The organism is Legionella pelazae (assembly GCF_052527395.1).
On sequence record NZ_JBNVZS010000014.1, the window covers coordinates 1 to 57671 of the forward strand.

Genomic DNA, 57671 nt, shown 5'->3' on the forward strand with positions numbered 1-57671 from the left:
AAATTAAAGCTTGTTTTGATATTTAAGGCATGTATTTTTATAATAGGCATTGCCAATTTTATATCGATATTTAGCAATGTAGATGTCTAGATTATTGTATTTTAATATGGATTAGAAATACGGCTTTGGGATTGGGTTACTTTTAAGGTTCGCCCTAACCAGTTTCTGCCATTCATTTCCAAAGAACTCTCTGATTCATGTTTAGAAGAAAAGGTGATAAAACCTATTCCTTTTGACTGGCCTGTAAAGCGATCTTTTATAAGAGAAATCTCAACTATCTTACCGTATTTACAAAATTCACTTTTTAGGGCTCCTTCTGTGGTATTAAACGGTATATTAGTTATATGGATAGTGTATTGACTCATGACTCATTCCTTTAGGGTAACGACGAACAATGATCTAGGAGAAAAAAACTAAAATACAGGCAATTTAGGGAGATTATTATGCACTGTAGGGTAAAACAGTTTGACCTAATTAGTATAGTCAAACAATCGTCATATTAAAAGCTCAGTCAAATTTTATCAACCTTAGCATTTCTAGAAGTTCTAATGGAAAGGAAGTCCTAAATTGTGAATTGAGGTCCTAAAACTTAAAATTTTATGAGTTATACAGTAACGATTAATGTAATTTTCTTAGTCTTCATACTTTGTTTTAGATGAAGGTATGATCATCTCCACAAGCTATTCTAAAGGGACACTTCCAAACTTAAGAATAAGATTGATTTTCGTTTTAAACTGATATAATAATGCACATTTATTGACAAATTATTACAAATTGATAAAATTAAGCACCTTTTTAGACATAAAGATAAGTTAATTATGTATAGTTTCTTTAGACAAGCAGGTATAAAACTAGCTGATTCTAGTTTCGCTAAGAAAGTAGGTAAAGAATTAGTTGATGGCCGACTAGGAGATAGAATTATAGCCAGTGCTACTGCTTATGGAATGTATAAAGCCCAAAAATTAACGGATGATATATTTACACAAGACTTAAAGAAACCGGACTCTGAACCTAAATTAAAATAATATTAATTTAATTAATATAAAAAACTATTATCAATATTTTGGTTTTCTTCATCATTAGAAAAATAAGCCAAGCCGATTAACTAATACTGCGCCAAGGAATGAGGCGCAGAGGCTGCTATTTTTCAAACAGCCCGCAGATGTTATAAAGTCTTTATACAGTTATTAAGTCATTGGTGTCGGCATATACTCTGCTCGCTTAAATAAGCATGTAGAAAACAGTATGCTCGCGGCCAAAATACTTACCGTTATTATGAATTACATATTGTAGGTTACATAATATAAGCTGTATTTTCTCCATGCTGACATAAACACTTTACAAAGATCATCGACAAAGTAATTCATATAAATTTATTGTTTAGGTCTCTGGTTTTTTATTCCCTCGTGAAACAATGAATTACCTGTTTTTCAATTAAACTAATTTAGGTAATCTATAGCAAAACAATTATTAACTATTTATGGCCATCATTCGACACTTATCTGTAGCTGTAAATTCGCCCGAAAAATGTGCTCAAGTTATTTCTGAGCTTTCAGGTGGTATTCCTCTGAAATTTAAAACTCGCATCGCCGAGATGGACGCATGGATATGTTTATGGGATGCAAGAAAGAATGAACTTATTGAACTACTTCCTAAAGGTTGGATAATGTATCCTACGTCTGAAGGAGCTTCCTTTAAAAAAGTTAATAAAATCGATCAGAGCAATTCAACGCATATACAATTAGAGGCCTCTACTTCCATAACCCACCTTCAGAGGATAGCAAATAAGTATGGCTGCTTGCATTATTATCGAAAAAGCCCTCGCTTGGGTGGTCCTTTATATGAGATTTGGATAGAAGAAGATTTCTTAATTGAATTTGTTTCTGATGAAATATTAAGTCGCTTTAAGGATAGCATTTCCCCTTAATCGTCAAGATTAAGTTTAATGTAGGCGTTGAAGAAGATTTAGAGAAATTAAATCTCATAATTAAAAAGATTTTTAACTCTATTTGCGAGCATCTTTTAAGAAAAGATAAGCTTGGATCGATTGGCTAACTTTATCGAAGGATCTGAATAATTAGAGCATAATAGAATTGAGGTTATTCTCTGGGTTCCCACTTCTTATCAAGTACATATTTTATGAATTGTTGCGTTTCTTCTAACCTATTAAAAGAATGATGTTGTGTCCAACAAAGCGCCTCTTCAATCAAATCTTTCCAAGCGCTATTATCATTATTGCTTATTGTCCACCGCGCAGCTTCTATTTTCGAGGTTATCATACCTGTTTCTAAAGTATATAGAGTTCGACACATCGTTAGAATTGCAAATACCTGATAGTCATTTCTCCTCAATTTTGCTAAATTATTTAGCATAGGTTCCCAGTATTCATTTAAATTTTTTTGCATAGCTAATCTTAAATCTTTGACAGTAATTTCTTTAACTAATTGTTTTATATTTGGGCCACAAATAGGAATTCCTTTTTCTCTAAGCACGTATAATTCTATAATAAAATTATTTCTATAATGCGCCAGGTAAAAGCTACCCTCATTAAAATAGGGCCGTGTATCATGTGGATTAAAGTTTAATAAGGTGGGTTTAGAAATATAAGAGACTTCAACTTTTTTCGCATAAGTTAGTTTACTCAAATAAAATTGTTTATGCATTTCCTCAAGTTGCTGAATTTTATTTTTAGCTAGTGAGCCTGTTGTAATAACGTAACAATCAATATCACTTGATTTACTATTGAAATTGTTAGTCGCGACTGAACCTCCTATATACATACCAATCAATTCATTTGATAAAATCGGTCGTATTTGTAAGAGCAGTTGCTGCAATATATTGTTTATCATGTTTTATACATCGTGTTGCTACTATTCTCTCATGATCTTAATAGCAAAAATTCTACTAACCAATAACAAATAAATTAAATGAGCGTTATCCCGTAAAATGCAAAGCATTGATGTGGAATCCATATAATATAAAATAGGTAGTTGCAATAAGAATCATTTATCTAGAATAAAGGTTTTAGTTTCTGATCTATAGAAAATAGTTCTTCAGTGGTTTTTATACTAAGCTCAATAGCTGCGTTAATCGTTTTCGTAACTAATTCGTTTTCATTTGAAAAGGCTGTTGTATCACCTACGATGGCTAAAATGCAGCCACTAAGGATGTGAGGTGACGTAGAAGTTATGTTTAATTTAGCATTCATTAAGGCGGTTAATATAAATAATTGAGCGCCTTCCATTTCCGAAGCTAGTACGCCTGCTTGTCTTAAACTATTCATATAATGCTCATTGTCATTTCTCATGGATAAATTAAACTCACGTGCATATAGAGAACTCTTGGAGTGTATCACGCCAAAATGAATAGGGTTTGCTGCTATAAACTGACTAGCTCGGCCTGCTGCGATCAAATATTCAAGTGAAGCTATAGCAGGATATTCAGGATAAATATAATCCCAAGAAGCTTTATCATCTCTAACTGCACTTGTTGCTATAACGAGGTGGCCAGTTTTGACGAGATTGGGCTGTAAAGAACCCGCTGTACCAACACGCAAAAGTCTACGGGTACCTAAATTAATTAACTCATTAATTATGATGTCTTCGCTAGGACCGCCCATACCTGTGGATATTGCGCCAACATCAATTTGCCCATACTGACTTGGTAGCGTTCCTAAGTACAAATTATGCTGCCTTGGATGAGACCGTATAATAGTTTGATTAAAGCGTTCACCCAAGTGTTTTGCGCGTTCATCTGAACCAGTTAAAAAAATATAACGTCCTAAACCATTATTGCCCTTTAGATCCTCAAGTGACGCATTAATATGCCTTGGCTCAATTAAGTCCATAGTAGAATTCCTTCTTAACCTAAAAAATATACTTTAAGGTATTGCCATGAAGATGTGGTAAATAATCTCAATAAGATTTAAATTCTTGAAAAAGATTTTAGTTATTCTAGTAAATCCAGTTTAGGATAGTTGCAGTATAAACAATTAAAGAATTATTAATTATTAGGGAAAATAATATGAAAAGGAAGCTTTATGTACTTAGTTTTATGATGTTTTATTTAATAACTGCAGAGGTAAATGCAGATAATACCTTCTCTAAGCCACAAGAACCGGCTATACAACAAGTCATTAATAACTACCTAGCTACAGATGGAAAAAAGGAACAAGTTACCGGTATTGCTGCTTCTATATTTATCCCGTCAGAGAAAGGTAGCCTAAAAGGGAATATAGTAAGCTATTTCACAGGAACCATTGGGCGACCACCTCATACTGCCCCTGTCACTAAAGATAATCTTTTTGAAATAGGTAGTATTACTAAATCGTTTGTATCAGCGCTTATCTTGCAATTGGAGGCAGAGGGAAAGTTATCAATTAATGACAACTTAGGTAAGTGGCTACCACAGTATCCCAATTGGAAAGATGTTACGATTAAACAATTATTGAATATGACAAGTGATATACCTAATTATTCAAGCAACGTAGACTTTTATAAAATTGCGGAAAAGACTAATTTTAAGAAGCAGTGGGAAGCGGCAGAGTTACTAAAGTGGGCTTTTCCTGATAAACCTATTGAACAGAAGAAGCAATTTAGTTATTCAAATTCAAATTATATTTTAGCAAGCTTAATTATTGAAAAAATTACCAATAAACCCTTTGCTGAAGTGTTAAAAACAAGGATTCTAGTACCTTTTCAGCTGAATAATACTTTTTATCCAGCTGGCAATGATGCAGAAGAAATTTATCAAAAGCTAATGCCACGAATGGTACATGGTTATTTTTATGACAAAGATAAGAAGAAAATGATTGATGCTACTGGCAATAATTTAACCTGGGCTGCTGCAGCAGGAGCAATTATCGCAGATACTGCTGATATTATTCGATGGGTTCAGATACTCTACCATGGTGAGCTTTTTGATAATAACCATCGTAAAAATGCTTTAACCGAATTAATGACAGTTGTATCAACAAAGACTGGGCAGGTGATTCCAACTGTAAGTAAAGATGATCCAGATGGGTTTGGTTTAGGTGTAGTTTACATTTATGATAGCGAAACTGAGAATCGTTATTGGAGTTATAAGGGCAGCACTTTAGGATACCGCGTTATGTATCTATTTAGCCCATGTAACAATATAACCGTTGCTGTTGCCTTAAATAACAAAGCCGGCGAGGGGGAGATAAATTCACCCATGGGTGATGCTATTAAATCGCTTACTATCGATATTTATCAAGCAATGATTAAAGCTTATCCTAATTATTCTTGTAAAAATTAAATTAAGTAGATAAGTGAATTTTTGAAATGGTTGGGTCAATTGACCCAACTTTAAAATTATTTGGTACTGCAATGGAGGTTAACTAATTGTTCGCTTTGATTAGTTAAATAAGCTTGAGCGTGAGCATCAGCTTCAATTTCTATTCTTTCATTAGGAGAGACAACGATTTTTAGTGTATCGCCTTCAGTAAGAATATGCCCATTAACAATAAATTTCCTTTGTAAAGCTTCAATATAGATTGCGCTTTTAGCATTTTTTTCAGTTCTAACTTTACAAGTTGCAGTAACAGTCCAGGGGAAATAATTAGAAAGTGTTTGTACCTGGTTTGGGGGTAAATCATATTCTTTTGATATCCCTTTTGCTAACTCTAGATTAGTTGCAAAAGAACTTGTAGCCAATAGGGCACTTGTACAAAGCAAAAGAGCCTTTATTTTTTTTACCATTATATTACCTCTACTTTGATATAAAATAGTTAACATTAGTTGCAACGAATATTCATTAAGGTATCAGCATCATTAGTGATAGTTAATTTTGCACGAGCATCTAATTCAAATTCAATTTTATCGCCAACTTTCACTAATACAGTCATCAAGCTGCCTTCAGGTAGGATAACACCATTAATAACAGCACGATTTTTTAATGCTTCAATTAAAAGAGGATTTTGATCGTTTTTTTCTGCTCTTACTGTGCATTTGAAATTTTGACTGCTAAACCAGCTACCATTAAATTTTACCGCTTGATGTGGGGGTAAATCATACCCTTTTAAGGTATTTAGAGCCAGTTCTTGATTTTGAGCAAAAGAACTACCTGCAAAAAGAACAGTAGCTGAGCACAATAAAGCAGCGCTAATTTTTTTTATTTTCATTTTTATTCCTTATTTCAGCTGGTTTACGTAATACGAATGCTGTATTTTCCTAAGATAGGAGAGGATAAAAAAACGGTCCTTTGACTTAAAGAAAATAACAAGTTAAAGGTGTTTCATTTATCCTTAAAAAAACGTCTCAAATTTAAAGCACTGTGCTTCTATTGTCAAACTAATTAAGTTCAATTTTATTTTAATGGCACTATTTTTTGGCGAGATTCATTGCTTAAATAATAAAAAATCTGCACGCTAAAAATATAAAAATTTTAAATTCAATAACTTATAAAGTTTATAACTAATTACTGCATTCAAATTTGATTCATTAAAATAATGAAATTTTTATTTAATAAAAAATGTCAAAAAAATAAGTATAATTCTGTCACAAAATCAGTTAATTATTTAAGTTAATTAATTTAGAAAAAGTCGTAGGTTAATAATTAAGATATATTTTTGGCAATTAGTGTCTCTATTGATAAATTAATATTGTCAAAAATGCATTGACATATAATCTGTCTATGGTAACTTAGTAACTGAGGCTTGCAATATTGTTAAGCTTGTCAATATTAATTTGACATGGTTGGCGAGTTTAATTAGTTGGAAAATACAGTCAGTGAACTTGGCAAATTTAAACGCTGACTCGGATAAAAACACTTGCTAGCCCAACTCATTAGGCCTACAGATATTTAGTTGCAGCGTAGGCCTTTACCAAGGAATAAATGTTTAATAACAAGAATGAGGTGTAATATGAATAAAATGAAATCTATATGTCTTCCTGCTCTTTTAGCTGCTGGTTTAACGACAAATGCTTTTGCACTTCCTTGTGATGGCTTTGAAATTAAAGTAAAAAATAATCTACCTGATAAATTATTAGTAACTCAAGTTCGCTTAAATGGTGCTGATATTCAGCCAGGTGGCATTCAACAAATAGAAGGTAAATCTGCACAAACATTTACTGTCAATAACAGCTCTGAAAAAGGTATTATGTCAGGCGAGTTTGTTTTCCATACAGTAAGCTTACCAAGTAAAGAGGTGAAAGTGAAATTTGATCTCGCTAACGAAGCAATTGTCTGTAACCACACTGATAAAACGCCAGCAGGTGATTATCCAGTAGACAAAACCCGCTTACCTAATCAAGTACTATATAGTATTGGTAAGTAGTAATATAAGGATTAAAAAGCAGTCTTTAGACTGCTTTTTAACATCAAAGGATAAGTGGTATTCTCTAAAAGCGAAATAAATGTAAACGCGACGCTGAATTAGATTGTTCAATTTCTTCTATTTCTTGTTTTATTTCTTCTACTCGTTGGAAAAAAGTTCCTTGCATATCGTTAAGACTTACAACCGAAGGTTCATAAGCTGGCGTATCTAATCTATTTAGAAGATCTACAATAAAAAATTTTGCTTTTTCATCTAATGAACCATAAAGCACTGAAAGTCCGTTTAAATCTTCCTTAATAGCATTAATATTATTGTTTAAATAGCGTTCTACGTTTTCTGGATCTTCAAATTTAGTCTTGTTTGTTTTTAAATGATTAAGCATTGTAAAGGATAAAGCGCAGTATTCTATGAATAATTCCGATAATTTGGTTAAAGCGAAGTAATCAAGATGTTGGCTAGCTTGTGTTTTACTTACAAAGGGTTTAATCTCCTCACGACATCTTACTCTTTCTTTCCAGAGTTCGTTATATTTCTTTTCTAGTTGAGCGAATTTCATTGTAGCTACCTAAAGAGAAAAACTGTATATATTTTAAACAAAAATCCTTAAGAGAATATTAAAAGATTATTAGAATTAAAAGCGATTGAGAAACATTGCTCTAAGTCGTTTTAGGAAAATGATTGCGGTTAATAAATTAAAAGGAATTAGCAATGACTATCTTATCACTTTGAAAAATGGTCTTTAAAGGTCATTACTCTGTTAAAAAATTTTTAATTAAGCTTAAGATTCATTTGCTCGAAGAAAGTGCCAAACTCATCCTCTTTACATTCTGTAAACGGTTTATAATTAATTGATGGATTAAAACTATATATATGACGATTTTCTATTTTGTAAGAAAACTCATTTTTTAATGTATCTATTCGTGTAACTACGCCATCAATAATTTCTCTCATTTGCACATCTAATTTAAGATTCTTGAATTGTTTAAAGTCGTCCAGAGCCTGAGTAATAGTCTCAGTAAAGTAATTTTGTACTCGCTCGTAATCTTCAAAAGCAGGAATATTTTTATTTAAGTCCTTGAGTATAATTAAAACGGAAACACAGTAATGTTTAATAGCTAAATTTAAAGAATCTATATTATTATTATTAAAAAAGCCTGTATTTTGGCGTTCTTTTAATTGTATAATAGTTTCATAGGCTTTAAAAACATTCTTGTTCCAAAATTCATCATAATGATGTTGTACTTCAGAAAATAACATAGAATCCTCTACTAATAAAAATAAATCAAATATGCAAGAATTTTATACTATTTTTGTTAAGGCAATATTAATTCGCATAAAACTATCTAATTAAAAATAGATTGAGCCTTAGCTAATTTAATTTTGACTAATTTCGAAACTACTGTGATTAAAAGTTATTGGTTTTAGGAAAGTTAAGGAATTTAAGTTAGTGGATAAAATTATTTGCTTTGTAAAATTAGCCCATATATAATGAGCCCCTCGTCCTTGAGGGCGAAATATAGGCACGTAGCTCAGTGGTAGAGCACCACCTTGACATGGTGGTGGTCGGTGGTTCGATCCCACTCGTGCCTACCATCTCAGCCCTTTTTGCAGGGTATCTTTTAGCAATTTTGGGTAAATTACTTTAATTGCTCTTACTATCCTGGCTATGCTGCTGGGAAATGACTATTTTTTAACTAAATAGATAACTTATAATCTTAATTTAACTGGCAGTTGGTTAGAGGGAGTACAAGATGCCAAATATTAAATTGCCTGATGGTCAGGTAAAGCATTATGACTATCCCATTACTGTAAAAGATGTGGCTTCGGATATAAGCCTAAGCTTAGCTAAGGCAGCATTGGCAGGACGTGTTAATGGAAAATTAGTTGATACCAGCTTTCAAATTGACGGTGATTGTGAACTGACTATTATCACTGATAAACAAGATGAAGGCTTAGAAGTAATAAGACATTCTGCAGCACATTTATTAGCCCAAGCGGTAAAACAATTATTTCCTAGTGCACAAGTTACAATTGGGCCTGTCATTGAAGACGGTTTTTATTATGATTTTGCCTTTGAGCGTCCATTTACACCTGAAGATTTGCAGCGCATTGAAGCTAAAATGTATGAATTAGCAAAACAGGATTTACCCGTATCAAGGCGAGAATTACCTCGTGATGAGGCAATTAATTATTTTCGTAGCTTAGGTGAAGAATATAAAGCAAAAATCATTGCTGATATTCCAGCCGATGAAGTTTTATCTTTATATAAACAAGGCGATTTTGAAGATTTATGTCGTGGTCCTCATGTTCCTTCAACAGGGTTTCTAAAAGCATTTAAATTAACGAAAGTTGCTGGCGCTTATTGGCGAGGAGATGCCCGTAATGAAATGCTACAAAGAATTTACGGTACAGCTTGGCCTAATAAGAAAGCATTAGAAATTTATTTACATCGACTTGAAGAAGCCGAAAAACGTGATCATCGCAAGCTTGGTAAGGCGTTAGAATTATTTCATTTTCAAGACATTGCACCTGGTATGGTGTTTTGGCACCCTAAGGGGTGGACCATTTATCAAATACTTGAACAATATATGCGCCATCGATTAGGGGATTTTGGTTATCAAGAAATTAGAACGCCGCAATTAGTAGATAGAACACTATGGGAAAAATCGGGCCATTGGCAAAATTTCCGTGATGAAATGTTTGTAACTGAAACTGAAAACAGACACTATGCAGTCAAACCTATGAGTTGCCCTTGTCATGTTCAAGTTTATAATCAGGGGCTTAAAAGCTATCGCGATTTACCACTTCGTTTTGCAGAATTTGGCAATTGCCATCGTTGTGAACCTTCGGGTGCACTACATGGGCTAATGCGTGTACGTAATATGGTCCAAGATGATGCGCATATTTTCTGTACTGAAGATCAAATTCAATCTGAAGTAGCCATGATGCTTGAGCTAGTAGAATCGGTTTATGCTGATTTTGGTTTTTCCGAGATTAAGTATCGCCTAGCGCTGCGGCCTGAAAAGAGAGTAGGTGCAGATTCAGTTTGGGATAAAGCAGAGCATGCTTTAAAACAAGCGATGCAAGATAGAAATATTAATTGGGTAGATGCTCCCGGCGAAGGTGCGTTTTATGGCCCTAAAATTGAATGTTCCTTATCAGATTGCCTAGGCCGTATCTGGCAATGTGGCACGATTCAAGTTGATTTTTCTATGCCTGAGCGATTAGGTGCTTCCTACATTGCAGAAGATGGAAGCAAACAAATTCCTGTGATGCTACACCGCGCAATTTTAGGTTCATTTGAGCGATTTATGGGTATTTTAATTGAGCACTATGCTGGTCGCTTCCCCTTGTGGCTTGCTCCTGTACAGGCTATAGTACTTACAATTAGCGAAAAACAGCATGATTTTGCTCAAAAGGTAACAAAAATTTTACAAAAACAAGGTATTCGAGCTAATTTTGACTTGAGAAATGAGAAAATAGGTTTTAAAATTCGCGAACATACTTTGCAAAAAATTCCCTATTTATTAATTATTGGTGATAAAGAGGTTGAAAATAACTTAGTTGCTGTGCGCTCTAGAGAAGGTCAGGATCTAGGCACAATGACTTTAGAAAGATTAATTGATGTTTTACAAAAGGAAGTAAATACTAAAGGCCAGCGCACGCCCGCATTAGCTGCTAATAATGTTGTAGTTTAGCAAAGTTGCCTTAAAATATTATATTAGCGTTATAATTAAATTCTATATAACGTTATTATGTTAACTAACTGGAGGATTTAACTATTAGTGTATCGAACAAGCAGCGTGAAAGTGATCGCGCACGCGTTAATGAGCAAATCAATGTACCAGAAGTTCGCTTAATTGATGATGAAGGCAACCAGCTGGGGATTGTATCAACGCGCGAGGCATTGCGCGCAGCAGAAGAGGGTGGTTTAGATTTAGTAGAAATTTCACCATCTGCGCGACCTCCAGTTTGTAAATTAATGGATTATGGTAAATTTCTCTTTGAATTGAGCAAAAAACAAGCTGAAGCAAAGAAAAAGCAGAAGCAAATTCAAGTCAAAGAGTTAAAGTTCCGTCCAACGACGGAAACTGGGGATTATCAGGTCAAGCTACGCAACCTGGTACGTTTCCTAAAAAACGGTGATAAAGTGAAAGTGACGTTACGCTTTCGTGGCCGAGAAATGGCCCATCAAGAAATTGGTATGAAACTTATGGAGCGTTTGCAACAAGATACGGCAGAATATGCTGTTATCGAGCAACATGCAAAACGTGAGGGTCGACAATTATTGATGGTTTTATCGCCTAAAAAAAAGTAGGTTGAGTTTAAGAGTTAGCGTTACAGAGGATTTATTTTGCGTTAGTTGAGAAAATGGTTCAATTAGTCTATTTAGTGACTTAAATATAATATTTTATTTAATATTTTAAAGCTTTAGCTTTATTAAATCAGTAAGTAAGCCAATGAATCTCCTTAAAATAGACCCTTTTGCTAATTAACTTAATTCTGCCATATTATTTATTGTAGAAATAAATGCGGAGTATAAATTATGCCTAAATTAAAGTCGCATCGGGGTGCACAAAAGCGCTTTCGTAAGACAGCAAGTGGTGCTATTAAGCGTCGTCGTGCTTATAGGAATCATATCCTTACTAAAAAATCGAGCAAACAAAAACGACAATTGCGCGTTGAAGCAGGTACATTAAAACAATGTGATGCGCGTTTAGCTGAACGTATGTTGCACGGTAGTTAAGGGGGATTAAATATGCCAAGAGTTAAACGAGGCGTGACAGCTAAAGCACGTCATAAAAAGGTTTTAAGCCAAGCGAAGGGTTACTATGGTGCTCGCAGTCGTACTTATCGGGTAGCAAAACAAGCAGTCATTAAAGCTGGTCAATATGCTTATCGAGACCGACGTCAAAGAAAACGTCAGTTCCGGGCGTTATGGATTACTCGAATCAATGCGCAAGCAAGAGAATGCGGTTTATCTTATAGCCGTTTAATCGATGGCTTAAAAAAGGCTGCTATAGAACTAGATAGAAAAGTACTCGCTGATATGGCTGTATATGATAAAGTTGCTTTTGCAGCCATTGCTGAGAAAGCAAAAGCAGCATTGCAATAAATTAGGTTAATTAATTTAAATCCAAATATAATTAATCTTTTAAATTTATTGCATTGGTATAGCGCCTATCATTTAGCTTTAGACAAGAAGGCGCAAGCGCGAGAGGCAAGGGAGTGTACAAACAGTACATGACCGAAGACGAATGAGCTTGCAACGCAGTATAAAGTTAAATAATAGGCGCTATATCGTGATAACGAGGAGGCTTTTGCCTCCTTTTTACTGTAGGTAATATCATGCAACATATCACCGACTTACAACTTCAAGCTATTGAAGCGATCGAACAAGCTCAAGATATTAATAATCTTGAAGCTATACGAGTTGATTACTTGGGAAAAAAAGGTAAATTAACTGACATTTTAAAATCGCTTGCTAAATTAAGTGTGGAAGAAAGGCCTAAGGTAGGCCAGTTAGTTAATCAAGCTAAGCAAACAGTTAATGCTCGTATTGAAGATAAACTGTTGCAGTTAAAAGAATTACAATTAAAAGAAAAACTATCTGCTGAGCAGATTGATGTTACTTTAGCAGGGCGACAGAATAAATATGGCGCTTCTCATCCTATCACCCAAGTAAGACAGCAGATTAATGATTATTTCAGCCGATTGGGATTTGACATTGTTAGTGGCCCTGAAATCGAAACAGACTATTATAACTTTGAAGCATTAAATATTCCTAGCCACCATCCGGCACGTGCTATGCACGATACTTTTTATTTTGGTGATGGTCATTTGTTACGAACGCACACTTCACCTGTGCAAATTCGAACGATGGAGCAGCGCCAACCGCCGCTACGTCTGATTGCGCCTGGTCGTGTGTATCGTTGTGATTCTGATCTAACACATACTCCGATGTTTCACCAAGTTGAAGGATTGTTAATCGATGAGCATACTACACTGACCCATTTGCGTGGCTTATTGCAGGATTTCTTTGCTTATTTTTTTGGTAGAGAGTTAGCATTACGCTTTAGACCTTCTTATTTTCCTTTTACAGAACCTTCTGCAGAGGTTGATATTGAATGTACCCAGTGCTTTGGTAAAGGTTGTCGTTCCTGTAAATTCACTGGCTGGCTTGAAGTACTAGGCTGTGGTATGGTTCATCCTAATGTCTTAAAGGCTGTAAATATCCCTATAGAACAATATCAAGGCTGGGCCTTTGGGATGGGGATTGATAGATTAGCAATGCTCTATTTTGGTATCGATGATTTAAGAATGATGTTTGAAAATGAGCTAGCCTTTTTAAAGCAATTTTGAATAACTATAACTAATGTAAGTTCAGCATCAAATAACTTTTATAACGTTAAACAGCTATTGTCAGAATAAGTTCGTTTTTACGCTAAAAATTAGCATTAATTTAATGTCGATCTTACGTTAATTAATTATGTAAGCGGATAGTAGGCGGATGAATCAATGAAAGTAAGTGAAAATTGGTTACGAGAATGGGTCAATCCTGCGTTAAATACTGAGCAATTAGCCTCCGTATTAACTATGGCAGGATTAGAAGTTGATGCAGTTAATCCTGTTGCTGGTACATTTAATAACGTCATTGTAGCGCAAATTATTCAGACAAAACCTCATCCCCAAGCTGATAGATTAACACTTTGTGAAGTTGATATAGGCAAAGAGAAGCCTTTAAAAGTTGTATGTGGTGCTACAAATGTGCGAGCAGGATTAAAAGTGGCTCTCGCTCAAATAGGCGCTATATTACCTAATGATTTGGTAATTAAAGAGACAAAAATTCGAGGTGAACTTTCACAAGGTATGCTTTGCTCTGTTGCAGAACTAGGTTTGCTAGATACCTCTGAAGGCATTATTGAACTGGCTAAAGATGCGCCGCTAGGAAAAGATTTACGGGATTATTTAGCGCTTAACGATAGTGTTTTAGATATTGATTTAACGCCTAATCGAGCAGATTGTTTAAGTGTTATTGGCGTAGCCCGAGAAGTAGCCGCCTTAACTCAATCCAGTTTAATGCCCATATCTACTACTGAGGTCAAACCAGAAATTGATGAGGTAAAAGCAGTTAACTTGGTTGCCTTAGAAGCATGTCCTCAATATTGTGGACGAGTTATATGTGGTATTAATTCTCAAGCCGTGACACCACTTTGGATGCAAGAGCGCTTAAGACGGTCAGGACAACGTGCTATTCATCCTATCGTTGATATCACAAATTATGTGATGTTAGAACTTGGGCAGCCAATGCACGCTTTTGATTTTAATTATTTAAAAGGTGATATTGTTGTTCGCTACAGTAATAAAAATGAAAGCATCGAATTACTTGACGGTCAACAGCTAAGCCTACCAGAAGGCGTATTGTTAATTGCAGATAATAAAGAACCACTCGCAGTTGCTGGTGTAATGGGAGGGGCTCAAAGTGCTGTTAATGAAACAACAGTTGATATTTTCCTAGAAAGTGCTTTTTTTAGTCCTCCGGTCATTGCAAAAGTAGCGAGACGATTCGGTATATTTACAGATTCCGCACAGCGATTTGAACGAGGAGTGGATCCTAATTTACAAGTTATTGCTATGGAAAGAGCGACTGCTTTAATTTTAGAGATCGCTGGAGGGCATGCTGGACCTACTATATTAAAAAAAGAGCAGCAATTTTTACCGGTTAATCAGCCTATTAACTTTAACCCGCTAAAAGTTAAAAAGCTAACTGGCTTAGATGTTTCAGAAGCAGAAACTAAGCAAATATTAACTCACTTAGGTATGTTTATTACTGAGAAAGAGAAGATGTGGCAAGTGACTGCACCTTCCTATCGCTTTGATATTCATTTAGATGTCGATTTAGTAGAAGAAGTAGTAAGGCTCTATGGTTATGACCGCATTCCAGGTAGCAAGATAGTCGCTCCTCTTGTAACCGGGGAAATTAATCTTTTAGAAGTTTTATCAATAAAATTTAATCATTTTTTTACTACAAGAAATTATTATGAAACAATAAGTTACAGTTTTGTTGACCCAGAGTTGCAACGAATTATTTGTCCTAATACAGAAGCATTAACCCTACTCAATCCAATTTCTTCTGAATTATCACAAATGCGCGTTAGTATGTGGCCTGGCCTAATTGCCTCGATGATTCATAATATTCATCGTCAGCAAACAACCATTAAATTTTATGAAAATGGTGTTATTTTTAATTCTATAAATGGAAAGATTCAGGAAGAAAATTGTGTGGCCGGTCTTTTAACAGGCGAATATTCGCCGTTAAGTTGGTTAGAAGAAAAACGCAAACTCGATTTTTATGATGCAAAAGGTGATTTAGAAGCATTATTTCGTTTATTGCACTTAAAAGATGTGTATTTTAAGCCAAGTGAACATCCTGCCTTACATCCAGGTAAAACAGCCGAGATTATTTGGCAGAATCAAACTATTGGTTGGTGCGGTGTCTTACATCCACGCATAGCGGATGCACTTGATCTTAGCGATGAAGTCATTCTTTTTGAATTAAAAACTCAAGCACTTACTACAAGTACGACTACACACTATTGCAAAATTTCTAAATACCCGCAGATCCGTCGCGATTTGTCTTTCTTAGTTAACAAAAATATCCTAGCTGAAGAGATTAAAATGGCTGTTATGCAGATAGTTAATCCACAGTTATTAAAGTCATTTGATATTTTTGATGTTTATACAGGTAAAGCTATTCCGGCGGATAAAAAGAGTTTAGCAATAGCTATAACACTACAAGATAATAATCGAACATTGATTGATGAAGAGATCAATGAAATAATTAGTGCTATAATCAAGGAACTAACTGGTAAATTTGCAATTACATTGAGGGACTAACCGTGAATGCTCTAAGTAAAGCGATGATTGCTGAGACTTTGTTTTCTGAGTTAAACCTAAGTAAACAAGACGCAAAAGAAATGGTAGAACAGTTTTTTGAAACTATCAGATATGCTCTTGAAAATGGACAGCACGTAAAGTTATCAGGTTTTGGTAATTTTAATCTTCGAGATAAGCCGCAGCGCCCGGGGCGTAACCCTAAAACAGGCCAAGAAATACCTGTGGTTGCTCGCCGCGTGGTGACATTTAAACCTGGTCTTAAACTTAAAACAAGAATAGAAGAACGAGGAAAATAATCATTTGAGTCATTATCTTAAACATGTATTTGTCTGCACAAATCAAAAAGCAGCTGGTAAGGTATGCTGTGCTAATACAGGCGGAGAAGAGTTTTTTGAGTACCTTCGAGCTAAGTTACTGGAGCTAGAATTATTTGGCCCAGGAAAAATTCGTGTCAGTAAATCAGGCTGTTTAGGTCGTTGTAGTTTAGGGCCATGTATTGTTATTTACCCAGAAGGTGTATGGTATCGATACGCTTCTACCGATGATATTGATGCAATTATTGCAAATCATTTAATGAACAATCAAGTTGTTCCTCAGCTTCTTATTGATAGCTCGCCAGATTTGCTTAATTAATTGTCTTTTAATTAGACAAGTTGCTAAGGGTAAATAAATAATATTTAAATTAACTTGGCTGAATAAAGAATAATCACCTTAGATCTTAGAATCTATACAAGTTTTGATGTATTTTACTTGTAGGTTACTGCAGTTTTAGTTAAAATCGCCCCTTCATAATTAGAAGATTACCAATTCTTACGAAGCGGTATGGAGTTATTTGATGAAAACATTTAGCGCCAAAGCTCACGAAGTGAAGCGTGACTGGTATATAATCGATGCAACTGATAAAGTATTAGGCCGTGTTGCAACTGAAATTGCACGCCGTCTACGCGGTAAACATAAAGCAGAATATACTCCCCATGTTGATACGGGAGATTATGTTGTAGTTATTAATGCTGATAAAATTACTGTGACAGGAAAGAAATTCAAAGAGAAAGTTTATTATCGACATTCTGGTTATCCTGGCGGTATTAAAGCGACTTCTTTTGATAAATTACAAGAGAGACATCCAGAGCGGGTTATAGAATTAGCAGTAAAAGGTATGTTACCTAAGAATGTATTAGGTAGGCAAATGTACCGTAAACTAAAAGTTTATGCTGGTAGTGAACATCCGCATACCGCGCAGCAACCTAAAGAACTTGAGATTGAGGAATAAGTATTATGGCTGAAATGCAGCAATACTATGGTACTGGTCGCCGAAAAAGCTCAACAGCGAGAGTTTTCTTACGTCCTGGAAAAGGTAACATTATAGTTAATAATCGTCCGTTAGAAGATTATTTTGGTCGCGAAACATCTTGTATGATAGTTCGCCAACCATTAGAAACTGTTGATGTTGTAGAGAAATTTGATATTTATGCAACTGTAGTTGGCGGAGGTATTTCTGGCCAAGCTGGTGCGGTGCGTCTAGGTATAGCTCGAGCCCTGGTTGCTTATGATGAGCATGATTTAGCTGAAGATGCTGAACCATTTGAAGATTCTTATCGACGTAAACTACGAGTACGTGGCTTATTAACTCGCGATTCTCGTCGAGTTGAGCGTAAAAAGGTTGGCTTACATAAAGCTCGTCGTGCGACTCAGTACTCAAAACGTTAATATTAAATTTATACTTGTTTAAACGTATGAATTTAAAATGATGCTACGCTAATGGAGTCCACTTTATTTAATTGATTTTAAATTAAAGTGGATTTTATTTGGTTATAAATTTTATTATATTCAATCAATATACCGATAATCCTAAATCCTTAAAGAATTATTCCGTTTGACTTATCTATCGTTTTTATCTCTTCCACCCTTATTAATTCTTTGATATAACTTGCATTTATAATACTGTAATACTCAACTTTATTTATGTACATAAAGAATTAAAGTAACGTGAGTTCGACATAAGAGAACTGAAAGCTCTCTTATGCCGCTAAACGAACGTTATCCCGTAAAATGCGAAGCATTTGTGCGGGATCTAGATCAAAAATAGACAAATTTGCCATAAAAGATATCCGATATCTTTTATGGCAAATTCACGTTAAAGTAACATTGCTTGTAAATACGCATGAGTGTTAGTAGTTATTTAGTTTAATATCTATAAAGGATGATAAATAGTGACAGATGATAATGAGCATACTCCTGATGTGCTCCTTTCTCAGGAAGAGATTGATGAAAAACGACGTAAATTTCTCTTAACAGCAACTGGCGTATTAGGGGGTATCGGAGCTGCTTGTGCGTTAACTCCTTTTATATCATCATGGTTGCCGAGTGCTAAAGCGCAGGCAGCTGGCGCACCCGTCGAGGTAGATTTAAGTAAACTTGAACCTGGTCAGCAAGCTACTGTCGAGTGGCGAGGGCGACCTGTTTGGATAATACGCCGTACCAAAGCAATGCTTGAACAATTAGCAGGGGCTGAGGATCAGCTACGAGATCCAGAGTCTTTGGTTGAGCAGCAACCTGCCTATGCTAAAAATAAATATCGATCTATAAGGCCAGAATACTTAGTTTTAGTTGGTATTTGTACTCATTTAGGGTGTTCCCCTAAATACACACCGCAGGTGAATGAACTTGGTCCGAATTGGCGTGGTGGTTTTTATTGCCCCTGTCATGGATCAACTTTTGATCTTGCTGGAAGGGTTTTTAAAGGCGTGCCCGCGCCTATTAATTTGGAGGTACCTCCATATCGTTTTGTTAATGAGCATGTCATTATAATTGGCGAAGATGAGCAACAAGGATAGGTGATCTATGCGTGGTTTGATAAATTGGGTTGATGAGCGCTTCCCACTGCTTAGTACCTGGAAAAATCATATTAGTGAATACCCTGCACCAAAGAACCTTAATTTTTTCTATTTTTTTGGATCATTAGCAACCATTATATTAATAAGCCAAATTGTGACTGGCCTATGGTTAACGATGTTTTATACGCCTTCAGCCGACCAAGCTTTCGCCTCGGTTGAATACATTATGCGTGACGTTAATTATGGCTGGCTTTTACGCTATATGCATTCTACTGGTGCGTCTGCATTTTTTATTGTTGTCTATATTCACATGTTTAGGGGAATTTTATATGGCTCCTATCAAAATCCCCGCGAATTAATTTGGCTTTTAGGTATGGCCTTATTTATATTGTTGTTAGCAGAGGCTTTTTTTGGTTATCTTTTGCCTTGGGGGCAAATGTCATATTGGGGAGCGCAGGTTATTACCTCTTTATTTGGCGCTATTCCTTTTGTGGGTGATAGTTTAGTTGTTTGGCTTCGAGGCGACTATACGGTGGCTAACGCAACATTGCAGCGTTTTTTTGCTCTGCATGTAGTGGGCGTACCTATATTACTTTTATTTCTTGTTTTTCTTCATATTGTTGCTTTGCATAAAGTAGGATCGAATAATCCCGAAGGTATTGAGATTAAGAAAACACTAGATGAAGAGGGTAAGCCGATAGATAGTATTCCATTTCATCCTTACTATACTCTGAAAGATTCAGTAGGTTTAATCGTTTTTTTAATCTTATTTTTTGCTATTGTTTGCTTTGCGCCAGAAATGTATGGTTATTTTTTAGAACATGCTAATTTCACTGCAGCAGATCCTATGGTTACCCCTACACATATTGCTCCAGTTTGGTATATGACGCCTTTTTACGCCATATTACGTGCTATTCCTGATAAATTATTTGGCGTAATTGCCATGGTTGCATCAATATTCATTCTTGCTTTCTTACCCTGGTTAGATAGAAGTGCTGTTCGGTCAATGCGTTATAAAGGATATTACTCACGCATTGCACTTGCTTTATTTGTTATTAGTTTTATTGGCTTAGGATATCTAGGTACAGTACCTGTAACAACTAATAGACAATATTTAGCCCGTCTATTTACTTTTATCTATTTTGCTTATTTTTTCTTAATGCCTTTTTATACACGCATCGAAAGATGTAAGACCGTACCGCTAAGGATTAGCCGATGAAGATGAGACTGCGTATGAGACTTTATTGCAACAGCCCATTGTTAAGTTTCGGCAGTATTCAAATTCGCATGAATTTCATTAAACAATTTATTGTTTTATTAGTTAGCCTGACTATTGCAACGGTTTCTTATGCACTTGAGAACGAGGATGTCCCAATGCTGCCTGTTGAAATAGATTTACATGACCAAGCAGGCTTGCAAAGAGGCGCGAAGCTTTTTATGAATTACTGTTCTGGCTGTCATTCTTTAAAATTTATGCGCTACAATCAAATGGCGAATGATTTGGGCTTAACCACCTTTGACGGCGAAGTAGATAAAGATTTATTGTTTAATAACTTGGTTTTTACTCATGCTAAACTTCATGATCCGATTGAAATAGCATTACCTGCTGTAGATGCTAAACAGTGGTTTGGTACAGTTCCTCCGGATTTATCTCTAATTGCTCGAGTACGAGGACCATCCTGGTTATATACATTCTTAAAGAGTTTCTATGCCGATCCAAGTCGCCCTTTTGGCAGTAATAATCTATTAATTCCAGGAGTGGCAATGCCTAACGTATTAGCGCCTTTGGCGGGACAAGTCATTGCAGTTAGAAAAAATAATCAAAAAACAGGCCCTATTGACTATTTACTAAAAATTAGTGATGGCGAAATGACTACTCACGAGTTTGATAACGCTGTTGAAGATTTAGTAAATTTTTTAACATATGTGGGTGAACCGGTTCAATTAACGCGCTATCGGATAGGCGTTTTTATTATTGCCTTTTTAAGTATCTTTTTAATCGTTGTCTATCTACTTAAAAGAAGCTACTGGCAGCGTTTACCTCATTAAATGTTGTAATTTTCGCTGTAGGGCGGTCGTTGGAATTACTACAAACAGTAGAAAAGTTAAGTGCAAAAAAAGTGAAAAATTCATCTTTAATAAACATCATAATAAAATTTGTGTTAAAATGTTGCCTTTTGACAAGCCTTAAGCACAATTAACGATCGACGAGGAGTCCGTAATGGCTATTGTAGCAAAGCGCACTATTATGTCTCTTTACTCAGATAATGATGATGTTTACAGTCATCAAGTTCGCATAGTTTTAGCAGAAAAAGGGGTTAATGTAGAAATTCTTCCTGCAAAGCAAGGTGAGGTCAATACGCATTTACTAAATATTAATCCGTATGGCACAGTTCCTACTTTAATTGACAGAGAGTTGGTGCTCTATGAAGCTAGAATCATTATGGAATATTTAGATGAGCGCTTCCCTCATCCACCTTTATTGCCAGTTTATCCTGTTGCTCGTGCAGAAGCACGCAAGATGATGCATCGAATTGAGCAGGATTGGTATGATTTATTACAGCGAATTAAACAAAATGACGAGCCTGAAGAAGCGCGCCAACATTTACTAGAAAGTTTAGTTAGTCTTGAGCCCGTTTTTGCAGATAAACCTTATTTCCTTAGCGAGGAGTTCTCTTTATTAGACTGCGCATTAGCTCCTTTATTGTGGCGGCTACCACAATTAGGTATTATAATTCCTGAGCAAGTAAAAGGCGTACATGCTTATATGCAGCGATTATTTAAGCGTGATTCGTTTCAAGCTAGTTTAACAGAGACTGAGCGACAATTACGGGCAGCGTAAAATGACAATGACCTCAAACAGACCTTATCTAATTCGAGCTATATATGATTGGATTGTAGATAACAATCTTACTCCTCATATTCTGGTTAATGCGGAGCATCCCGATGTACAAGTCCCACAGGATTATGTAAATGGTGGCAGAATTGTACTCAATATTTCGCCGCAGGCCTGCCGCGGATTACATTTAGAAAATGATCGCGTTGTTTTTACCGCACGTTTTTCTGGTGTGACGCATCAAATTTTTGTTGTTCCCGCAGCTATTTTAGCAATTTATGCTAAAGAGAATGGTCGAGGCATGGAATTTGGTGAAGAATACAATGAGCCAGCAGCACCATCAGGGAATGCCACAGAGCAAAAAGGTCGAAATAGGCCTGCTTTAAAATTAATTAAAAAGGATGAATCCTAGTAGAATAAATTCTGCTACATAATCATCTAAGTGTATTCTACATTATTCTAACTTAGGTATTAAGTTAGAATAATGTAGACATCAATGCGATGGTATTAAATTAATAGTGATTTAGTTCTATCGAGACTTCAAGCTATATGTGATTCACAAGATTGCGGAGTCAGCATGACATCTGATATTGCGCTTTTTCATACTAACTTAATCAGAGATTGTGAGCGAGCTGCAACGGTTGATTATCAAATGACTGAATCAGAACTCATGTCTTTAGCAGGCGCTGCAGCATTTAAATCATTAAAGCGATTATTTCCTACTGTACAAAAAATTATTGTTTATTGTGGTAGTGGTAATAATGCTGGTGATGGTTATATAGTGGCTCGTCTTGCTTATCAAGCTGGTTACTCGGTGATGATTAATCAATACAAACCTATTGACCAGCTCCCAGTTGGTGCTCAAAAAGCTGCCCTAGACGCAATAGATGCTGGCGTTTCCTGTCATTATATGGATGATATGATAGAAGATGATGCTGATTTAATTGTTGACGCACTATTGGGGATTGGTTTAAAAGGCTCAGTTAAAGAACCCATTCTTAGTGCAATTAATCAAATTAATGAAAGTGGTTTGCCTGTGTTGGCTATTGATATTCCGTCAGGTTTAAATGCTGATACAGGTGCTGTTATGGGTAACTGCGTTCGAGCCACAGCAACGATAACCTTTATTGGTTATAAATTAGGTATGATGACTTTAGATGGCCCGGATTACTGTGGGAAAGTCATTTTAAATAATTTGAAATTAGAACATTGTTTAAGTCAGCTTACTCCAACAGGTTATCTTTTAGAAAAATCCGAATTTGTTTCTTTACTACCGAAAAGACTTAAAAATTGTCATAAGGCTGATTTTGGCCACATATTAGTTATTGGAGGTGGCTATGGCATGCCAGGTTCCATTTGTTTAGCAGCCCAAGCTGCTTTAAGAGTTGGAGCGGGCTTGGTAACTATCGCAACTCAATCTTATTATGCAAAGCAAGCAGTAGCTAATTTACCTGAGGTAATGATTTATGGTGTAGAACAAGCAAAGGATATTTTGCCTTTGCTTGCTAAAGCAACTGTGTGCGTGATTGGGCCCGGCTTGGGAACCGATCTTTGGGCACAAGAATTGTTTAACCAAGTTATTACCTCACAATTGCCCATGATCATTGATGCTTCGGCACTCCGCTTACTTGCCCAGTCGCCTCAGTATGATGATAATTGGATCTTAACGCCTCATCCAGGTGAAGCAGCAAGTTTGCTTCAGTGCTCAACGCAAGAAGTACAATCTGATCGTTACGAGGCGGTTAATCATTTACAAGCTAAATTCGGTGGCAATGTGGTTTTAAAAGGGGTTGGCTCTTTAATCCGTACTGATGAACCAGAAACTTACCTTTGTCGAGCTGGGAATCCGGGTATGGCTACTGCTGGAATGGGAGATGTATTAAGTGGCGTTATTGCTGGTTTATGCGCACAAAAGCTAGCACTTGCTGATGCGACTAAATTAGGGGTATGGCTACATGCAAGTGCGGCTGACAAAGCAGCTCAGGATAAAGGAGAGCGAGGTTTAATCGCCAGTGATTTAATGCCTTATTTGCGAACTTTAGTTAATACATTAACCGTGTAGCAATTTATTTATGCATAAACAGATTATCCATTTACCTAATCAAGAAAAATGTGAACAGCAAGCTAGGCATTTAGCGCATTGTATAGTTGCGCCCTTAATTTGTACGTTTAAGGGAGATATGGGTAGCGGTAAAACAACCTTTATACGTGCCATGTTGCGTGAATTAGGGATTACCTCAGCGATTAAAAGTCCAACATTTTCATTAGTGGAAAGTTATACATGCCAGGACTTGCAAATTCACCATTTTGATCTGTATCGTATAGTAGAAGAGTCTGAACTTGATTACATTGGCTTTAATGAATACTTTGGTGAAAATACAATCTGTTGCATAGAATGGCCAGAAAAAGCACCGCTTAGGTTAATAAAAGTTGATCTTTGTCTTACTTTAGATATTGTGAATGACGGTAATGAGCGTAAATTAACTATGGAAGCAGGTAGTCCTATTGGAAAACAGGTTTTGTCTTGCCTTATAGGTAAACAATGAGAATACAGATAATAGTGTTTTCTTTATGCATGCTTTTTAGCTTTACTCTAAGCGCTGCTAAATTAAAGGGAATTGAAATAAGGCAGGATTCGGGTAAGGCATCATTATTATTTAACTTAGATAAAGCTATTAATCATAAAATATTTACTTTAACCAATCCAGACCGTGTCGTTGTTGATTTAGAAAACACTGAACTTGCTTTTGATTTATATAAACTTAATTTAAACAGTAACTTAATCACTCGTGTGCGTAGTGGTTATCGGAATAAATACACATTGCGGTTAGTTTTCGAAGTAGCAGATAAAGTAATGCTTGATGCTAAACCTTGGAATACCTTAACCAAAAATCGAAGTGGTTTTTCGCTAAATATTTCAGCCAATCACTTAGGCCTTATGGCAAAGTCTATAAAAACTGCGCCACCTCTTTCAACATTACCTATTAATAAGCAGGTTAAAAAACCATTAAGAGATGTTATTGTAGTACTCGATCCTGGCCATGGTGGTAAGGATCCAGGTGCTATCGGCCCAAGGCATACAGCTGAGAAAAATGTAACGCTAGCAATTGCAACCAAGTTAAAACAGATTATAAATAAACAACCTGGTATGCGCGCAGTATTAACTCGAACAGGCGATTATTATGTGGGTTTGCGCGAACGTTTAGCTATTGCAAGAAAATACAATGGTGATGTTTTTATCTCAATTCACGCTGATGCTTTTATTAATCGTGACTCGAGTGGCGCTTCTGTTTTTGCCCTATCACAGCGGGGCGCAACAAGTGAAGCGGCTCGTTGGTTAGCAGAAAAGGAAAATTATTCTGAGTTAGGCGGTGTTAACTTAGCGGATTTAGATGATCAAAGCGGCCTTGTCCGTACTGTTCTTATTGATTTATCACAAACTGCTACCATTGGTGCAAGTCTTCATATGGGTGAGAAAGTATTACGAAATTTAAATACATTAACTAAATTACATAACAATAAAGTTGAACAAGCTCGTTTTATGGTACTAAAATCGCCTGATATTCCTTCTATTTTAATTGAAACGGGTTTTATTACTAATCCGCGTGAGGAGCGTAATTTAACAAGTGCATACTATCAAACACGGTTAACACAATCGATTTTCCAGGGCCTTAAGGGTTATTTTTGGGAGTATCCTCCCCATGGGACGCATATAGAAGTCCTGGTAAATAGTAAAATGCGCTTTACTCTAGATAATAAATTATCAAAAAGTATTGCAAATCAACATATCTCAACAGTAGCATTAGACCCTAGTAAGTCATGGTCTAAGAAAACTTAGAACCAATTAATCTATAGAGTAGCTGTATCTTTTATGAGAATCCATCAATTATCTACTGAAGTTGCCAATCAAATTGCTGCCGGAGAAGTGATTGAACGGCCTGCGTCGGTGGTTAAAGAATTATTAGAAAATGCGCTAGATGCAGAAGCTGATGTTATTCATATTGATATAGGCTTTGGTGGCTTAAATCAAATTAAAATCAGTGATAATGGTGTAGGTATTGTTGCTGAAGATTTACCTTTAGCTATTGCACCTCATGCCACAAGTAAAATATCTAAGCTTGAAGATTTAGCTGCTATAGAAAGCTTAGGTTTTCGGGGAGAAGCGCTTGCAAGTATTGCATCAGTCTCTAAGCTTACTATTAGCTCAAAGCCTGCAATGCAAGAACATGGGATGCTACTAGAGTATCAAAATCAAGAAGCTAAATTAAGGCCATTTCCACGAGCCAAAGGAACAACGGTTGATGTCTGCGATTTATTTTATAATGCCCCTGTGCGTAAAAAATTTCTTAAAACAGAACAAACGGAATTTCAGGCTATTGATAATTTAGTAAGACGTTTTGCTTTAAGTGCGCCTCATGTCACGATTAAACTAAATCATAATGGTAAACCGACCCTATCTCTACCTGCTGCTACCCAAGAGGTTTTACAGCAAGCGCGTATTAGTCGATTGCTAGGTAAGCAATTTATTGAGAATGCAATGTATCTTGATGCTGAGCATAATGGCGTCAAGCTTTACGGCTGGATAAGTGATATTCATTACCAGCGTAGCCAAAATGATAAAGTATGGGTCTATATTAATGGCCGTATGGTAAAAGATAAATTAGTTAATCATGCCATTAAACAAGTCTATGAACCTATTCTTTATCCTGGACGCCATCCTGCTTGTATTTTGTATTTAGTGATTGATCCTCAAGAAATTGATGTTAATGTTCACCCAACTAAGCATGAAGTACGTTTCCAGCAGCCGCGTTTAATTCATGATTTTATTAACACGCAGTTACGTCATACTCTAAATTTACCAGTGCATCTAAACTCTTCTTTTTCTAAAGAATGGCCAAAGCGCCAATTAACGAAAGAGCCCCTACGCGTACAAGAAAATAGTGAAGCATTTAATTGGTTAGTACAGCAAGGCCAGGCACAAAGTAATTTTAAATGGTTGCAACTTTATAAACGATTTTTGCTTATTTATATGGGCCAAAAGCCTTATCTAGTAGATTTACTGAAGCTACAGCAACATTGGCTGCAGCATATACTCCAAACAAGCACCTTACCTTTAGCCTCACGAGCCTTACTTGTACCTGTTTATAATGATATTCCTAAGCTATCTTTTGAAGATTTACAATTAGCAAGAGAGCTCTTACTTAAAGTAGGGATTGATATTCAACTTACAGAAGACAACAGGATAATTATTTACTCTTTACCTCAATTGATTCCCAATTTAAACCTTAAACCTTTTCTTATCTCTTTCTTTGCGTTGTCTTATTTTAATCTAGATTCACTTATTAAGTTATTAATTGAGAATTGTAGTCTAAATGATATCCCTATTACAGAAGAGCAGTGCATAAACTATATTTCTTATTTAGAAAAAAATCAGCTTGCTTTAGAAAAATTGCAAGCTATTAAGTATTTATCTAATGAAGTTTGTCAGAGTTTATTAAATGTTGAATAATATTTTTTGTCTATTAGGACCTACTGCTTCAGGGAAAACAGAGCTGGCTACTGAATTAGTTAAGCGCTTTCCTTTTGAGATTATCAGTGTTGACTCAGCTATGATTTATCGTGAGATGGACATTGGTACAGCAAAACCAACATCAGCGGAACTGGCATTAACGCCACATCATTTAATTGACATTTTAGATCCGCCAGAAGCGTTCTCGGCTGCTGAATTTTGTAAAGAAGCGCAAAAATTATGTGATGCGATTTTTAAGGCAGGTAAAATCCCCTTATTAGTAGGTGGTACGATGATGTATTTTAATGCCTTTCAGCAAGGTTTATCTGTTTTGCCTGAAGCAGATAAGGAAACACGCAATCATCTACTTGAGCAGGCACGTTGTTTCGGCTGGGAAAAATTGCATGCTGATCTAACCGTTATTGATCCTTTTTCTGCTACAAAGATTCATCAACGTGACACCCAGCGAATTCAGCGTGCTCTTGAAGTTTTCTATGTTACTGGAAAGCCCTTATCTTCTTTTCTAATTGAACGACAACAAGTGCCTTATTCTTATACCAATATTATCTTATTTCCAGAAGAACGAGCTTGGCTTCATCAGCGTATTGCTAAACGATTTGACCAAATGTTAAGTTTAGGATTTATTAAAGAGGTAGAACTATTATTAGATAAATGGCATTTACCGCCAAGTTGCCCTGCTATGCGTTGCGTTGGTTATCGCCAGGCTTATGATTACCTTTTAGGCAAGGATAACTTTAATCATTTTCGGGAGAAAGGGATTGCAGCAACAAGACAGCTTGCTAAGAGACAATTAACCTGGCTGCGTCGTTGGTCAGAAAGTAATATTTTTGCCTGCGATAAGCCGCAAGGCTTAAGTAAAGTAATGGCGTTGGTCACTAAAATATTAGATAATCGCCAAAGTTGAAGGGCATTGTTGCGTGGATAATAAATGTCATTCCCGCGCAGGCGGGAATCCATCTAAAAATTAACTTCAGTGCTAATTGATGAATAGATCCCCACCTGCGGGGATGACATAAGATTTTCGGGATGATATAGGTTTTTGGTTATAGTTAGCTCTCAAACTTATCCACGCAACAATGTCAAAGTTGAGGTAACTTCTTCTTTTAGCTACTCTAAAAGAATTTTCACTTAAGTTAATCACTTAAATAATTGTGTATTAATTTATAAACTAAGGAGAATTCAATGTCTCAGTCGCATAAACAGCCGCCAAGTGCAAAGCGAGAATATATTATCTATCCTAAAGATTTGCCATTGAGCTGCCCAACCGATGAAATGGAACTATGGAATGCTCATCCAAAAGTTTATCTTCCTATAGAAAAGACCGGTGAATTTGTTTGTCCTTATTGTAGTGCTCACTTCATACTAAAAAATGATTAATTCCATTTGTATTGTGCGTTTATCTGCGTTAGGTGACGTACTAATGACAGTTCCTTTAATTCGCACTCTGCAAGCACAGTTACCACAAGCAAAAATTACCTGGGTTATTTCTAGGCCTGCCTATGATTTAGTCGAAGGCATGCAAGGTGTAGAATTTATTGTGATTCCAAAGCCTAATTCTATAAAAGATTACTGGCAGTTTAAAAAAACTTTAAAAGGTCGCCGTTTTGATGTTTTACTGGCTGCTCAATCAAGTTTTCGAGCTAATTTACTTTATGCCTTCATTAAAGCAAAACGAAAAATAGGCTATGATCCATTACGTGCTAAAGATGGGCATAAATGGTTTATTAACGAAACAATTAAACCAGGAAATGATCATACGTTAGAGGCTTTCTTAAAATTTGCCGAAGTTTTGGGCATAGAGGAAAAAGTATTAAAATGGAATCTACCCATTACAGCCGCAGACTACCAGTGGACGCATCACTATCTTACTTTCGAGCAACCAGTTTTGCTTGTTAACCCAGCAGCAAGCAAACCGGAACGGAGTTGGCCTATTAGTCGGTATGTTGAAGTGATTCGTTATGCTCAATCTCAATGGCAGATGCAAGTGGTTCTAACTGGTGGGCCAGGTGCTTATGATCGTTTCTTAGCCGACGCTATTCAAAAACAGGTTACTTGCATTGATTTAGTTGGTAAAACCAAGCCTAAACAACTATTAGCTCTAATAAGTCAGGCAACTGTTCTACTCTGTCCAGATACAGGTCCATCCCATATGGCTGCAGCTGTAGGCACACCGGTTGTAGCTTTACATGCTGTAACAAGTGCCCAAGTTTCTGGCCCCTATATTTACCGGAATTTGGCTGTTGACTGTTATCCTCTAGCAGTACAACAAATCCTTAAAAAAGCGCCAAACGAGAATAAATGGGGCACACATGTACACGGTAATGAGACAATGAAACTCATAACGGTAGAGGCCGTACTGAAAAAATTAAATATTGCTAAAAATATCAAGAAAACAAAGCCATTTGCAGATCAGTTAAAGTTTGAAGAATTTATCAAACTTTAACTGACTATTTTCTTACTGACTTGCATTCGTTAGATTATTTGCACTTGCAGGGGCTGACGTACCTAAGTTAGAACCATCGGGCTGAATTTGCAAGGATGCCTGCAGTAAAAGCATAGAGTTTGTTAGTAATAAGCGTTCTTGTTGTTGACGCATTAAATAAAGCTGATAGTTAATTTCAGCTAATAAAATAGCAATTTCCTTCTGTACCGATGCGTTAGACGCTTGATTAATTTGTGTCAACCATTGTTGTTGGCCTGGATTATTGCTTGTTCCTGGCGCTTGAGGATTATAAAGACGCCAGCTAGCCATAATGTATTCATTTAAAGCTTGACTCGTTTGATTACTTTGCTGACCAGACTGCTGTCCAGATGGACTTTGGGGAAGGCGTTTAGACATGATGTAATAAAGGTTACTGATTCCGACAGACGTTTGGGCAGCATAGCTACGCAACCTTGCTAAGTAAGTACTTAATTGGGCATAAGCTTGTTGTTGCTGAACTAATGGGACTTTTCCACTGTAATTTAAGGCCTGGCTAATTAAACTATTATAGGTATTCCAGTCAGGTAGTGAAACAGGCAGAACTGCACCAGTTACATAACGAATATAATTTTCTGCCTGCTGTGCTTGAGTTTTTGCTGGTAAACCTGTTTTACTTGCGTCTAAATCATCAAATCCGGAGCTAGAAGTATTGACATTAGTATTGCTGGTTGTTGAATAAAGGAGCGGCGAGATTAAAGTATTAATGTTTAATTGTGGAATTAAATGAGCATTTGCTTCGGAGGTAAAGACTTTCTGAGTGCCTGGTAAAGTACCTACAACATTTTTAATAATACTTTCTCGATATAAGTAAGCACATTTTTGGGAAATAAGATTAGATCCACTTTCTAAACAATAAGTATAGTTTGGTGTTGCAAGTATATTTAAAATCGCCTGACTTACAGGATCTGGTTGATAAGTTGGTTGATCAATAAGTGAAGAGACGGAAACAGTTTGATTGGATGGACTAGAATAGGGAGGATTTGAATAAGTTTGTCCTGCAAGTGTATTGATAATTGAAAAGCCAGCTAAGTCGCTATTACTAGTCAGGGTTGTAGGCACAATGGGATTAGAATTCTGGGCCGCAGTTGCTGTTACATTATTCCCAGTGCCGCCGCCTACTATTGCGCCAAGAAACGTTTTGTAAAGATTAAGTTGAGCAGAGTAGGCAGTACTCTGATCAACAAGCGTATTACTATAAGCCTGTGAAGTCGTGCCACCGGTAGTACCCGTTGAACCACCAGTATTACCACCTGTACTACCATTAGTTGAACAAGGGCCACCAGACGTACAATACTGAGTGAGGTCATAACCAAAATACTGACCTAGGTTCTGTAAATAAGTAGCAATTTTACTCACTTCATCATCTGTATTGTTATTTGGATCTGGAGTATTGCCGCCAGTGTTACCTTGTGACGCTGTTACAGTTGATGATAGAGCCAGTAATATTCCTGATATTAAATATTTTATTTTCATTATTATTCCTCTCCTTCAAGCGCTCTAGCTACTAACCTTAACCGATATTCAGAAAATACGCGAGCAAGTAGGCGCAGCCGCTCAAAGGTAATATTACGTTTCAGAAAAAAGCCTGCTGGGTCATGGCTTCCAGTTGTTGTTTCTTCGGCATGGATAAGAACACGAGAAGCACTACCAGGATGGACTGTATCAATGGCTTGCAGCAATCTTAAACCGCGTCCAGATTTAATATTACCTACTAACCTTATGAAGGTGTCTTCTTGATTTAAATTACCCATATCCACTTTTTCGATATCATCGAGCTCTTGGCCTAGACGTTTAATAGCTTCTTCTAGGACAGGATCATTATCAAGTGTCCAATCTTCAACACTTTCCATAAAGGTAATAACACGATAAATCATCGGATCAACATACTCAAACCAATATTGAGCGGAGGCTTCATGACTAAGATCAGGCATATTTTACTCTTTTTTTACGGTGCTATACTTAGATAAAGTGCACGTACTTAAACTAATATAGTATTATAGTATGAGTAGTAAAAGTCTATTATTTTAAAATGTAAAATTTATGCAAAAAAAGTCGGGATCAAGAGTAGGAAATTTATTTAAAACTATTTTTAATGTTCGAGCCTGGACTGATTTCGATCGCCTTAATGCTTTTACGCAATATTTAGCTAACGGCGTTAAATTCTTATTTATACCACAAAAGAAAGACATCTCCTCTAATGAGGCTTTAACCAAATTTGATGCAGCTATGGCGGCAATGAATTTAACTGAAGCTGATTTAATAGCTCGCCAAAAAGGTCTATATCGTTTAAGTCTCTTGATGTGTTTTGCTGCGTTTGGTCTGCTTTGTTATGCCATCTATCATCTGTTTTATGGTGGAATTCATGCGGTAGTAATTAGTTTAGTACTTACTTTAGTTGCTCTTGCTCTCGCGTTTCGCTATCACTTTTGGTATTACCAAATCAGAGAGAGGAAATTAGGCTGTACTTTTAGGGAATGGTATAGAAGAGGTTTTTTAGGTGAAAAATCATGAAAAAATTGATTTTTAGTTTTTTAATTCTACTATTTCCTACTTTAGTCTTAGCTTCGTCCTTTAATAATCCAACTGGTATCAGTTTTACACCTCCTCCCGGCGATGTTTCAGTGGTTTTTCTTGGTAACTTGTTTGGCGTCGTGGATGGCGTTATACATGGCACTGGCAGTCAAATATTAGGTAGTATTTTTTTGGTATTTAATTCGGCCGTATTAGCTTTAGGCGGTATTATTACTATGTATACCCTACTAGTATCCACCATTAATACTGCACATGAAGGTAAAATGTTAGGCCAAAAATGGTCATCGATTTGGGTGCCAACTCGAACAACTCTAGGCTTGGCTTTGTTAATACCTAAAGCATCTGGCTATTGCTTAATGCAGATTTTCGTCATGTGGATTGTCGTGCAAGGTATTGGTGCAGCTGATAAAGTTTGGTCGGCAGCTTTAAGCTACATTACCCGCGGGGGTGTTATTGTTCAACCGCAGCAAAGCCCAGTTGTACATGTTACCGGAAATTCAGTTGAAAACAACGCACTAAAACCTTCGGCCGTACCTATAGGTGCAGCAAAAGTTTTAACAGGTCAGGTCTGCATGTATGGCTTACAAGTCGCCCTGGAGAATTTGCGTGAGTCCTATCTTAATGAAAAACAACATAATTCTGGTCCATGTTTTTTATTAAAAAATACCGAAGATTCACCTATGACTAAATTTTGTAATACGCCAGTTCCTGACTTTCTTAGTACAGTGAACCCTTTAGCATGGCAAAGCAAAAGCCCTGACCAAAAATCGTACCAACTACAAATGCCTAATTTTTCTACAGATTCAATTTACAGTGCTTTAAATGGTATTTGTGGCGATATTCGATGGAATTCTTTCGATACCGATAATCTGTATACTACTGAATCCGGTAAGAAGGTACTTGCTATACCTCTTAACAATAGTGAATTGGAAACTCTCAAGATGTCTCGCGCTGTAGCAGTTCAGCAACTCTATACTGATTTATCACTTGTTGCTCAGGTTATGGTCAATAATGATCCGCAGTTAAATCCACCCCCCACAACAAATAATAGTACGCCGCCAACTTACTCACCCCCCTGGGCTATGCAACAGTTTGGTGTCCCTTATTCACCGAAGGATAATATTATATGTGTAGATTCCGCGATTTCTAGCAACTGTACAAGTTGGGGACCCTTGCCAGGTAATTCAACAACGCCTCTTTTTAGCGGTAGTGAATTTCAAGACGCTATTGCAGATTACATAGGAATTATGGAACCAAGCCTTAATATTACAAATAAGGCTATACGAGACAAAATTGCAGGCCAACTAAAAGATTTTATCAATGAGGCAAATGCTCAGGGTTGGATGTTGGCTGGTAGCTATTTTATCAAATTAGCTCAATTAAATTCCACTAACCTTAATACTCTTTCTACTGGTCTTGATAAAGATACAGGCTTAAACAATAGTACTCCTGTTGATCTAGGTGGTTTGCAAAAAATTGCCCCTAATAATTCTAGTAGCACTGGTTATGATTGCCAGAAGAGCTCAAATCCTACCTTATGCACCTGGTTAAATGGTAATGGCGCGCCTTTAGCAGCTATTGTAAGCTTGATTAACGGTCAAAAAGGAGGCGATACAAGTGGTCAGGACTTACCAACCTTTTCCCAGCCTATGGCACCAGTTGTAGGTGACAATGCTAGCACAACTTACGGTTTTATTAATAATTCAGCCATGTTGAACTTAGGGCAGCCGGGTTTGACACCGCCGCAGTTTAAAATGAATATTATGCCTCATATGGCTCCAACTAATATTAGCTTACCGCCAATTAGTTTCCCTTGTTGGAATATGAAAGTTGTAGATATTTGCTTAGGGCATGTAATAGGCGATATCTTATATAACTACACATTTAAAATTATATTTAATTTCTTCTTTGAGATGATGATAACCATTTTTAATGATGTAGTTATGGCATTTTTGTACTTACCATTAAAAGGAATGACCCTTATTTTTCAAAGAAGTGTTATGTGGCTGCAAGAACCCACTATGAATCCAGTAATAGCCCTATCGAACATGGGTGTTAGTTTTATCAACTTTGCCAATGAATTATGGATTTATTTGCTTATATTTACTATCTCTCCGTTTGGTATTGTTATTATGCCGTTTATTGCACTAGTGATGCCCTTATTAGTTGCTTGGTTAGGGACGATGTTAACCATTGGTTTTGTGACAGCGTATTATATTCCGTTTTTACCCTATATGATTTTTACTTTTGGCTCGATAGGTTGGTTGATGGCGGTCGTTGAAGCTATGGTTGCAGCACCTATTGTAGCCCTAGGCGTAACGCATCCTGAAGGTGAGGGGCCTTTTGGTAAAGGTGAGACAGCCATTATGATTCTGATGAATGTCTTTTTAAGACCGGCAATGATGGTTATTGGTTATATTACCGCTATCGCGCTTTCGTATGTAGGCGTTTGGGTAATTAATGCGGGATTTTCTAATGTGCTGTCATACTTACAAGATCCCAATACATCATTTAGTTTTGATAATAAAATATCTGGAGGTGATATCCTTAAGCCTGACTCACAATTAGGTTATTCCGGATGGGCGGGGGTTTATGCCTACTTTTTCTCAATTATAATTTATACCACCATGTACCTTACAGTAGTTCAAAAAGCATTTACCTTAATTGTGGTGTTACCTGATAAAGTTTTACGATGGATAGGTGGGCAGCCTGAATCAGCAGGTCAGGAAACAGCACAGTGGGCTGAGGATACTAAAGGTAAAGTTGGCGAGGCGACTAAGGCGACAACCACTGCCGCACAGCAAATAGATAAACAACTTGCCGGTTATTCTATGAAAGGCGTTAGTAAAATACAAAAGCTTGGCTCATCATCACAAGGGGGAGCATCAGCTACACCTGGTCTTGGTCCTGATGCCACGCCAAATCCTCCAGATAAGCAATAATATGTAGGGTGGCTTTTTTTATAAATTCCTGTTAGATTATTTCATTCTTAAATGATTTAAGTAGCAAATTGTGATTTATTTATTTTGGCAAAAGTTAAATAAATCTTTGCCTTTCTTTTTTTCTTTTTTATTGTCAATATTCACTTTTCCTTTAGTAGCTTGCCTGTTTGTAATACAACTTTCGGACAATCTGTACGACAAGGAATTTTCAATACTCACTTTTTTTCTTATTTTTTCTATGCTGGTTTGCCATTTTTGATCTCGATTAGCATCGTTTTATTTGCTTATTACAATGTTTTAGGAAGATATAAAGATAAGCGTAGCGTAGGTTGGGCTAAACGAGAACGCATGCAATGACTAAACGTCTTGTCCCTATCGCTGATATTCTTTTGTACCAGCAATAATTATTTTATAAACACGCTCAGAGATAATCCCTTCCTCAAATTTTTGTCTAGCATCTTCAGTCATTAATTGCCCTCGCTGCCGAACAAGCTTTCTTGTTGCAGAAGTAACGTCATTCGGATCGCCGGTTAGCAGAATATCACGTACATCCTCATCAAAAATTAAATATTCGCGCAGCGCAACTCGTTTGCCCTCGATTGTTGGAACTAGTTTTTGCCAAATACAAAGCCTTATTGTTTCTAAAATATCGATTGTTCGGCCAACACGTTCTTCACCTGCAAAAGAAGTAACTAGACGCCGCATCGTTTCCGCCACCCCTGAAGTATGAAGTGTTGTATAGACAGGATGTCCTGTTAAAGCAGCTTCTAAGGCTGCGCTAATTGTTTCTGCATCTCGACACTCACCAACCATAATTAACCTTGGTTTACGTCGCAATGCATTACGCACGCCTTCAGCAAAGCTAGGTAAATGACGTGGAATTTCTGATTGGCTTACAATTGCAGAAATTGTCTCAATCTCATCATAAACAAATTCTATTGGCGCTTCATAGGTAAGTACTTTTCGGTTAGAATTTTCACTTTCAATTAATTCTCGGATAATGGAAGCAAGTAGTGTTGATTTTCCTGACCCGGTAGCCCCTGTAATAAAGACAATACCTTCCTGAGGTGCAATTGCTTCCACTATATTATCTGGTAGGCCCATTGTCTCTAGCCTAGGTGGCGTTGTTGGAATGGTTCTTAAAGTAATTTGGATAGCATCATGACCTTCAACTAGGCAAGAAGTCCCATTAACCCGATAGCGATAACGTACTCCACGATTAGGACGAAATTCATAATGAGTATCAATATCTTTTCCTGATAAGAGTTGCGTTGTAGCATTTGGACCATAAATAGCGTTTATTAAATCACCTAATTCAGTATTAGATAAATTGCGATTCGTTATCCTTATTAATCGACCATATACTTCGGCATAAATAGGTGAACCTGTTTGAATAGTGATGTCTGATGCACTTAATGTTTCAGCGTGCTGTAGCATTTTATCCATAAATATAGGCGTAAAACGCGAAGGCTCCTCAGGCATTAAATTAATATTATTCATAATAGTTCCAAAGCTCTAAGCCGATTTAATTTATTTATATTACTAAAAATTTTTATTGTTTAATTTTTTTACGGGATCTTCTATATTAGATTTTATGTTATTATTTTTGAATTTATTAATTAAACGCAATTTAGAAAATCCAAAGATGATAATATTTGGTCATTTTAGGGGCTAGACTAAAATAAACTAATTCAACATAAAAGATAAAGTTTTTTATTAGGTTGAACTTAGGTTAATTAACTAACATTAAAGCCAAACTTAACAATATACTCATACAGTATAGAAAACTTTAAGCAGAAATGTTGCTAGATGAATTTTCTAATTAATATTTTTTTTCATTGATTGGAGCAATAACTGGCTGCCAAGCTTTGCTTGTAATATTAATTTGTGCATTTTGAGCTAGTTTTTCCATGTTTTTAAATTGTTCTAGAGCGTTTTCATCTTTAGCAACTGCTGCACGCCATTCATTACTGTTTACATTTAATCCTGGAAGAGCTGTAATTCGTAACACTCTATCATCAATATGAATTTCAGAAGCATCGCCTGTAACACCTAAATCGGTACTAGCAACAAAAGGAGCTGTAACCATATTCATGGCTAGTAATTTTCGATACAAGATCATGCCCATATAGTCTTCTTTTATTCGTGCAATACTTTCGTCTAATATGGTATTAGCTTGTTCTATACCATTTTTCCAACCACGAGCGACACAAGTCCGCCAGGCTTTTCTTTCAGCTTTTGTTTTCGGTAGCATAGCTAAATTAGGAGGATCGGGTTGTTTATAATCCATCCATAAATATTCCCGCCAATTAGGCGGGGTTGTAATGAAGCGAGCTTGCTTAGCGATTTTATAGGTTCTATCTGATACGCGAATGGTTTGTGTATCAGCTAAGTTTAAAGTGTTACGTCCTTCAAGTAAAACAGGTGGTAAAATGTTGTGATCGAGTACTAATGAATTAAAATCAAAAACAGCGTCTAATATTCTTGCCTGTTTAGTTAAATGCTTATTGATGATATTAGCTCGACAAGCTAGTCCTGCTTGTGCGCCTAAGCTAAGAGCAATTTCACTGAGCGCCGTTGCACGCATACCACTGCCGCGGCGATTTTTATTAGCCTTGCTTTTTACATTAGCAAGTGCTTGCAAAGCCGATAACGACCCCATATCAGCAACATGAACTGATGGTCTAGTACAGCCTACTAGAAACGCTAATCCAAGGATCAATAAACTACGAGTAAATTTTAGCATAGCGCAATTCAACTACCTGACTATTAGGATAAACATGTAAATAGGCTTTTTTTCCAGCTTGATAATCGATGTTTCTTAGGATTTCAGCAAGGCTTTGATCTTTAACATTGACACTTACTAAAATGGGCACGGAAGGTTCTCCACCTATAACTCTTAAACGATAATGAGCAGCCAAGGCTACACGCGCAATTAACTCTTCAATAGGCCCTGCCCAGTCTACAGAAGCCTTTGCTTGTAAATTGTAGGTGCTAGGAATTGTTAAAGAATTATCTTTGGTTGTTGGCAGAATGACTTTCTCTACCTTCGCCATTTCAAGCATAGAATCACTAATTGATGACGCAGCTTCAGCTAATTTAATTGTTGCATCATCACTTGGTTCATTAATAGGCGGTTTCATAAGTGCAACCCCAGTTCGACATCCACTAAGTAGAAGGCTTGCTAGCAGGAGCACAGTAAGCGTCTTATTCATCTTATGCTTTAAAATCAATAGATAGTAGATGATTGAAACAGGACCAGAGCCCTCTTGTCAAGCCTACATAAATAAGTTACGTACGTTTTTCATAAAGAGCATAATATACCTGTCCAGCCTTGCTAGATTTTCGCTCAACCCAATGTATGGGGTCAAGTTTAATTTCTTTAGCTGATTCAATATAAACTAATCCTCCTTGCAACAAACAATGCCCTTGCGCAATGATTTGTAAACATTCTGCAAGATAATTACTGGCAAAGGGCGGATCTAAAAAAATTATATCTACAGGTTTCTGTAAGTTTTGTAGAAAGGTTCGGGCATCGGCATGAACAACTTTTAAATTAGGTGCATTAAAATTTAAAGCCGTCTGTTGTAAATTTTTAAAAGCAGCAAGTTGTGCTTCAATGAAAGTTACGTAAGCGGCGCCACGTGAAAAAGCTTCAAAACCTAAAGCGCCACTTCCTGCAAAAGCATCAATACAGCATGCATTATGTATATCATGCATCAACCAATTAAATAACGTCTCTTTGACTCGATCCGGTGTTGGTCTTAAGCCATCAAGCGAGGGAAAATATAGTTTTTTACTGCGATATTTTCCGCCGATGATTCTGATACTTTGTTTCATACTTTTCCTACAGAAACCAACAACATTCTATTAGGTTGAAGCGTTTCATCGAAAGCTTGTTTGATATCCTTAGTGGTTACTGAATTTATATGAGTTATATACGTATCTAAATAATCATCTGGTAATTTATAAAATGTTATGCGCAATAGCACGCCTGCAATATTACTGTTGCTTGCTAATGACAAGGGAAAACTACCTGTCATATATTGTTTCGCCGCGGCTAACTCTTCTTCAGTAGGACCCTTCGTTAAAAAATTAATTAGTGTCTCTTTAGTAATGTTTAACGCAGTATCCGCTTGTTGGTTGACAGTTGATAAGTTAATTATAAAAGGACCGATACCAGGCATAGGTATAAATTGGCTAACTACACCATATGTTAAGCCACGTTTTTCTCTGACTTCATTGGCTAAACGGGAAACTAAAACGCCACCACCTAAAATATAATTACCAACCATTAAAGGAAAATAATTAGGATTAGCGTGATCAATGCCAGTTTGTCCTAGTCTAAGAATTGTTTGCGATGAAGGATAATTAATAGTAACTTTTTCTTCCGCAGGCAAGGGAGCCGCTTTAGGAATTATAGGCGCAGGAGAGCCTTGTCTGAGCCCCGCGGTTAATTGTTCAGCTAGCTTGTGTGCTTGAGCGCTGTCAATAGCACCAACTAGAACAATAGTAGCATTTTGACTGGTAAAATAACGTTTATAAAAGTCGCGTACTTGATTTAAATTAATTGCTTTAACAGTTTGTTCTGTTCCTAAGATGGGATGAGCATACGGATGATTACCGTAAAGCTTATTAAAGAAAGCAATATTAGCTACTTCATTTGGCGATTCTTGACGTTGGGCAATGGCAATTAACTGTTGACTTTTTTCGCGATTAAAGGCTTCTTGCCTAAAAAGCGGTTTATTAATAATAGCAGCTAAAGCATCAATAGCTGGTGTTAGTGCATCCTCTTTAGTTAATGTTTTAAACTGTAAAACAACCATATCCCTCGTTGTTTCTGCATTATATTGGGCGCCTGTATCAGCAATTTTTTCCGCAAGTTGAGTTGCATCATAATTACCTGCGCCTTGGTCTAATAGCTCAGTTGTTAAAGCACTTAGACCAAAATAGGGGCCGTCATAAGCAGAACCTGCAGCAAAAGCAATATTTATATTGAGCATAGGTACTTCCATTGCTTGATAAAAGACAACCTGAGCTCCTTTTGCTGTTTTCCAGCGTTCAATTTTAAATGTTCGAGCATTCAAAAGATTAATTTGAAAAAAAAGTAATAGAAAAAGTAAAATAAATTTTGCTTTCATTTTCATCCCTTAGACTGCGATATAGGAAATAATTGAGCCTCTGTTAAAGAGTTGTCATTAAAATATCGTTTAGCAACGTCTTGTATTTGCTCAGGTGTAATGGCGTTGATGTTATCTGTATAAGCTGCTGCTGCTTCCCAGCCTAGGCCTACTGTTTCTAACAAGCCAAGCTCCATTGCTTGTCCAAAAATAGAGTCTTTCTCAAACGTTTTTTGAGCAATAATTTGAGTTTTGATTCTTTGCAACTCAGTAGCACTGACTAGCTCAGTCTGTAATATCTTTATTTCTTTCAGCAAGGCTGCTTTAAGCTCATGGATCGTATGTGATTGTGAAGGCATGCCAAAAAGTATAAATTGCGTTGGATAACGAGCGTAAAGATTATAATAAACACTAGCACTGCTTGCTATATGGTTGCCCCGAACTAAGTTTTTTGCAAAGCGAGAACTCTCACCTGCATCTAAAATACCCGTAATAACTTCAAGCGCATAAGCTTCCCACGGTGCATTGGCTGTTTTTAAACTAGGCACATTATAGCCAAACATTAACATAGGTAGTTGTGCTGGCGTATGTATTTCAACTAATTTTGGCCCAAATGAAGGAGGTTCTGTTTGTGGTTTGCGAATAAAAGTAGGTTTCTTAGGGATTTGGCCGAAGTATACTTTCGCTAAATCATAAACTTTTTTAGCGTCCACATCGCCTACAACGACTAATGTAGCATTATTAGGTGCATAAAAACTTTGGTACCAAGCCTTTACATCACCTATTTTAAGGTTTTTTAAATCGTCCATCCAGCCAATAATTGGGTGATGATAGGGATCGGATAAATGGGCGCTTGCTAGGAAACGTTCAAAAACTAAGGCTTGTGGATTATCGTCAGTACGTTGTCTTCTTTCTTCTTGAATGACTAGCATCTCTTTTGCAAATTCTTCTTTGTTTAATAAAAGGTGTTGCATTCGATCTGCCTCAAGTTCAAAGCTAATAGGCAGTTGTGTGGCAGCTAATTTTTCATAATAAGCTGTATAGTCATAATTGGTGAAAGCATTTTCCTGTCCTCCAACTGCAGCAATCGTTTTAGAAAATACGCCTAAAGGATATTTAGCTGTTCCTTTAAACATAATATGTTCAAGGGCATGAGATACCCCTGTAATACCACCTGGTTCATCTGCTGAACCAACGTTATACCATATCATGGAAACTGCTACTGGCGCTCGATGATCTTCTTTTACTATAATTTTTAATCCATTATTTAAGGTAAATTTTTGAACATCAGCAGTAGCTGCCCAAGAAAATAATAAAAAAGCCATCGCTAATACTGCACGCATAGATTAACTCTTCAGTAAAAAAGGTGATAGAATTCCATATTTCCTTTAATTTGTATACCTATGATTAAATGGTTTAAAAGAAATCAAGATACGTCTTCTAAAACAACAGAGGCTGTTAATGAGCCTGTTGAATCAACAATAGAACCTAATTTGCCTGAGCAAGAGGTGGTAGCAGCAGAGGTTGAGACGGCAGAAACTTTGTCATCATCAGAGGCTGAGAATCCTGCTAAGCTTGGCTTTTATGCTCGTTTTAAGCAAGGGCTAAGTAAAACTCGACAGCAGTTAGGTGAGGGTATTGGGCGTCTTTTACTTGGTAAAAAGGTAATAGATGAAACTATTTTTGAAGATTTAGAGGCATTACTATTGCGTGCCGATATAGGCATTAATACCACCCAAGACATATTAGATCAGTTAAGTGCTGGAATGGCAAGGAAACAGTTGGTTGACGGTGACGCTATTTTTAAATCACTTAAAGAACGTCTACAAACCATACTTACTAACAATACGGCTCCTTTATCTTTACAGACTTCGGATGGTTCACCTTTTGTTATTCTAATGGTGGGAGTCAATGGCGCTGGTAAAACGACCACCATTGGTAAACTAGCTAAACAATATCAGCAGCAAGGCAAAAAAGTGATGTTAGCAGCGGGGGACACGTTTCGAGCAGCAGCTGTACAGCAGCTACAGGTTTGGGGCGAGAGAAATCAAATACCCGTTATTGCTCAGCACTCTGGCGCTGATAGTGCTTCCGTTATTTATGATGCATTTCAAGCTGCTAAGGCACGCAGTATAGATATTTTAATCGCGGATACTGCAGGCCGTTTACATACACAGAACAACTTAATGGAAGAATTGAAAAAAGTTAAACGGGTAATGCAGAAAATTAATCCAGATGCCCCGCATGAAACCATGTTAATTCTAGATGCAAGTATAGGACAAAATGCGCTTAATCAGGCACGAGAGTTTCATCAAGCAATTGGTTTAACAGGAATTACAATGACTAAACTGGATGGGACTGCAAAAGGCGGTATTCTGTTTGCTATCGCTAATGAATTAGCTATTCCCTTTCGTTACATCGGTATAGGAGAAGGCATAGACGATTTACGGCCTTTTGAGGCAACCCAATTTGTTAAGGCAATTTTTAATGATGATTAAATTTGATCAGGTTAGTAAGCGTTATCCCGGCGGCTTTGAAGCCTTAAGTCAAATTAATTTCTCTTTAGAAAGAGGGGAGATGGTCTTTATTACCGGTCACTCCGGTGCTGGGAAAAGTACGTTGCTAAAATTAATTGCTAAACTTGAATCGCCTTCTTCTGGTCAGCTAATTGTAAATGGTATTAATGTGAATCAACTTAAAAAGCGTGATATTGCCAATTATCGCAGTAACTTAGGTATTACCTTTCAATCACCCCATCTACTTCATGATCGCTCTGTATTTGATAATGTGGCCCTACCTTTGCAAATACAGGGCATGTCACCTGCTATGTTAACTAAGCGAGTACATGCTGCTTTAGATATGGTTGGATTACTAAATAAGGAAAAAAGGTTAACTATTCATTTATCTGTAGGCGAGCAGCAGCGCGTTGGTATTGCACGGGCGGTTGTACATAAGCCTGCTTTATTAATCGCTGATGAGCCTACCGGCAACCTTGATCCTAGCTTATCTAGTGAAATCATGAAAATTTTTGCTCAATTTAATGAAGTAGGGGTTAGTATTTTAGTGGCAACTCACGATTTAGCTTTGATTGCAGGCTTAAAGCATCGAATTATCATGTTAAAACAAGGGCGAATATGTTAAAAAAACTACAGTCATGGGTTTCTTATCATATACAGGCAGCTACTTCAAGCTTTAATTCTTTATGCCGTACGCCACTAGCAACCATGTTAACTGCCATTGTCATTGCTATTACTTTAACACTACCAGCATTATTTTGGGTAATAACTGATAATTTAAAACAGCTAACAGCAGAGTGGCAAGGAAGCGGTCATATTTCTCTTTATCTTAAGTCCAACTTGTCGAATGAGGATGAAAATAATTTCTTATTACAAGTCCGTTCCATAGAAGGTATTGGCTACGCCACTTTAAAGACCAAAGCACAGGGTTTTGCTGAGTTAGAGCAGCAAGAAGGAATGCGAGAAATTTTACATTCACTACCTGAAAACCCACTGCCAGCTGTGGTTGAAGTTGTTCCTGCTAAAACAGTCGATAATCCCTTAAAAGTTAACCAGCTTTTTGAGCGTTTAAAAACTTTATCACAAGTAGATCAAGCCAAACTGGATATGCAGTGGTTAATCAGGTTACATGCAATTTTAGGATTTCTTAACAGGATAGCGCATGCTATAATTATACTACTGGCCTTAGCGGTAATATTAGTTATTGGTAATACTCTTCGGCTGGCGCTGCATAAACGTCAGGAAGAAATTCAGATTTTAAAACTCATTGGTGCTACAGACGCTTTCATACTTAGACCATTTCTCTATGCTGGTATTTGGTATGGTATGCTAGGTGCAGTCTTTGCCATATTCTTTGTTAATATTTTCATGTTAAGTGTAGCAGTAGCAGTGCAAGAACTATCATCTGCTTACCATATGCAATATCCTTTATTAGGATTATCTATAAAACAAGCATATTTTATTGTGTTTGTAGCAATTGTTTTAGGTTGGTTAGGGGCAAGAATAGCAGTTAAAAAGCAGCTATCTTCCATTGAACCCTATCCTTAGTTTATAATTACACCGCCTTATAAAATACAAGGCATGGCTTAGGATGTTATACTTTAATTAGAAGTTAGTGTAGCATGAGCAAGCTTATAATATTTTTTTAAAAGCCGAAGCTAAGAGCGTTGTATCTATCATTAATGTGGCCTGTTATGAAGTAGATAACTGGAGGAAGTTATGAATAAGCAGCTGCAGTTGGCATCATTAACTTTACCGATAGGCAGTTTAGATGCCTATATTCATCGAGTTAATCAAATTCCAATGCTTTCTGCTGAAGAAGAATATCGCTATGCAGAGCGCTTTCAAAATGAAGGCGATCTTGAGAGTGCTCGTAGCTTAGTATTGGCTCATCTACGTTATGTCGTACGAGTAGCTCGTGGTTATTTAGGTTATGGTTTACCACTTAGCGATTTAATTCAAGAAGGCAATGTAGGCCTTATGAAGGCAGTTAAGCGTTTTGACCCTAAATTAGGCGTTCGATTAGTTTCTTTTGCAGTTCATTGGATTAAGGCTGAAATTCATGAATATGTATTACGTAATTGGCGAATTGTTAAAATAGCAACGACAAAAGCACAACGAAAACTATTTTTTAACCTAAGGCAGATGAAAACGCGCCTAGGCTGGTTTAATAGTGAAGAAGTTGATGCAGTAGCTAATGATTTAGGCGTAAGTCGAGACGAAGTCATGCTTATGGAGCAGCGCCTAAACGCTATGGATACTTCATATGATACACCTATGTCAGAAGATGATGATGAAGCTTATAAAATGCCATCTCATTTCCTACATGATAGTGCTAGTGATCCTGCTTATCTAATTGAGCTTGAACGAAGTGGCGAACAAGGCAAAGATAATTTATTTGCTGCTCTTGAACAGCTTGATGAGCGCAGCCAAGATATCCTACAACAGCGCTGGTTGGCTGAAGATAAATCTACTTTGCATGATTTAGCTGCTAAATATGGCGTATCAGCCGAAAGAGTACGGCAGCTTGAAAAAAATGCTATGAAAAAGCTTAAACGATATTTAGAAGAGCCCGCCTAATTAATAGACTTCTTCGGAAACTCTACTACAGAGGTGCATTGCTTCGTAGATACGGTGCTCGAATCCTCATGTACTCAGTGTACATTCCGTACTGCACTCTATAGCGAGTTTCCAAAGAAGCCTAGTGAATATTGCTCATAAAGTATTTGCGGTCTCAAGTAACTGCTTTTTCTTTTCATTAGAAACGAAAGCAGCTTCAATTGCCATGCGGGTGAAGTTAAGCATTTTTTCTGGTGAAAATCGATGTAACTGCTGTACTTTTTCATACTCAGCAGCTAGATTAGTTCCAAAGAATGGTGGATCATCTGAATTTAAGCTCACTTTAATTCCCGCCTCCATTAAGGGAATAAGTGGATGGCTTTCTAAATTTGGAAAAAGGCCTAAAGCAATATTACTCGTTGGGCAAATTTCTAGAGCAATATTTTTATCTTTAAGTCTTGCAATGGTTTCTGGTGAATGAATGGACATAACACCATGCCCAATACGTTGGATAGGTAGATAATCCATTGCTTCAATCATACCACTTGCCGGAGCAAATTCGCCCGCGTGCACAGTGCAAGCCAGGCCCCCATCTGCAGCGATGTTATAGGCTTTTTGGAATAATTTAGGTGGAAAATTAAATTCATCACCGCCTAAGCCAAAGCCAACAATACAGGGAATGGTTTCTTTTAAAGCTTGCTTTGCTACTTTCTCTGCTGATTCAGCACCAAAGTGCCGAACAGCTGTAACAATAATTTGACCAGTAATATTAAATTTTTCATAAGCGTCATCAATGGCTTGCTGGATAGCTTGTAGATGTTCAGATGATGGAATACCGCTTGCTTGCTCGGCATGATCAGGCGAATACATCATCTCAACGTAGATACCGCCTGTTTCGGCTGTTGATTTTAGGTAATCAAAGGTAATGTCATAATAGTCTTGTGGGTATTTAATTAAAGCCGCAATGTCATCAAAAGCATTTAGGAAATCCAAAAAGTCTTTATAGATATAGCGCTTACCATTTTGATCAATGCGCGCCTTAGGTAAAGTCATTTTATTACGGGCTGCAAGCTTCTCGGCCAAATGCGGAGAAATAGTTCCTTCTAGGTGGACATGGAGCTCTGCTTTTTTAATGGACATGAAAACCTCACAAGAATTTTAACGGTAAAATGGTAAGTTACTGCAAAAAGAGATAAAATTATAGATATACTTTTTATTTAGGATCATCTATGAGTTCAAACGATATTGATAAAGCCTATATCAGCCCTTATGATAAATTCTTCTATGGATTTGATGAAGAACATCAAAAATCAAATTCCCAAATGGTAGAAATCAAAAAGCATGAACGCATCGCAAGATTACGTGATAATGCAGAAACTGACCCGTCTCAAAATGAAATTTGGCAGGATTTTTAGTTTTCCTGCCTTCTTACGCTTTAATTAGCCAATTAAAGCGTGTAATAGCTTATATGAAAGGATAGTTAATAGGGACGCCATAGGTAGGGTCAAGATCCAAGACATAAAAATATTGCGGATTACAATTAAATTAAGTGCACCAATACCCCGCGCTAATCCTACACCTAAAACAGCCCCAACTAACGTTTGAGTAGCGGATACTGGAATTCCTAAGCTTGTTGCAACGACAACTGTAGTGGCAGCAGCTAAAGTAGCAGCAAAAGCACGGCTCGGTGTTAAAGCCGTAATAGAACTTCCTACGGTTTCAATTACTTTGCGACCATACATTAAGAGTCCTGAAACCACACCAAAACAGCCCAATAAAATAATCCACGCAGGATAATTCTCTAGGCCTATGGATTGATGAGGCGTGGTTACTAAAGTATAAATGATTGTTAAAGGGCCAACAGCTAAGGCTACATCATTAGAGCCATGCGCGAAAACCATTGCGCAAGCAGTTAAAGCCATAAGTACTGCGAAATATCTTTCAACTTGTATGAAACGATCACGTCGTCTAATTTTTCCTACTTCTGGAATACGCTTGATAATAATCATGCCTATAATGGTTAGCGTTATACTTGTTGCTAAGGTAACTGCTAAATCTTGTTTAAAATTAAGGTGAATATCAAAGTGATTTAAACCTTTAAATACGGTAATAAAAGATAAAATAGAACCTACTAAGAAAAGATAAATAGGTACATACATTTTTGCTTTTTCTAATGGATCGGTTTTAATAAAAATAACTTGTTGAATACTGGTAAATAGAGCATAGGCTGTAACACCTGCTATAAAGGGTGAAGTAATCCAACTAATAGCGATGCGATATACCTGTTCCCAGTGAATAGCCTGGCTACCTAAAACGGTAGCACCAAAGCCAACCATAGAACCAACCAGTGCATTAGTAATGGATACTGGTACACCTAAATAACTAGCTAAGTTCATCCAGATAGTACAAGCTAATAATACACCAAGCATTCCTTCAATAAGCACTAAAGGCTGGTCAAGGAGTTGGCTGCTATTAATAATGCCGTCACGCATCGTTTCAGTAACACCACTTCCACCAAGAAAGGCACCAGCAAATTCAAAAAGAATTGCAATAACCATTGCCTGACGAACGGTAATGGCTTTCGAGCCCATTGTGGTACTCATGACATTAGCTAAATCATTAGCACCTACGCCCCAGGTCATAAGAAAACAAAGTGCAAGGGCAACTAAAAGTAAAATAAAAGAATAATCCATGGATTTAACTACCGGGCAATAAGAATTTGAAGACGCGCTCCTACTGTTTGCGCATGATCTGCAAGATCACCAATCCATTGGACTAATTTATAAAGAAAAATAACTTCAATAACCGGAATTTCATTTTCCAGTTCGAAAATTGAATGTCTAATATCCCACAGCTTTTTATCACTATCATGTTCTATTTCATCAAGCATCATAATCATTTCTTCAACAATATTGACTTCACTGCCACGAAAACCGCTTTCTAACAATTCATCAAGTTCATTGATTGCTTTACAAGCTTGTTTAGAAGCGTCTAAACAGCGGCTAAGAAATGTCATAAATGCAGCTGAAATTTCATGAGGAATTTTCATTTGACGACTTATAATTAAGCCAGCGATATCTTCTGCCTTATTGGCTATACGATCTTGCGCACTTAACAATTCTAAAAGATCGGTGCGTGATACAGGAAGAAAAAGGCCAGTAGGTAGATGTAGTCTTAGGTCTCGTTTAATACCATCAGCTTCTTTTTCAAGGCCAATAATTTTTTGTTTGATGGTATCTGCAGTTTGCCAATCTAGATTAAGGACAGCAGTGAAAAAAGGATAAAGCTGTTTGGCACACTGATGCACTTTACGCATATGTTGTTCAATAGGCCTAATAGGTGAAGGCCCAAACATATTAAAGATGCTTCCCATATTGGTTTATAACCTAAGTCGCGTTCGGTTGATTATAGCTACTCGAGGTTTATAATTCTACTATTTTAACAAGGTTTATGCTGATACAGTTTAAGCTTAAAAGCTTCATATCTATAAATTATGGATAGCGCTTGACAATCTTACCTTAGAGCCAAACAATATTGCCTGTTATAAATGGTTAAGTATCTCCCTAAGGGTTAGGTATAAAAAAACTGTTAAATTTCCTAATTAAGGTCAAAACATGCGCATTGTAAACGTTAAAGCACGTGAAATTTTAGATTCTCGTGGCAATCCTACCGTTGAAGCAGATATATTATTGGCAAGCGGATTTACAGGGAGAGCGAGTGTACCCTCTGGTGCATCAACAGGAACGCGAGAAGCATGTGAACTTCGTGATGGTTGTCCTGAGCGCTATAACGGTAAGGGAGTAAGCAAGGCTGTTCATTATATAAATACTGAAATTAATAACGCTTTAAAAGGCTATACAGTTAATCACCAAGAAGAAATTGATGCGAAATTACAGGAGTTAGATGGAACAGAAAATAAGTCTCATTTGGGTGCTAATGCAATTTTAGCTGTATCTTTAGCTGTTGCCCGTGCCTATGCTAATGTCACTCAGCAGCCACTTTATCAAGCACTGCACAGAGGTGAATCCATGCGAATGCCTGTGCCTATGATGAATGTATTAAATGGTGGTGCACATGCAGATAATAATGTAGATATGCAAGAATTTATGATAATTCCTGTTAGTGCTCACGATTTTCCTGCCGCTTTACAGATGGGAACTGAAATATTTCATGTTTTGAAGTCTGTCTTAAAACAATATGGTTTAAATACTGCTGTAGGTGACGAAGGTGGTTTTGCACCTAATTTAAAGTCAAATCGACATGCATTGGATATATTAGCACGTGCTGTAGAGCAAGCTGGTTTTAAATTAGGCGAAGATATTGTCTTTGCTCTTGATGTTGCTGCTTCTGAATTATATCGCGATAATTATTATTACCTTTCTTCTGACAATAAAAGGTTAGATAGCGCTGCAATGATTGCATACTATCAAGATTTAATTTCTGCTTATCCAATAGTAAGTATTGAAGACGGCTTAGATGAAAGTGATTGGGATGGATGGCAATTATTAACGACCGAATTAGGTAGGCGCCTGCAATTGGTTGGTGATGATTTATTTGTAACGAATGCAAAAATACTAAAAGAAGGGATTAACCAACATGTTGCTAATGCTATTTTAATTAAGCCCAACCAGATTGGAACATTAACTGAAACAAGGCAGACAATTCAATTAGCCCAAGAAAATAATTATCGTTGTGTCATGTCACATCGCTCGGGCGAGACAGAGGATACATTTATTGCTGATTTAGCAGTAGCAACAGGTTGTGGTCAGATTAAAACCGGTTCATTATGTAGAACAGATCGTGTTGCAAAGTATAACCAACTTTTAAGAATTCAGGAATTAGTTCCTACGCTTCAGTATCCGGCTAGAGAAGTATTTCCTTAATACTTTATAACAATAGATTGACTCTATTTAAGGCAATCAGACTATGCGCCCAGTCATAATTATTCTAATTTTAGCTTTTTTAAGCTTACAGTATAAATTATGGCTAGGTGATGGAAGTATTCTACACTGGCGTCAATTGGAACGTAAAATTGCTCAACAAACACAAGAAAATGAAAATTTAATTGCTAGAAATCAAGCTATAGAAGCAGATATCTTAGAGTTAAAACAGGGTGATCAGGCTCTTGAAGAACAAGCTCGCTATGAATTAGGCATGGTAAAAAATGATGAAATTTATTATCAATTTATTGAATAAACTCTAAGTAAAAGTCAATTTAATTAACAACATAGAAATTTCTTAACACCTCCAGTTCGCAACAATAAATTAGAATCTCATGTATTTGATTTAAAAATTATCAAATTGTATTTAAATGTCTCTGTATTAGTCTATACTGAGATTATTGCCTCTAAGAAATCGTGCTACATGATTAAGACAAAGCTTATTAAAAATAATTCATTGCTTACAATTTTTAGAGATAAATATGCCATATTAGCCCATAATCAGGTTGATTTAGAATACTTTAAAAATTCTAAAGTACGTATCTTTTTCTCGGATTCTGAAGAAAATATAGCAGCTGGATACTGTATTTGTTCAGGTCCTAATTATCGGACATTTCTTCCCTTATCTCCTTCTAAATTAGAAGAAATTAGTCAAAAACATGGCTTTAAAGATAAGCCACCTCATGAAATTACTTGTTTATGGATTGGAGAGAAAAAAAGGAAAAGCGCCTGGGTAATTTATTTTTTTTTAGTTTTATTCTTAGACATCCTTCGTCTACCAAGGGGCGCACTTATCTTTGGAACCCATGGAAAAAATATTAATAATTATTTTTGTCTAGCATTTCCTAAATTAATTTTTTACGACCAATTATTTGTTCCTACCAAAGGTGAAGTGTGTGATTTTTGGATTAGGAAAGGCTCTAAGTTCCATTTTTTTAAAGCATTTATCGTGCTTTCAGCGGTTAGATCATTTTTCGGCAATAAATCACTAGCCCGTTTTCGATTATGGCTTGATAAAAGAGACAAAGCTAAATGGGGGAAACAAAAAGTGTAGATTGAAGTGGAGTTAAGTAGTATGAAAGCAAGTAGTTTTTTTCTAGAAGAATTGGCGCTTTATGGTGGTAAACCTGTTAGTAAGAAACCTTGGCCGACCTATGATAAAGGCAATGTGATTGTTGATGAACATGATCTTAGCGCTGTAGAAGAAGTCATTAAGAGCAGAAGACTATTTCGTTATGATAATCGCCACTTACATGAAACAATGGTAGGGCGATTTGAGAATGAATTAAAAGACTTTTTTAAGTCGAAATATGCTCTTGCTGTAAGCTCAGGTACCGCAGCACTATCATTACCCCTTATGGCTTTAGGATTGCCCAGCCACTCTTTAGTTGGATGCCCAGCCTATTCATTTACAGCTACTCCTAGCGCGATTATTCAGGCTGGTTTAAAACCTCTACTTATTGAGGTTGATAAAAATCTTAACCTAGATTTAGCTGATCTGCAGCGAAAAATTTCAATGCTCGATGCTTTAGTCATTGTTCATATGAGAGGTTTTCCAGCACCTTTACCGCAAATTATGGAAATTGCCAAGCAGTATAATGTTCCTATTATTGAAGATGCCGTACCGTGTTTGGGTTATAAATTAGAAGATAAATTTTTAGGAACCTACGGTTTAGCAGGCGCTTTCAGCACTCAGTCAGATAAGTCCTTAAATACCGGTGAAGGCGGTTTTATTTTAACAGATGATAAAAATATTTATCTTAAGTGTGTTATTTTATCAGGGGCTTACGAGCAGCTATTTGAAAAGCATTTTCCTGAAGAAGATTGTAGTATTAATTTCTTATCTATGCCGGTGTTTAATTTTCGTTTAGACGAAATTCGTGGCGCTATTGGCTTATCACAGTTAAAAAAATTAAAGCAGCGACTAGCTTTATTAGCAAAAAACTATTCCTATATGATAAAAGGCATTAAAGATTTATCTTTTCTGCGGCCCAGAAGTACATGGGGTCACAATATACCTCCTATGGGAGATAATTTACTCCTAGAATTAAATGGATCAGTAGAGGATTGCTGTTGGTTTGCAGAAGCATTAGCTGCCGAAGGAATTGATACTAAAGCACTTGGTGATCCTAATAAAGTTAATGTACGACGATTTTGGGATTGGGAGTATTTGTTTGAGAATAAATCTAAGCTTGAAATAATGAACCAGTATCAACAGAGTCACAAACATATAAGTGCTTATCTAGATATTCCTCTCTCGCCAACATTAGAGCAAGATGATCTAGAAAATTGTTTGATGGCAATTAAAAAGGTGCATAATCATTATGAACTTAAACAACTCTTTAGATAACAATATTGCTTTAGTGACAGGTGGCAATGGCGGACTTGGGCTTGCAATGGCTTTAGCATTACAACAAGCTGGCGCTACAGTAATTGTTTGTGGGCGCAATAAAGAAAAATTAAATCAAGCCGAGGAATATGGCCTGTTCCCTTTAGCGATGGATTTAAACGCTGAAGATAGCGTTAGAGATGGTTTTAAATACATATCCAATCGCTTTGGTAGACTGGATATATTAATTAATAATGCGGGTATTTATGAAGATCAGCACCTTATAAATCTTACTCGTGAACAGTGGGATTATCATATTAGTAACAATCTCACTTCAGTATTTCTTTGTTCGCAAAATGCATTACCATTTATGAAGAGTCAAAATCGGGGTAAAATTATTAACGTAGGATCAATGTATTCACTATTTGGACATCCTAATTCAATAGGCTATGCAACAACTAAAACAGCTATTTTAGGACTAACTCGCTCTTTAGCTGCTCAGCTGGGAGTTTGGAATATTCAAGTCAATGCAATTTTGCCAGGTTGGTTTGAAACTGCAATTAATGGGGATATTCCACAAACTAGTCGAGGTGAAGACATTAGAAGAAAAACACCGCTTGGTAAATGGGGACAGCCAGAGGATATAGGGCCGCTCGCTGTATTTTTAGCATCGAGGGGATCTGATTTTATCACTGGCGCTATTATTACTATTGATGGCGGTTATTCTATTTCAGATCGCTTTTGTCATTAAAATTTTTTACATGCTTAGATTGATATTAATGCGGTATTGATGGTGTTACTTACACTAAATGATCTCATTAGTTTACAAGCTCAGAAATTTTTTGAAGAAAAACAAAGGGAGCTTGGAATTTTAAGTTTTGCCCATTGTGAGGGTGGGAAACATCAATTATATCATCAAGCTAATAGTCTACCTGGTAATTTTCCAAGTTCGTCAGCAAATACGACTATAGCCCCAGCTACTAGCCACGAAAAGCCAAAGCTAAATAAACAGAACAGAAGCAGGAAGGAACTTTTGGAGGGTTTAAAGGTGGCTTTTTGGTTAATTCTTCCAAGTCTAAAGCATTTAATCTAAAGGAGAAGAAAGCGTTGGAATTAAAAAATAATTTTTCATGAGTTCAGTTACAAACAAAACTGCAATTAGTAAAGGCAGTCAAGTAACTAGTAGTACGACTGAACTGATTCAGTAAGGGTTTACAGTAGATTATTTTAATGGAATTTAACAGCAAATGTCGCCTGAGTGAGCAAACTTGAAACTTAACTTTTAGCGTTTAACCCATAACCCATATTCAAGCGACTATAGATTTAATTTGAACTTAAATTTCTATATTGCTAAGTTAATTTTGAATAAAAAACCCCCTATATTGGCTACGTTTCGTTTGGTATTGCAAATTAGAAATGGGATTAATACAAGCTCTAACACTATCATTTACTCAATTTAAAATATAAAATTAATCTCATTATGTTGAGGCCTGTTAATTTTGATTATTTTTTACTGAAGCAATTAGCTATAAAAATAATTCGATATTTGAAAGTATCGTTTTGTGCGAGAGGTTAGTTTTATAGTTTAAACCAAGGATTTCCATGAATTCACTGCTCTCTAAGAAAAGTTCTTTATCTAATTTAGACATTAATTTTAATTTAACAGCATATTATAGTGATCATATTAACAAGGATAAGCAAGAAGAATTAGCCTATATTATTAACCAGGTACATGATCTCTCTACTCTATCGACGGAATTGCGCCATAAATCCTTAAATCCTCTTTTATCCTATTATTTTGATAACGTACAAGCTAATATTGTACGTCCCTTTCAGCATTTATTTGCTAACGCTACGATATTAGAGATAGGAGCTCGCTTTGGCGTTATAACTCGGTATTTAGGAGAAAGTGGCGCAAATAAAGTGTTAGCTTTAGAAGAATCCTCTGAAAACGCAGAAATCATTAGGCTACGTACACACGATTTAAATAATGTCAAAGTAATAAACGAGCGATTTGAGCAGTTTAACTCAGACAGTAAGTTTGATGTTGTTATTTTAATTGGTATCTTGGAACATGCTAATAAGTTTATATCTGATAATGATCCTGTTTCTGCTTTAGTAAAGAAAGCGAGAAACATGCTAAAGCCACAAGGTAAGTTAATCATTGCCACTAAGAATAAATTTGCTTTTGACCCTTTGGTAGGAGGTGCAATAAAGCAAGAACAATTACAAACTTATACTCAATCACAATTAAATAGGATTTTACAAGAAAGAGGCTTTCTAAATAGGGAATTTTATATTCCTTTTCCTAACTACAGAGCGCCAATATTCGTTTTTACCGAAAATGCTTTTTATAATGCTGAATTCGATCCGGTAGCGCTAATTTCTTCTAAGGCATTTCAAAACCGATACCTGTTAGCTAATTGGAATAATTTATATGAAGAAACTTGGTCTTCCTTATTAGAAAATGGTTTAGCAATAAGCTTGGCTAACTCATTTTTGATTTTAGCTCATGTAGAGGATAATAAATTTCAGTCAAACACGCTTGCTTATTACTATAATACGCAGCGTGCCAAACCATTTTGTAGAGAAACAATATTTCTGAGCCACAGTGATATCGAAATTAAATCCCGATTAATGAACTTAGATTTGCATTCAACTTTATCAAAAAATAGATTATTACAATTTAATTTTATAAAAGAAGAAAAGTATATAAAAGGAAGGTTACTCTCTTCAGAGTTTACTAACTTTATAAGCAAAGATAATTGGACTTTTAAGGATGTTGGCTCTTTTTTAAAGTATTACTTAAATTTTGTATATTCACTATCTACTTGTAGTAAACCACAGGTAATTAATAGTATAAACACATTATTAAATGGCGACTGCTTTAATTTAATTCCGCAAAATATTGTCATTGATAGCAATGGTAAAGCGCACGCAATTAACAAAGAGTGGATTTGGAAAAATAAAATCCCAGTTGGTTATTTGCTTTTTCGTAGCTTACTCTCTTTAGTAAAAAGTATTTCTAAATTTGGACAAGTTAAAGGTTCTACCAATTGTACTAAGCTTGAGTTTTTTATAAAAGCCTACCGGGCAGCTGATTTTAATGTAAAAGAAAGTGATCTTAGTCAATATAGCGAATGGGAAGTTAAAGCCTTAAATGAAATAGAAGAGGCCAATTACACTATACATGATGTTTGGGCACCTGATGCTGTTCTAGAGATTAATAAACAAATTACATCACAAGAAAATCAAATTAATGACTTAGATAAAGTAATACTTTCCTATGAAAATGAAATTCACAACTTAAAATTTACTCTTGTTAATTATATGAGCCAGATTGACAGTGTTTTTAACTCGCTAAGCTGGCGTATAACAAAGCCTTTGCGGCTTTTAAAACAACGTGTATGTAGAATTAGAATAAGAAAGAAACAAGATCAAGAAAGCTTAGAAGCTGCTAAAGTAGAACATAGAAATTTAAATGAACATTCGTTGTTGCCAACAGAGAACGCACAATTAGTAGAGCGAGAAGTAGTCGATCAAGATTTTAAACAGGTTCATGACGAACAGTTAAATATTGAAGTATTTCACAAGCAATATTATTTAGAGTCTAATGCTGATGTAGCCAATGCTGCAATTGATCCTTATCAACATTACCAATTAGCTGGAAAAAAGGAAGGTCGGCTTGGTACTCCCTTTCTTTTTGTTGAAGGAAAACGCATATTAGAAGCAAACAAAGATACAGTTTTAATTGTAAGCCATGATGCTTCTCGAACAGGAGCCCCTATACTAGCTTTAAATTTATGTCAGGAGCTCGGTAAAGAATTTAATATTGTTACTTTATTTTTCAATGGTGGAAGTATTGTTAATGCTTTTGCAAATCATAGTAATAGGGTTATAGAAGTAAAACATCTAGGTAAGTCAGTTCCATTTTTAGGTGAATTAGTTAAATATCTTAAAGATAATTATAAGATTAAGTTTTGTATTGCAAATTCAATTGAATCCCACTGGATTATAAAACCTTTAGCTGATCATTTTATTCCTTCGGTCTTATTAGTGCATGAGTTTTACACTTATACTTTACCGCGCACAAAATTTATTAATGCACTTTTTTGGGCCAATATTACTGTATTTCCTACTAAAATTGTTCAGGAAAATGTTAATCATCCAAATCTTACGAGTATAATGAAAAGAACTTATGTACTGCCACAAGGCAAATGCCAAATTCCAGCAGAAGATAATCTTAGCAACCACACCTCTGAGACAACAAAAATTGCACAATTAAAAGAGTTAAAAAAAGCTAATGCATTTGTAGTATTAGGCGCAGGAAGTGTGCATTATCGTAAAGGTGTCGATCTATTTATCGCTACAGCTGCAGAGATAAAACGCTTATATCCCACTTATAATATTAATATGGTATGGGCTGGTGGCGGTTATAATGCAGAAGCTGACATTTCATATTCCTGCTATCTTGCAGAGCAAATTAAGCGTTCTGATTTAAGTAATACTTTTCAAATTATAGGAGAAGTTCAAGACTTAGAAGAATTATATTCAATTGCTGATGTCTTCTTTCTCTCGTCTCGACTTGATCCCCTGCCAAACGTGGCAATTGATACAATGATAAAAGGTATTCCTCTAATTTGTTTTGACAGGGGAAGTGGTATTGTAGAGTTTCTTGCAGAAAATGAAGAAACCAGGGAGTTTATTATTCCATATGCTAGCGTTAATGACGCAGTGAATAAAATTGTTAAACTTTTTAAGTCGCCGAAATACTATCAGTCAATATCAGAAAAAATAAAATTGCTAGCGCAAAAAAAATTTAGTTTTAAACAGTATACTTCTCAAATAATTAATCT

Annotated in this window: 58 protein-coding genes and 1 tRNA gene (1 of these 59 running past the window's edge); 41 read left to right on the forward strand and 18 right to left on the reverse strand. The window is 36.3% G+C overall.

The window, feature by feature from the left end:
- Positions 1 to 101: 101 nt before the first annotated feature.
- Positions 102 to 365: an RNA recognition motif domain-containing protein gene (locus ACQUW5_RS12620; RefSeq protein WP_444991617.1), complete on the reverse strand. Its 264-nt coding sequence runs from the start codon at positions 363 to 365 to the stop codon at positions 102 to 104.
- A 453-nt stretch (positions 366 to 818) separates the two neighbouring features.
- Here ACQUW5_RS12620 and ACQUW5_RS12625 point away from each other — a divergent pair, with 453 nt between their 5' ends.
- Both ACQUW5_RS12625 and ACQUW5_RS12630 read left to right on the forward strand, forming a co-directional pair.
- Entirely contained in the window at positions 819 to 1025 is a 207-nt protein-coding gene (locus tag ACQUW5_RS12625; protein ID WP_444991618.1) for a hypothetical protein, read from the forward strand.
- Positions 1026 to 1480: 455 nt separating this feature from the next.
- Positions 1481 to 1927, forward strand: a complete 447-nt coding sequence (locus ACQUW5_RS12630) for a hypothetical protein (RefSeq protein ID WP_444991619.1) — start codon at positions 1481 to 1483, stop codon at positions 1925 to 1927.
- A 172-nt stretch (positions 1928 to 2099) separates the two neighbouring features.
- Here ACQUW5_RS12630 and ACQUW5_RS12635 read toward each other — a convergent pair whose 3' ends face one another.
- Positions 2100 to 2849, reverse strand: a complete 750-nt coding sequence (locus ACQUW5_RS12635) for an aminoglycoside adenylyltransferase domain-containing protein (RefSeq protein WP_444991620.1) — start codon at positions 2847 to 2849, stop codon at positions 2100 to 2102.
- Between the two features lie 161 nt (positions 2850 to 3010).
- Positions 3011 to 3847, reverse strand: coding sequence for a phosphorylase family protein (locus tag ACQUW5_RS12640; protein ID WP_444991621.1), 837 nt, complete (start codon positions 3845 to 3847; stop codon positions 3011 to 3013).
- A gap of 176 nt (positions 3848 to 4023) precedes the next feature.
- Here ACQUW5_RS12640 and ACQUW5_RS12645 point away from each other — a divergent pair, with 176 nt between their 5' ends.
- Positions 4024 to 5277: a serine hydrolase domain-containing protein gene (locus ACQUW5_RS12645; protein ID WP_444991622.1), complete on the forward strand. Its 1254-nt coding sequence runs from the start codon at positions 4024 to 4026 to the stop codon at positions 5275 to 5277.
- A gap of 56 nt (positions 5278 to 5333) precedes the next feature.
- On the opposite strand, the gene ACQUW5_RS12650 is transcribed toward ACQUW5_RS12645, so the two are convergent.
- Both ACQUW5_RS12650 and ACQUW5_RS12655 read right to left on the reverse strand, forming a co-directional pair.
- A complete protein-coding gene (locus tag ACQUW5_RS12650; RefSeq protein ID WP_444991623.1) occupies positions 5334 to 5720 on the reverse strand; it encodes a hypothetical protein in 387 nt (128 codons plus the stop codon).
- A gap of 35 nt (positions 5721 to 5755) precedes the next feature.
- Positions 5756 to 6142, reverse strand: coding sequence for a hypothetical protein (locus ACQUW5_RS12655; RefSeq protein ID WP_444991624.1), 387 nt, complete (start codon positions 6140 to 6142; stop codon positions 5756 to 5758).
- Positions 6143 to 6883: 741 nt separating this feature from the next.
- Here ACQUW5_RS12655 and ACQUW5_RS12660 point away from each other — a divergent pair.
- The gene (locus ACQUW5_RS12660; RefSeq protein WP_444991625.1) at positions 6884 to 7297 is read left to right on the forward strand and encodes a hypothetical protein; all 414 of its coding nucleotides are present in this window, start codon (positions 6884 to 6886) and stop codon (positions 7295 to 7297) included.
- 64 nt (positions 7298 to 7361) lie between these two features.
- Here ACQUW5_RS12660 and ACQUW5_RS12665 read toward each other — a convergent pair whose 3' ends face one another.
- Together ACQUW5_RS12665 and ACQUW5_RS12670 are read right to left on the reverse strand one after the other, a co-directional pair.
- Positions 7362 to 7853: a hypothetical protein gene (locus ACQUW5_RS12665; RefSeq protein ID WP_444991626.1), complete on the reverse strand. Its 492-nt coding sequence runs from the start codon at positions 7851 to 7853 to the stop codon at positions 7362 to 7364.
- A 212-nt stretch (positions 7854 to 8065) separates the two neighbouring features.
- Positions 8066 to 8554: a hypothetical protein gene (locus ACQUW5_RS12670; protein ID WP_444991627.1), complete on the reverse strand. Its 489-nt coding sequence runs from the start codon at positions 8552 to 8554 to the stop codon at positions 8066 to 8068.
- A 261-nt stretch (positions 8555 to 8815) separates the two neighbouring features.
- On the opposite strand from ACQUW5_RS12670, the gene ACQUW5_RS12675 reads away from it, so the two are divergent.
- The 23 genes from ACQUW5_RS12675 to ACQUW5_RS12785 all read left to right on the forward strand — a co-directional run bounded on the left by ACQUW5_RS12675 (position 8816) and on the right by ACQUW5_RS12785 (position 29838).
- Positions 8816 to 8890: transfer RNA gene (locus ACQUW5_RS12675), tRNA-Val, on the forward strand.
- A gap of 158 nt (positions 8891 to 9048) precedes the next feature.
- On the forward strand, positions 9049 to 10995 hold the full coding sequence (thrS, locus tag ACQUW5_RS12680) for a threonine--tRNA ligase (protein WP_444991629.1): 1947 nt from the start codon (positions 9049 to 9051) through the stop codon (positions 10993 to 10995).
- A gap of 83 nt (positions 10996 to 11078) precedes the next feature.
- On the forward strand, positions 11079 to 11615 hold the full coding sequence (infC, locus tag ACQUW5_RS12685) for a translation initiation factor IF-3 (protein ID WP_444991701.1): 537 nt from the start codon (positions 11079 to 11081) through the stop codon (positions 11613 to 11615).
- A gap of 228 nt (positions 11616 to 11843) precedes the next feature.
- The gene (rpmI, locus tag ACQUW5_RS12690) at positions 11844 to 12044 is read left to right on the forward strand and encodes a 50S ribosomal protein L35 (RefSeq protein WP_444991631.1); all 201 of its coding nucleotides are present in this window, start codon (positions 11844 to 11846) and stop codon (positions 12042 to 12044) included.
- 12 nt (positions 12045 to 12056) lie between these two features.
- Positions 12057 to 12413, forward strand: coding sequence for a 50S ribosomal protein L20 (rplT, locus tag ACQUW5_RS12695; RefSeq protein WP_444991632.1), 357 nt, complete (start codon positions 12057 to 12059; stop codon positions 12411 to 12413).
- A 233-nt stretch (positions 12414 to 12646) separates the two neighbouring features.
- Positions 12647 to 13660, forward strand: coding sequence for a phenylalanine--tRNA ligase subunit alpha (gene pheS, locus ACQUW5_RS12700; RefSeq protein WP_444991633.1), 1014 nt, complete (start codon positions 12647 to 12649; stop codon positions 13658 to 13660).
- A gap of 156 nt (positions 13661 to 13816) precedes the next feature.
- Positions 13817 to 16195: a phenylalanine--tRNA ligase subunit beta gene (pheT, locus tag ACQUW5_RS12705; RefSeq protein WP_444991635.1), complete on the forward strand. Its 2379-nt coding sequence runs from the start codon at positions 13817 to 13819 to the stop codon at positions 16193 to 16195.
- A 2-nt stretch (positions 16196 to 16197) separates the two neighbouring features.
- Positions 16198 to 16491, forward strand: coding sequence for an integration host factor subunit alpha (locus ACQUW5_RS12710; RefSeq protein WP_444991636.1), 294 nt, complete (start codon positions 16198 to 16200; stop codon positions 16489 to 16491).
- 4 nt (positions 16492 to 16495) lie between these two features.
- Positions 16496 to 16828, forward strand: a complete 333-nt coding sequence (locus ACQUW5_RS12715; RefSeq protein ID WP_444991637.1) for a (2Fe-2S) ferredoxin domain-containing protein — start codon at positions 16496 to 16498, stop codon at positions 16826 to 16828.
- Between the two features lie 202 nt (positions 16829 to 17030).
- Positions 17031 to 17465 carry a 50S ribosomal protein L13 gene (rplM, locus tag ACQUW5_RS12720; protein ID WP_444991638.1) on the forward strand — a complete coding sequence of 145 codons (435 nt, stop codon included), beginning with the start codon at positions 17031 to 17033 and terminating at the stop codon, positions 17463 to 17465.
- A gap of 5 nt (positions 17466 to 17470) precedes the next feature.
- Positions 17471 to 17902 carry a 30S ribosomal protein S9 gene (gene rpsI / locus ACQUW5_RS12725; protein WP_444991639.1) on the forward strand — a complete coding sequence of 144 codons (432 nt, stop codon included), beginning with the start codon at positions 17471 to 17473 and terminating at the stop codon, positions 17900 to 17902.
- A gap of 503 nt (positions 17903 to 18405) precedes the next feature.
- On the forward strand, positions 18406 to 19029 hold the full coding sequence (gene petA, locus ACQUW5_RS12730; protein WP_444991640.1) for a ubiquinol-cytochrome c reductase iron-sulfur subunit: 624 nt from the start codon (positions 18406 to 18408) through the stop codon (positions 19027 to 19029).
- Between the two features lie 7 nt (positions 19030 to 19036).
- Positions 19037 to 20248 carry a cytochrome b gene (locus tag ACQUW5_RS12735; RefSeq protein WP_444991641.1) on the forward strand — a complete coding sequence of 404 codons (1212 nt, stop codon included), beginning with the start codon at positions 19037 to 19039 and terminating at the stop codon, positions 20246 to 20248.
- 77 nt (positions 20249 to 20325) lie between these two features.
- The gene (locus ACQUW5_RS12740; protein WP_444991702.1) at positions 20326 to 21078 is read left to right on the forward strand and encodes a cytochrome c1; all 753 of its coding nucleotides are present in this window, start codon (positions 20326 to 20328) and stop codon (positions 21076 to 21078) included.
- Positions 21079 to 21250: 172 nt separating this feature from the next.
- Positions 21251 to 21871: a stringent starvation protein SspA gene (sspA, locus tag ACQUW5_RS12745; RefSeq protein WP_444991642.1), complete on the forward strand. Its 621-nt coding sequence runs from the start codon at positions 21251 to 21253 to the stop codon at positions 21869 to 21871.
- Position 21872: 1 nt separating this feature from the next.
- Positions 21873 to 22277 carry a ClpXP protease specificity-enhancing factor gene (locus ACQUW5_RS12750; protein WP_444991643.1) on the forward strand — a complete coding sequence of 135 codons (405 nt, stop codon included), beginning with the start codon at positions 21873 to 21875 and terminating at the stop codon, positions 22275 to 22277.
- A gap of 165 nt (positions 22278 to 22442) precedes the next feature.
- Positions 22443 to 23927 carry an NAD(P)H-hydrate dehydratase gene (locus ACQUW5_RS12755; protein ID WP_444991644.1) on the forward strand — a complete coding sequence of 495 codons (1485 nt, stop codon included), beginning with the start codon at positions 22443 to 22445 and terminating at the stop codon, positions 23925 to 23927.
- 10 nt (positions 23928 to 23937) lie between these two features.
- Positions 23938 to 24411, forward strand: a complete 474-nt coding sequence (gene tsaE, locus ACQUW5_RS12760; protein ID WP_444991645.1) for a tRNA (adenosine(37)-N6)-threonylcarbamoyltransferase complex ATPase subunit type 1 TsaE — start codon at positions 23938 to 23940, stop codon at positions 24409 to 24411.
- On the forward strand, positions 24408 to 25703 hold the full coding sequence (locus tag ACQUW5_RS12765; RefSeq protein WP_444991646.1) for an N-acetylmuramoyl-L-alanine amidase: 1296 nt from the start codon (positions 24408 to 24410) through the stop codon (positions 25701 to 25703). Before tsaE ends, ACQUW5_RS12765 begins: the two co-directional genes overlap by 4 nt.
- Positions 25704 to 25736: 33 nt before the next feature.
- Positions 25737 to 27374 (forward strand): DNA mismatch repair endonuclease MutL, encoded by a 1638-nt coding sequence (mutL, locus tag ACQUW5_RS12770; protein ID WP_444991647.1) that lies wholly within the window; start codon positions 25737 to 25739, stop codon positions 27372 to 27374.
- Complete coding sequence (gene miaA / locus ACQUW5_RS12775) at positions 27364 to 28299, forward strand: tRNA (adenosine(37)-N6)-dimethylallyltransferase MiaA (RefSeq protein ID WP_444991648.1); 936 nt, start codon at positions 27364 to 27366, stop codon at positions 28297 to 28299. The genes mutL and miaA overlap by 11 nt, the downstream gene beginning before the upstream one ends.
- Positions 28300 to 28577: 278 nt before the next feature.
- Positions 28578 to 28772 carry a zinc-finger domain-containing protein gene (locus tag ACQUW5_RS12780; protein ID WP_444991649.1) on the forward strand — a complete coding sequence of 65 codons (195 nt, stop codon included), beginning with the start codon at positions 28578 to 28580 and terminating at the stop codon, positions 28770 to 28772.
- 43 nt (positions 28773 to 28815) lie between these two features.
- A complete protein-coding gene (locus ACQUW5_RS12785; protein WP_444991650.1) occupies positions 28816 to 29838 on the forward strand; it encodes a glycosyltransferase family 9 protein in 1023 nt (340 codons plus the stop codon).
- 12 nt (positions 29839 to 29850) lie between these two features.
- Here ACQUW5_RS12785 and icmX read toward each other — a convergent pair whose 3' ends face one another.
- The gene (gene icmX / locus ACQUW5_RS12790; protein WP_444991651.1) at positions 29851 to 31350 is read right to left on the reverse strand and encodes a type IVB secretion system protein IcmX; all 1500 of its coding nucleotides are present in this window, start codon (positions 31348 to 31350) and stop codon (positions 29851 to 29853) included.
- A gap of 2 nt (positions 31351 to 31352) precedes the next feature.
- Positions 31353 to 31808, reverse strand: a complete 456-nt coding sequence (icmW, locus tag ACQUW5_RS12795) for a type IVB secretion system protein IcmW (protein ID WP_444991652.1) — start codon at positions 31806 to 31808, stop codon at positions 31353 to 31355.
- A gap of 109 nt (positions 31809 to 31917) precedes the next feature.
- Between icmW and icmV the strand changes: the two genes are divergently transcribed.
- Both icmV and dotA read left to right on the forward strand, forming a co-directional pair.
- The gene (icmV, locus tag ACQUW5_RS12800) at positions 31918 to 32388 is read left to right on the forward strand and encodes a type IVB secretion system protein IcmV (RefSeq protein WP_444991653.1); all 471 of its coding nucleotides are present in this window, start codon (positions 31918 to 31920) and stop codon (positions 32386 to 32388) included.
- Positions 32385 to 35351: a type IVB secretion system protein DotA gene (dotA, locus tag ACQUW5_RS12805; RefSeq protein ID WP_444991654.1), complete on the forward strand. Its 2967-nt coding sequence runs from the start codon at positions 32385 to 32387 to the stop codon at positions 35349 to 35351. The genes icmV and dotA overlap by 4 nt, the downstream gene beginning before the upstream one ends.
- Before the next feature lie 372 nt (positions 35352 to 35723).
- Here dotA and dotB read toward each other — a convergent pair whose 3' ends face one another.
- The 6 genes from dotB to ACQUW5_RS12835 all read right to left on the reverse strand — a co-directional run bounded on the left by dotB (position 35724) and on the right by ACQUW5_RS12835 (position 41814).
- The gene (gene dotB / locus ACQUW5_RS12810; protein WP_444991703.1) at positions 35724 to 36833 is read right to left on the reverse strand and encodes a Dot/Icm type IV secretion system ATPase DotB; all 1110 of its coding nucleotides are present in this window, start codon (positions 36831 to 36833) and stop codon (positions 35724 to 35726) included.
- A 340-nt stretch (positions 36834 to 37173) separates the two neighbouring features.
- Positions 37174 to 38097: a type IV secretion system DotC family protein gene (locus ACQUW5_RS12815; RefSeq protein WP_444991655.1), complete on the reverse strand. Its 924-nt coding sequence runs from the start codon at positions 38095 to 38097 to the stop codon at positions 37174 to 37176.
- Positions 38078 to 38566 (reverse strand): type IVB secretion system lipoprotein DotD, encoded by a 489-nt coding sequence (dotD, locus tag ACQUW5_RS12820; RefSeq protein WP_444991657.1) that lies wholly within the window; start codon positions 38564 to 38566, stop codon positions 38078 to 38080. The genes ACQUW5_RS12815 and dotD overlap by 20 nt, the downstream gene beginning before the upstream one ends.
- Positions 38567 to 38642: 76 nt before the next feature.
- Positions 38643 to 39191, reverse strand: a complete 549-nt coding sequence (rsmD, locus tag ACQUW5_RS12825; RefSeq protein WP_444991659.1) for a 16S rRNA (guanine(966)-N(2))-methyltransferase RsmD — start codon at positions 39189 to 39191, stop codon at positions 38643 to 38645.
- A complete protein-coding gene (locus ACQUW5_RS12830; protein WP_444991660.1) occupies positions 39188 to 40498 on the reverse strand; it encodes a M16 family metallopeptidase in 1311 nt (436 codons plus the stop codon). The genes rsmD and ACQUW5_RS12830 overlap by 4 nt, the downstream gene beginning before the upstream one ends.
- On the reverse strand, positions 40495 to 41814 hold the full coding sequence (locus ACQUW5_RS12835) for a M16 family metallopeptidase (protein WP_444991661.1): 1320 nt from the start codon (positions 41812 to 41814) through the stop codon (positions 40495 to 40497). Before ACQUW5_RS12835 ends, ACQUW5_RS12830 begins: the two co-directional genes overlap by 4 nt.
- Positions 41815 to 41874: 60 nt before the next feature.
- Between ACQUW5_RS12835 and ftsY the strand changes: the two genes are divergently transcribed.
- The 4 genes from ftsY to rpoH all read left to right on the forward strand — a co-directional run bounded on the left by ftsY (position 41875) and on the right by rpoH (position 45567).
- The gene (ftsY, locus tag ACQUW5_RS12840) at positions 41875 to 42969 is read left to right on the forward strand and encodes a signal recognition particle-docking protein FtsY (RefSeq protein WP_444991662.1); all 1095 of its coding nucleotides are present in this window, start codon (positions 41875 to 41877) and stop codon (positions 42967 to 42969) included.
- Entirely contained in the window at positions 42962 to 43612 is a 651-nt protein-coding gene (gene ftsE / locus ACQUW5_RS12845) for a cell division ATP-binding protein FtsE (protein WP_444991704.1), read from the forward strand. Before ftsY ends, ftsE begins: the two co-directional genes overlap by 8 nt.
- Positions 43606 to 44535, forward strand: a complete 930-nt coding sequence (gene ftsX / locus ACQUW5_RS12850) for a permease-like cell division protein FtsX (protein ID WP_444991663.1) — start codon at positions 43606 to 43608, stop codon at positions 44533 to 44535. Before ftsE ends, ftsX begins: the two co-directional genes overlap by 7 nt.
- 171 nt (positions 44536 to 44706) lie before the next feature.
- On the forward strand, positions 44707 to 45567 hold the full coding sequence (gene rpoH, locus ACQUW5_RS12855) for an RNA polymerase sigma factor RpoH (protein WP_444991664.1): 861 nt from the start codon (positions 44707 to 44709) through the stop codon (positions 45565 to 45567).
- Positions 45568 to 45702: 135 nt separating this feature from the next.
- Here rpoH and add read toward each other — a convergent pair whose 3' ends face one another.
- Entirely contained in the window at positions 45703 to 46686 is a 984-nt protein-coding gene (gene add, locus ACQUW5_RS12860; protein WP_444991665.1) for an adenosine deaminase, read from the reverse strand.
- An 89-nt stretch (positions 46687 to 46775) separates the two neighbouring features.
- Between add and ACQUW5_RS12865 the strand changes: the two genes are divergently transcribed.
- Positions 46776 to 46961 (forward strand): CBU_0585 family protein, encoded by a 186-nt coding sequence (locus ACQUW5_RS12865; RefSeq protein WP_444991666.1) that lies wholly within the window; start codon positions 46776 to 46778, stop codon positions 46959 to 46961.
- A gap of 24 nt (positions 46962 to 46985) precedes the next feature.
- Here ACQUW5_RS12865 and ACQUW5_RS12870 read toward each other — a convergent pair whose 3' ends face one another.
- Positions 46986 to 48239, reverse strand: a complete 1254-nt coding sequence (locus tag ACQUW5_RS12870; RefSeq protein ID WP_444991667.1) for an inorganic phosphate transporter — start codon at positions 48237 to 48239, stop codon at positions 46986 to 46988.
- A gap of 8 nt (positions 48240 to 48247) precedes the next feature.
- Positions 48248 to 48919 (reverse strand): TIGR00153 family protein, encoded by a 672-nt coding sequence (locus ACQUW5_RS12875; RefSeq protein WP_444991668.1) that lies wholly within the window; start codon positions 48917 to 48919, stop codon positions 48248 to 48250.
- A 241-nt stretch (positions 48920 to 49160) separates the two neighbouring features.
- Here ACQUW5_RS12875 and eno point away from each other — a divergent pair, with 241 nt between their 5' ends.
- The 7 genes from eno to ACQUW5_RS12910 form a co-directional block, all read left to right on the forward strand.
- A complete protein-coding gene (gene eno, locus ACQUW5_RS12880; RefSeq protein WP_444991669.1) occupies positions 49161 to 50429 on the forward strand; it encodes a phosphopyruvate hydratase in 1269 nt (422 codons plus the stop codon).
- Between the two features lie 43 nt (positions 50430 to 50472).
- Positions 50473 to 50742, forward strand: a complete 270-nt coding sequence (ftsB, locus tag ACQUW5_RS12885) for a cell division protein FtsB (protein ID WP_444991670.1) — start codon at positions 50473 to 50475, stop codon at positions 50740 to 50742.
- Between the two features lie 168 nt (positions 50743 to 50910).
- Positions 50911 to 51540 (forward strand): hypothetical protein, encoded by a 630-nt coding sequence (locus ACQUW5_RS12890; RefSeq protein ID WP_444991671.1) that lies wholly within the window; start codon positions 50911 to 50913, stop codon positions 51538 to 51540.
- A gap of 21 nt (positions 51541 to 51561) precedes the next feature.
- Positions 51562 to 52836 (forward strand): DegT/DnrJ/EryC1/StrS family aminotransferase, encoded by a 1275-nt coding sequence (locus tag ACQUW5_RS12895; RefSeq protein WP_444991672.1) that lies wholly within the window; start codon positions 51562 to 51564, stop codon positions 52834 to 52836.
- A complete protein-coding gene (locus ACQUW5_RS12900) occupies positions 52811 to 53566 on the forward strand; it encodes an SDR family NAD(P)-dependent oxidoreductase (RefSeq protein WP_444991673.1) in 756 nt (251 codons plus the stop codon). Before ACQUW5_RS12895 ends, ACQUW5_RS12900 begins: the two co-directional genes overlap by 26 nt.
- 39 nt (positions 53567 to 53605) lie before the next feature.
- Positions 53606 to 53908 (forward strand): hypothetical protein, encoded by a 303-nt coding sequence (locus ACQUW5_RS12905; RefSeq protein ID WP_444991674.1) that lies wholly within the window; start codon positions 53606 to 53608, stop codon positions 53906 to 53908.
- Between the two features lie 509 nt (positions 53909 to 54417).
- Positions 54418 to 57671 carry the 5' portion of a rhamnan synthesis F family protein gene (locus ACQUW5_RS12910; RefSeq protein WP_444991675.1) on the forward strand. 1042 nt of this gene lie beyond the right edge of the window, so the window shows 3254 of its 4296 coding nt (coding positions 1-3254); it begins with the start codon at positions 54418 to 54420; its stop codon lies beyond the right edge, outside the window.

What these genes read in the sequence shown, in the direction of transcription:
- ACQUW5_RS12750 (WP_444991643.1), top strand. Translation starts at nt 21,873, where the DNA reads ATGACAATGACCTCAAACAGACCTTATCTAATTCGAGCTATATATGAT.
- ACQUW5_RS12650 (WP_444991623.1), bottom strand. Translation starts at nt 5,720, where the DNA reads ATGGTAAAAAAAATAAAGGCTCTTTTGCTTTGTACAAGTGCCCTATTG.
- rpoH (WP_444991664.1), top strand. Translation starts at nt 44,707, where the DNA reads ATGAATAAGCAGCTGCAGTTGGCATCATTAACTTTACCGATAGGCAGT.
- tsaE (WP_444991645.1), top strand. Translation starts at nt 23,938, where the DNA reads ATGCATAAACAGATTATCCATTTACCTAATCAAGAAAAATGTGAACAG.
- ACQUW5_RS12865 (WP_444991666.1), top strand. Translation starts at nt 46,776, where the DNA reads ATGAGTTCAAACGATATTGATAAAGCCTATATCAGCCCTTATGATAAA.
- dotB (WP_444991703.1), bottom strand. Translation starts at nt 36,833, where the DNA reads ATGCCTGAGGAGCCTTCGCGTTTTACGCCTATATTTATGGATAAAATG.
- mutL (WP_444991647.1), top strand. Translation starts at nt 25,737, where the DNA reads ATGAGAATCCATCAATTATCTACTGAAGTTGCCAATCAAATTGCTGCC.
- dotA (WP_444991654.1), top strand. Translation starts at nt 32,385, where the DNA reads ATGAAAAAATTGATTTTTAGTTTTTTAATTCTACTATTTCCTACTTTA.
- thrS (WP_444991629.1), top strand. Translation starts at nt 9,049, where the DNA reads ATGCCAAATATTAAATTGCCTGATGGTCAGGTAAAGCATTATGACTAT.
- ACQUW5_RS12735 (WP_444991641.1), top strand. Translation starts at nt 19,037, where the DNA reads ATGCGTGGTTTGATAAATTGGGTTGATGAGCGCTTCCCACTGCTTAGT.
- ACQUW5_RS12835 (WP_444991661.1), bottom strand. Translation starts at nt 41,814, where the DNA reads ATGCGTGCAGTATTAGCGATGGCTTTTTTATTATTTTCTTGGGCAGCT.
- ACQUW5_RS12620 (WP_444991617.1), bottom strand. Translation starts at nt 365, where the DNA reads ATGAGTCAATACACTATCCATATAACTAATATACCGTTTAATACCACA.
- ACQUW5_RS12660 (WP_444991625.1), top strand. Translation starts at nt 6,884, where the DNA reads ATGAATAAAATGAAATCTATATGTCTTCCTGCTCTTTTAGCTGCTGGT.
- pheS (WP_444991633.1), top strand. Translation starts at nt 12,647, where the DNA reads ATGCAACATATCACCGACTTACAACTTCAAGCTATTGAAGCGATCGAA.
- ACQUW5_RS12645 (WP_444991622.1), top strand. Translation starts at nt 4,024, where the DNA reads ATGAAAAGGAAGCTTTATGTACTTAGTTTTATGATGTTTTATTTAATA.
- ftsE (WP_444991704.1), top strand. Translation starts at nt 42,962, where the DNA reads ATGATTAAATTTGATCAGGTTAGTAAGCGTTATCCCGGCGGCTTTGAA.
- ACQUW5_RS12625 (WP_444991618.1), top strand. Translation starts at nt 819, where the DNA reads ATGTATAGTTTCTTTAGACAAGCAGGTATAAAACTAGCTGATTCTAGT.
- dotD (WP_444991657.1), bottom strand. Translation starts at nt 38,566, where the DNA reads ATGAATAAGACGCTTACTGTGCTCCTGCTAGCAAGCCTTCTACTTAGT.
- rpmI (WP_444991631.1), top strand. Translation starts at nt 11,844, where the DNA reads ATGCCTAAATTAAAGTCGCATCGGGGTGCACAAAAGCGCTTTCGTAAG.
- ftsB (WP_444991670.1), top strand. Translation starts at nt 50,473, where the DNA reads ATGCGCCCAGTCATAATTATTCTAATTTTAGCTTTTTTAAGCTTACAG.
- ACQUW5_RS12830 (WP_444991660.1), bottom strand. Translation starts at nt 40,498, where the DNA reads ATGAAAATGAAAGCAAAATTTATTTTACTTTTTCTATTACTTTTTTTT.
- ACQUW5_RS12635 (WP_444991620.1), bottom strand. Translation starts at nt 2,849, where the DNA reads ATGATAAACAATATATTGCAGCAACTGCTCTTACAAATACGACCGATT.
- eno (WP_444991669.1), top strand. Translation starts at nt 49,161, where the DNA reads ATGCGCATTGTAAACGTTAAAGCACGTGAAATTTTAGATTCTCGTGGC.
- ACQUW5_RS12895 (WP_444991672.1), top strand. Translation starts at nt 51,562, where the DNA reads ATGAAAGCAAGTAGTTTTTTTCTAGAAGAATTGGCGCTTTATGGTGGT.
- rsmD (WP_444991659.1), bottom strand. Translation starts at nt 39,191, where the DNA reads ATGAAACAAAGTATCAGAATCATCGGCGGAAAATATCGCAGTAAAAAA.
- pheT (WP_444991635.1), top strand. Translation starts at nt 13,817, where the DNA reads ATGAAAGTAAGTGAAAATTGGTTACGAGAATGGGTCAATCCTGCGTTA.
- ACQUW5_RS12900 (WP_444991673.1), top strand. Translation starts at nt 52,811, where the DNA reads ATGAACTTAAACAACTCTTTAGATAACAATATTGCTTTAGTGACAGGT.
- ACQUW5_RS12765 (WP_444991646.1), top strand. Translation starts at nt 24,408, where the DNA reads ATGAGAATACAGATAATAGTGTTTTCTTTATGCATGCTTTTTAGCTTT.
- ACQUW5_RS12875 (WP_444991668.1), bottom strand. Translation starts at nt 48,919, where the DNA reads ATGGGAAGCATCTTTAATATGTTTGGGCCTTCACCTATTAGGCCTATT.
- ftsX (WP_444991663.1), top strand. Translation starts at nt 43,606, where the DNA reads ATGTTAAAAAAACTACAGTCATGGGTTTCTTATCATATACAGGCAGCT.
- ACQUW5_RS12815 (WP_444991655.1), bottom strand. Translation starts at nt 38,097, where the DNA reads ATGCTAAAATTTACTCGTAGTTTATTGATCCTTGGATTAGCGTTTCTA.
- sspA (WP_444991642.1), top strand. Translation starts at nt 21,251, where the DNA reads ATGGCTATTGTAGCAAAGCGCACTATTATGTCTCTTTACTCAGATAAT.
- ACQUW5_RS12785 (WP_444991650.1), top strand. Translation starts at nt 28,816, where the DNA reads ATGACAGTTCCTTTAATTCGCACTCTGCAAGCACAGTTACCACAAGCA.
- ftsY (WP_444991662.1), top strand. Translation starts at nt 41,875, where the DNA reads ATGATTAAATGGTTTAAAAGAAATCAAGATACGTCTTCTAAAACAACA.
- ACQUW5_RS12655 (WP_444991624.1), bottom strand. Translation starts at nt 6,142, where the DNA reads ATGAAAATAAAAAAAATTAGCGCTGCTTTATTGTGCTCAGCTACTGTT.
- rplT (WP_444991632.1), top strand. Translation starts at nt 12,057, where the DNA reads ATGCCAAGAGTTAAACGAGGCGTGACAGCTAAAGCACGTCATAAAAAG.
- icmW (WP_444991652.1), bottom strand. Translation starts at nt 31,808, where the DNA reads ATGCCTGATCTTAGTCATGAAGCCTCCGCTCAATATTGGTTTGAGTAT.
- ACQUW5_RS12890 (WP_444991671.1), top strand. Translation starts at nt 50,911, where the DNA reads ATGATTAAGACAAAGCTTATTAAAAATAATTCATTGCTTACAATTTTT.
- rplM (WP_444991638.1), top strand. Translation starts at nt 17,031, where the DNA reads ATGAAAACATTTAGCGCCAAAGCTCACGAAGTGAAGCGTGACTGGTAT.
- ACQUW5_RS12670 (WP_444991627.1), bottom strand. Translation starts at nt 8,554, where the DNA reads ATGTTATTTTCTGAAGTACAACATCATTATGATGAATTTTGGAACAAG.
- ACQUW5_RS12755 (WP_444991644.1), top strand. Translation starts at nt 22,443, where the DNA reads ATGACATCTGATATTGCGCTTTTTCATACTAACTTAATCAGAGATTGT.
- ACQUW5_RS12780 (WP_444991649.1), top strand. Translation starts at nt 28,578, where the DNA reads ATGTCTCAGTCGCATAAACAGCCGCCAAGTGCAAAGCGAGAATATATT.
- icmV (WP_444991653.1), top strand. Translation starts at nt 31,918, where the DNA reads ATGCAAAAAAAGTCGGGATCAAGAGTAGGAAATTTATTTAAAACTATT.
- add (WP_444991665.1), bottom strand. Translation starts at nt 46,686, where the DNA reads ATGTCCATTAAAAAAGCAGAGCTCCATGTCCACCTAGAAGGAACTATT.
- ACQUW5_RS12630 (WP_444991619.1), top strand. Translation starts at nt 1,481, where the DNA reads ATGGCCATCATTCGACACTTATCTGTAGCTGTAAATTCGCCCGAAAAA.
- miaA (WP_444991648.1), top strand. Translation starts at nt 27,364, where the DNA reads ATGTTGAATAATATTTTTTGTCTATTAGGACCTACTGCTTCAGGGAAA.
- ACQUW5_RS12640 (WP_444991621.1), bottom strand. Translation starts at nt 3,847, where the DNA reads ATGGACTTAATTGAGCCAAGGCATATTAATGCGTCACTTGAGGATCTA.
- ACQUW5_RS12870 (WP_444991667.1), bottom strand. Translation starts at nt 48,239, where the DNA reads ATGGATTATTCTTTTATTTTACTTTTAGTTGCCCTTGCACTTTGTTTT.
- icmX (WP_444991651.1), bottom strand. Translation starts at nt 31,350, where the DNA reads ATGAAAATAAAATATTTAATATCAGGAATATTACTGGCTCTATCATCA.
- ACQUW5_RS12665 (WP_444991626.1), bottom strand. Translation starts at nt 7,853, where the DNA reads ATGAAATTCGCTCAACTAGAAAAGAAATATAACGAACTCTGGAAAGAA.
- rpsI (WP_444991639.1), top strand. Translation starts at nt 17,471, where the DNA reads ATGGCTGAAATGCAGCAATACTATGGTACTGGTCGCCGAAAAAGCTCA.
- ACQUW5_RS12905 (WP_444991674.1), top strand. Translation starts at nt 53,606, where the DNA reads ATGGTGTTACTTACACTAAATGATCTCATTAGTTTACAAGCTCAGAAA.